This window comes from Acidaminobacter hydrogenoformans DSM 2784 (assembly GCF_900103005.1).
Lineage (GTDB): Bacteria > Bacillota > Clostridia > Peptostreptococcales > Acidaminobacteraceae > Acidaminobacter > Acidaminobacter hydrogenoformans.
The window spans coordinates 219,041-260,202 of record NZ_FMWL01000004.1 but is presented as its reverse complement, the minus strand read 5'-3'; the positions used below and the strand labels follow the sequence as shown (position 1 = coordinate 260,202).

Genomic DNA, 41,162 nt, shown 5'->3' with positions numbered 1-41,162 from the left:
AGGTATCTGGAGGGCAAACTGAAACTGAAAATGAATGCCCAAAAGAGCAAGGTCGTCAGTGTGTTGGCAATAAAACACTTCAAATTTCTTGGCTTTTGCCTTGGGAAGAACAAGAAAGGCGTCTATATACGCGCCCATCGGGAATCCCTGGCGAAGGCAAAACGGAAACTGAGGCAACTGACCCGCCGAAATCAGGGCAGAAATGTGCGCATGGTCATGGAAAACGTTAAAAGCTTCATCCGTGGATGGCTCGGTTATTACTATGTAGCCGACATAAAGCGGACGCTGATGAGTTGGAACGAGTGGTTGAGACGGAGGCTTCGGATGTACGTCTGGAAACAATGGAAGAAGCCAAGAACCAGGATCATGAATCTAAAGAAACTGGGTATTCCGGAGTGGCAGGCATACCAGTGGGGCAATACCCGTCTGGGATACTGGCGAATTGCCGGAAGTGCTGTACTCAATCGTTCCATTACAAATGAAAAGCTCGCACTGGCCGGGTATTATGACTTCCCGGCTCAGTACGAGCAATTACGCTTAATGCACTCAAGCGGTTGAACCGCCGTATACCGAACGGTACGTACGGTGGTGTGAGAGGACGGCTACTCAACTAATGGGTAGCCTCCTACTCGATTGGATTTCCCTTTTGATTGGAAGGAACAGAAGGAACCGTCCCTTATGATTCCTGCGCAAGCAAGGCCGCACCTATGGCACCGGCAAATTGCGCGTCGGGGTGATGGTGGACTTCAAAATTAAGTTTGCTGGTGAGCAGCTGTCTTAGGTAGCCTGAGTTTGATACGCCGCCTGTGAAGAGAAGCTGGTCCTGAACAGAAATGCGGCTGGACAGATGCTGGACGCGCTGGGAAATGGAACTGAGGATACCGGCGGCAATCGCGCCTTTTTCTGTGCCTTGGGCCAGTAAGCTAATGATTTCACTCTCAGCGAAGACGGTGCACATGGCGTTGATGGTGACAGGGTCTCCTTGTGTGGCAAGTTGGTCGAGGTCGTCGACTTCTATTTCAAGCACGTGGGCCATGACCTGGAGAAATCGACCGGTGCCGGCAGCGCATTTGTCGTTCATGACAAAGTCTTGGACGCGACCATCGGCATCTATGGAGATCAGTTTGCTGTCTTGTCCGCCTATGTCAATAATGGTGCGAGTCGCTGGATTCAGGTGGACGGCGCCCCTGGCATGGCAGGTGATCTCGGTGACTTTCTTGTCCGCGTAAGGGATGGATACGCGGCCATAGCCTGTGGCAACGACGCCGCGAACTGCGCTGTCTTCTGCATCCATTTTTTCAAGCAGAGCCATCTTGAGAAGGGACGCGGTCTCTTTGATGTTCCACCCTGTTGGCAGCATAACTTTTTCCATGCGTCCATCACGGATGGCGGCGCCCTTAGCGCACACCGACCCAATATCTATGCCCATGTGGATCATGAGGTCATTTCCTTTCCGGGATGTGTCGTGGTTTCATTTTTTGATTTTTGTTTGAGTGGTTTGCCGAATTAGAGCATCTCAATAAAAGCGCCAAGGCGAGTTTTTAACTGGCCTGTGTCTGAGGAGGCATAGTCGGTCTCAAGGGCGATGTATGGGAGGTTGTGCTTTTCCTTGACGTGACGCTTCACGGAGAAGCCTTCTATGTTATAGGTGTGGCAGGCCTGGAGAACCACATCGACAACGCCGTCTGCCTTGAAGCGTTCAATGAGCTCGCTGAGTTTGTCCAGTCGGTCCTGGTTGTTGGACATGACAGAACACGGAGTGTTCAGGTATTTGCGTGCAATGCCTTCAATGGGGTCAAGTGACTCATCGATCATTTCCTCGACGGCCTTGGTGCCAAAGCAGTTTTCATAGGTGACAACAACACCGCCGTTTTCTTCAATGGCAGTGATGATTTTTTCGGTGGCGCCGGCAATTGGGCAGCCGGTAATGAGGATCCTTGGGGCCTCCGGTTTTATTTTGCTGCCCTGCGTTCTGTAGGTCTCGTAAATTTGCTTTGTGAGTGCCTGCATCTCCTGAATCTGTGCTTCTTTGTCAAATTTGAATTCAGAACCATAGAGGGCTTTGTGGACGTCGAGTCCGCTGATTGGCGGCGGCGTGAGGCTCATGAGGTTGTAGAATTCCTTAATGGTTTCTCTTTGGCGGTTTTTAAGTTGAATGGCTTTCTTAAGATCTTCGTTTGTGATGGTAATGTTGAATTCTTTTTCAAGGCGTTCTTTGAATGTAAACACTTCTTCTTTGAAGTAGTCCAGAGATCTCTCGGATTTGTTTTCATTGGGGAGCTGAAGGACGTGGGTCGGTTTGACTTCGTTCAGCAGCTCATACATTTTCTTTTTGCCGTCGCAGGTGCTTTCGCCTACGATGAGGTCAGAGAAGTAGAAGTACGGGCATTTGTCGGTGACGGCGAAGCCGTAGCTGGATTTGACGAGTGGGCATAAGTTGCGCGGCAGGACTTTTTCGGACTCTGGAATGGTTTCGTCGCTGGTGGCGCAGAGGCCAACGGGGACGGCGCCGGCGGCCATGATGACCTCGACGGGGGTGTAGGTGCAGTAATAGCCAATCAGATTTTTGCCGGCGTCTTTGACGGCCTTGGCGGCGAGGAAGCCTTGCTTACGAGCATCGGCAAAGCTTTCGAAGATTTCTGGCAGTGAGTTTTGTTGGGACATTGTGAGACCTCCTGGGTTGGGATAGTTTTTTGTGTTGACGGATGAGACGTTCTAATTATTGTCTTTGATAAACCGCTGACTAAGAGATTTTTTAATTATTGAAATATGGCGCAGCCACCAACAGTTTACCGTGTTGTGTGAAAGGCGTGAAATTGAAAGATTCAATTGATAACGGGGATCAATAAAAAAATAGGATGATGGTGGGTGTTTCCAGTATAGCGGCGGGGTGGGTTGGGTGACTATCGGCAAGGCTTTTGGGTTGGTAAGGGGGTTCTGAAAGGTCTTGCGTTTGCAGCTGAAGGTAGTATAGTTAAATTGGATCTCTTAGATAAGAATTTAACAATTTGTTTGTTCAACTTACCCTGCTTGAGCAGAAACTATGGAGGCGTTTGAAATGTCAGGTCGTTCTACGAAAAGACGCAGAAATATTTTGCTTGTTGAAACAGGAATTTCTGAAGCCATCCCTTTTCGCCGAATCACGACAATTATTATCACTGTTTTGATAATCTTGACGGCCTTAGTGTTTGGCGGCTGCAGTCGGGAACAGGAGGGTGCGGTGGACGGGGGTCAGACCCAGGCGGAAAACGGGGGTGAAAACGGGGGTCAGACCTCCTCGGAATCTGGCGGCGATACCGAGGGGAATGATGGGGGTCAGACCTCCTCGGAACTTCGCCCCACCTTCACGCCCGAAACCTATCCCCGAATCGACGGCTCCACGGTGACGATTCCACTCTCCGAGGCTGTTGCTGCTGAGCTGATGGACATGTCTGTCGAAGAAGCGCGTCCTTATATACTTCACAACAAAACTCATCAGGCCTACGTCAATCTGATTGAAAAGAAGGCCGACCTTATTTTCGTCACCTACCCTTCCGCAGAGGAATTTGCCTTGGCTAAGTCTTCCGGAGTGGTTCTCGATATTATTCCGGTGGTCAGTGAAGCCTTTGTGTTTCTGGTCAATGCGGAGAACTCCGTAGCAGGTCTGACCCCCTCAGAACTTCAAAAGATCTACACCGGAGAGATCACAAAATGGAGCGAGGTGGGTGGAGCGAATCTCGACATCATCCCCTATCAGCGTCCGCTGAACTCTGGCAGTCAGACGGGATTTTTGGATATGGTCATGGCGGGTCTGACCCCCATGGAACCGCCTATGGAGCAAGTCATAGCTGAGATGGGCATGCTGATCGATGCTGTTGCCAGCTTTGAAAATGGTGAGGGGGCTCTGGGCTACTCCTACTATTATTTCGTCATGGATATGTGGGGTGCGGAGAACATCAAGCTGCTTGAGATCGATGGCGTGGCGCCGACGCCTGAGGCCATCACGGCAGGCACCTACCCTTTTACAACCGCCTACTATGCTGTGGTACGGCATGACGAGCCAGAGGACAGCCCGGCACGACAAGTGGTGGACTGGCTTTTGAGCAGTGGGGGTCAGACCCTCGCGGAGGAGACTGGCTATGTGCGGATTAAATGATGGCACAACTGACCGCTGTAGCCTCCGCCGGAGGGCAGGCCTGATCCTCCTGTTGTTGATCACCGGCATTTCCCTTTTCTTCAGCGGCTGCATCAGAAATCAAGAGGCACCCAACGGGCTGTCCGGCACTGAGACTTCAGCTGACTCTGAGACTGATGAACAGACAGTGGATGGGGATGAGCGACCATCGGCAAACGCCCCTCTTGTTAGCGCTGACCCCCTCCAGTCCAAACCTGTCCCGGACCTCGCCGCGCTCCCTGTCATTAAATCCCCGGAGAAGTTTCACGCCTTATATTTAAACCCCATTGAAGTCCTGACCACCCAAGAGGAAGTCCCTGGCACCCTTTGGAAAAGCACGGTTCAAATCAGCGGCCTCCGGGACGAAATCGTCCAAAAAGCCATCAACGAGGACCTCAGCAGATTATACAGCGCCCTGATGGAAGACTATGTCCCGCCCTACAGGGGCATCTATCAGCGGATTCCGCCGGGTACGCCCCCTGTCACTATGAACCTTAACGCCTTTGTCGCCTTTAATTTCGAAAACCTGCTTTCCGTTGTCATATACTGCGACAAGACTTATGACATTCAAAGCAGTGACGGTGAAGAAAGCACGAAACCCAAGATGCAAGAATACGCCTCACGGGTCGAAACACGCAACTATGACCTGCGCACTGGCCGGGATGTCGCACTGGCAGAGCTCTTTTCGGACCCGCCGCTTGCCATGGAAAAGGTAAACAGCGAGGTTGCAAAGCTCCTCAGCGCCCAGCAAGCGGATGAGGAGCCCGGCTTTGACATGGGCATGCGCTGGGCCCCTGCACTGACCACCGCTTTCAAGGGTCTGACCCCGGACCAGAAGTTCTACCTCCAGCCCACGGGCATCACTCTCGTCCTCGACCACCACACCCCTGCCTTTGACACCGGCTTCCACCCCGCCCATCTAAGCCTCTCCTTCGCTGCTTTTGAAGGTGGTCTGGCACTCCGCCAGCGCTTTGCCAGCAGTCCCGGCGCCAACATCTACCGCGACACCGGCCCCCGTGACCAGCAGTTCGTCCAGTCCGGCACCTTCTCAAGCGAACACCTCGCTGCTGGTGATGAAGGCGGGTTCAATCCAACTGTCAACACCCACCTGAGTTACCGCTATCCCACCGACCTTCCCGCCCCGCTTCTCACCTTGGCAACGACAGCTGTAGAGGAGTCCCGGCAGTTCTTGAAAACCCTCGAATTTACCGGCACCCTCAGGCCTGGCGAGGAGCCCTACTGCGAAATCTCCCTGGACGTCATCAAGGTCGGCCCCTTCACCACGCTGCGCCACGCCGTTTATACCAATGCGCCCGTGAAGGATGCTGCGAGTGATGAGGGGGTCAGACCTGCTATAAACGACGCCTTTTCACTCCGAAAATCATTGCCCCAAAGCCACGCCCAGAATCCCATCTTTTTCACCAGCTTTTATGCCGATGGTCGCCAGATCACCCTGGAAGATTGCTTCCAGCCCGGCCTCGACTACGACGCCCTTCTCACCGACGCCTACAATAAACAGGCGCTTCAGTATGGCTATCCCACCGTCGAAAAAAGCCAGCTGGCAAACCCCATGCTCTCCATAGGTCACACGGGCCTTGAGTGTTATTTCCCTGAGCTTGGCGATTACGGCTATATGAACCTCCCTTATGAGGATTTGGGCAGCGAACATTTGACGATTTTTGATTAACCGAGGGGGTCAGACCTGCATAAATGTCCTATGGCATACCGAGGGGGTCAGACCTGCGAAGTTGTGGAAAGCGGGACCATCGGCAAAATCCTTAAAATATTTTTTTGGCAATGGTCATTCGCCCCCCATCCCCCGCATCCACTAAACAAAAAAAGCAAGGCCGTCGAAGCAGAACACTCTGCCGACGGCCTTGAAACATTTTTGAACTTAATAATTATCTCAAATCAATACCGGCGCGAAGTCTTACGGCTCCGCCGCCCCTGCCCAAAGCCAAAGGCCGTGAGCAGTCCAAACACCACGAGTACAGCCGCCCCCCCTATAGCTGCATACTGAATCGCTGGATACTGCCCTGCCCAGTAATCCCTATGCTGGAGGTAGATTCCCACAAAAGCCCAAACGATCACCAGCGCATAGGCATATTCGCGGTTTTTGTAAATGGCGAGCACGCCCAGCAGCACGGCTACGGCCATCACGGTCACCGTCCAAAGCACGGGTGACAGTCCAAATGCGTTCCACTCAATACTGACGAAAAATGCCGCAAAGTTGGCAATGGTCGCGACGCTGATCCACCCCAGGTAAATAGAAAACGGCAGGTCCACCAGCACAGTCATCATGCCATAGCGCTCCCGCTTTGTATCCTGCAGCCTGAGGTATATGCCAATAAGGGAAACCAGCAACACCAGCATGAACAGCAGCGTCAGCGCCAGCTCCTGATAATGCCAGAAGTAGATCCAGGCCATGTTGGCCACGGAGCTGATGATGAACAGCGGCCCAATATCCGCCGTAACCCGGGAGACGCCCCGTTTCCCCGCAGACGTCCACCCCAGCTGATAGAGGACGAAAAGTCCTAACAGCAGATAAATGAGCCCCCAAATGGAAAACGTGATGGGCGCCGGCGTGAATAGGTTTCTGAAATCATCCGAAACCTCCCCCGTGGTCAACCCGTTAAAGGGCAAAATATTCGCGAGGGCGTTCACCGCCAGAGTCCCTGCGAAAAAAAGCAAATTAAGAACTTTCAGCGGTTGCCCGGATTTCTTGTATAGCTCCACGTCATCACCCCAATCTTATTCGTGTTGAGTTGTGTCGAGCGGTTCGTGAGACTTGAAAGCTTCATGTGGCTCGAAAGCTTCATGTGGCTCCAAAGTCTCTTGAGACGCAGGCTGCAAGTCGGATTCCAGCGGCTCGGGCTGGTCATGGGTCTCGACAAATTCCTTAAACCTGGCCATTTCGTACTCGGTGCGCTTTATAAAGGACTTTTTCATGCGCGGTCCAAGGTAGCGCATCATGCCGCTGAAGACGAATTCGTTTTCAGTCGTCCAAAGAGTTTTTCCGTCGACCTCAGAAAACATGTTGGTGACTCGGTTCCAGAGCTCCTCAGTTTCGTAAATAGCCGTGTAGGCATCTGGAAGGCGCATATCGACCAAGGTTTCCGTCATTTCCAGAGACTTCTTGCCCGTGTCGAAGACGAGCCGCGTCTTCGCGCTCAGCGTGAAGGGCTCCCCCTCTAAGGTCTCCACTTTGGCCAGACCCCGCTGCCACTTTGGCAGGTGCTCCGTTTCCGTCATGAGCTCCAGAACCTTGCCCCTGGGCCGGTCAATGACGATTGAATGATTGTATTTCACGGTGGCAGGCACCCCTTCCTTTTTTATTTTTTTGCCGATGGTCCCCCACCCACAAAAAGACAGCGGCAGAGCATGCCGCCAAAATTCACTTATACTGCAGATTATATTTTATCACAAAATCTGACGGTGGCGGCACTTGGAAGTTAATAGTCCCGTGATTGGTCCCGTTAATAGTCCCACTAATCCTCCAGCACGTCCTCATCCTCGAAATATTCCTCATCTTCGCTACAGCATTTTCCCCACATGCCACGACACTTATCCTTGAGGTCGCCCAGCTGGCCCTTGAAGTATCGCCTGTTTTCCTGACCGTCCCACGGTGTCAAAAATAAAGCGAGCAGCGCTCCAACAGCCAATCCAATTAAAATACCTTCCAGCAAGCGTATAATATTCGTCTTACGTCTCAACTGCTCAAGTTCCTCATATTTATTCTTTCTGACAACTAGCATTTGCGTCACTCCCTTTTATTTATTTTTAAACAGTGGTTCACCTTTGACAAATTTGCTTACCGCATAGGCGAATGCCGTCAACACTGCAAGCTTCAGAAGCTCAGCAAACGCCGGCCCCTGATTATGGCTAAGGATGTTCAGATTAAACAGATGAATGGTAACATCCCTGTTGTTCCTTTCACTCCTGCTGATTTCAATGGGTTTCTTAAACGCGCTCATATAATCACCTCTCAGACCATAGATACCCTTATCCCCCTTCCAAATAAACACTGAAAGCGTGAAATTGGCAGAAAATCGTAGAAAATCAGGGAAAATACTAAAAAATCTTCATTGGTAAAGTCAGTGCGTAAAAAAAAGGCTAAATGTCTTTGACGGCATCCTGTTTACAACTTACTATGAACATGAGGAGTCATGATGGGGTCAGACCTCTCATGTTTGGTGCGGGACAGTCCCGCACCAAACGTTCCCATTATTTGGTTGGGGACAGTCCCGCACCAAAATCTCCATAGCACACAAAATTCCAAGCCGGAGGTACACGCACTTGAAAACCAATAAGAAATGGATGATTGCCACGGCTTTCGCATCCATCTTTGGCCTGGCAATTTCGACAGGCATCCGGGGCATCCTGGTCCCCAACTTCATAGACAGCTTTGGCGTCACGGACGGACAGATTGGCATGCTCTTTACAGCGACGACCTTCTTCAGCGTCTTCGCCATCTACTACGGCAGCCAGTGGGGCGAAAGGGTCGGACTTAAAAAAGTCATCCTGTCAGCCCAGGTCGTCAGCGGCCTGCTCTTCCTCGCCGTTTCCCAGGTCAGCGGCTATACGCTCTTTGTCATTGGCTACAGCATGATCCAGTTTTGCATCTCGCTGCTCATCATTTCCCTGAATACTATGGCCACTGTGATCCAGGTGCGTTATCCTGCCATCCTGGTCAACCTGGTCCACTTCTTCTTTGGACTGGGCCTCACCTTCAGCCAGCGGGCCGGTGGCGAACTCGTCGCCAGGGGGTTCGACTGGGTGGACCTGTTCCGCATGGTGGGTATTCTGTATTTTCTCACTGCTGCCATGACCTTCTTCATGAAAGAACCCAACACTATCCTGCGGGCAGAAAGAGTCAAGCTCCGCACCCTTCCAAACAAAGGCTACCTGGCCCTGCTGGCCATGGGCGTTGGCTTCTATGTCGCCTCAGAGCTCCAGACCGCCAACTGGATTGTCTATTACCTCAAGACCATGTACGACTTTGCGGAAGACCGGGCCGGCGGGGTCAGCGCGATATTTTTTGGCCTGTTTACCATAGGGCGCCTCCTGGGAGGTGTGATTGCGGAGAAGCTGGGATACGTGCGCAGCGTCGTGGTGTTCACGGTGAGCGCGTCGGTACTCTACGTCAGCGGGATGCTGTTAGGCGAGCTCGGCCTGTACCTGATTGCCGGGGCCGGCTTCTTCTATTCCTTGGTTTTCCCGATGGTCACCATAATCCTCGCCCGCGATTTCGGACAATTTCGGGCAACAGCCATCGCGCTGGTATCCACGGCAGGCAACCTGATGACTCTCATCACCAGTCTTCTGATTGGCGGTATGACGGACTGGATCGGGATTGGAACCGGCTATTGGGTGATTCCGGTCTCAATCGTACTGTCAGCAGCTTCCTTTATGGTGGCTTTTGGGCGACAAAGAACCATGGGGGTCAGACCTGCGGAGAAGTTTTGAAGTATGGGGACAGCATGGGGGTCAGACCCGCGTGAAAGTTCCGAGGGGGTCAGACCTGCTTTTTTCGAAACGAGGGGGTCAGACCCACTCAGTTCTGTCTCTTCGCTGGACAAAATAAAAAAGCCTCTTTGAAAAGGCATTTGCTGCAGGTTCGAACCCTTGGCAAGCTTTTTCTTAGGGGCTTTTTACTTCGTGTTTATCTTTTTGTTTTGTGATGCTGAAAGATCATTTTCCGGCGCTGAACGCGTCACCGTTCATTCCTTAATTGGCAGGCGAATCTGTCCTTCAATGGCGACGTAGGCACAACCCGTTATGTCGACATTGCCTTGTGTGACATCCAGGATCAGCCGACCTGCGCGCTTTGAGGCTTGTACAGCCACGAGATGCTGCTTTTTAAGCTCTCTGGACCAATAAAGGGCCAGTACAGTGTGGATAGAGCCTGTGATCGTGTCCTCGTCTACGCCTATCCAAGGATTGAAATACCGTGAGGCAAAGTCGTAGTCCAAAGGGTTGCTGCTCCTGCAGGTAATGCTTAGGCCTCCTAACTCAAAGTCCAGGTCAATACCGCGGAGCTTGTTGAAGTCGGGCTTGATTCTGGAAAGGGTGAGCTCGTCATCTACCTCAATAATCAGCTTTTTAAGGTTACGGCTATAAACGGCCCGCTGATAATTGTTGATGCCCAGGTACCAGAGCACTTGCTCTGAAGGGTCCAAGGGTTCATAATCATCAAGCGGAAGAGTTATGGTGATGTCCTCATCCCTCATCCTGGTAAAAATCTCTCCATAAAGGGTCTTGAATACTATGCATGGACTATTTTCACCGAGCTCTTGCTGAAGTACCTTTGCAGCGGCCAGGGTGGCAGAGCCTGACAGCTGTACCTCTACCTCTGGCGTAAACCAGCGCAGGGCGTAAAAAGCGCACTGACTGCGGGCCGCTTCAGGCGGCAGTTTCGCCACAAATGCGGTTTCGGAATGGTTGAGCTCTGCGGCTATGGCCTGCATCACCTCATCAGGCAGTGCCTCATCCATGAGAATGACACCGGTTGGGCTGCCAGCGAACGGGACCTCCGTGAATGCATCGACATGAAAGTATTGGAGCTGCTTTGTTTCCATGGGAGATCACTCCGTTCTTTTAAAAAAGGAGAAGCCAATTATCAGGCTTAGGTTCAAAAAAAGGAGACGCCCAAACCACTGTGGAAATTTACCACACTGACTTCAGCCATAAGCCCTGTAAATTAATCCAGCTTAATGTGGCAATACCCACCGGGGTTCTTTTTCAAGTAGTCCTGGTGATATTCCTCAGCCTCGTAAAAATTCCTGAGGGGCTCAAGCTCTGTGCGAATTGGCAGGTCATAGTTTGAACGCGCCTTGTCAAAGTAAGCTTCAATCACTGGGCGGTCTGATTCCTCTACATAGTAGACCCCCGTCCGGTACTGATTCCCAATGTCCGGCCCCTGCCTGTCGATCAGGGTCGGGTCAATAACGCTGAACAGCTTGTCGAGCAAAATCTCAAGCCCGATCACTTCAGGGTCATATTTGATTTTGCAGGTTTCCGCATAGCCAGTGTTTCCGGTGCAGACCTGTTTATAGTCAGGATCCTCAGTGTGACCATTGGCATAGCCGACCTCGGTATCTTCGACGCCTTCAATTCGCGAGAAAAATTCCTCGACGCCCCAAAAACAGCCGCCGGCAAAGAAAATTTCTTTCATGAAAATTGCCTCCTCTAAATTGAGCTTGCGGTAAAAATCGCAAAACAATCGGGGTCTCAAACGGGTTCTCAAACGGGGTCTGACCCCCAAAGTACTAAAAAAATGAAGCGACTACCCGCAGCGTCCCGGATAACGCTTAAAATCCAAAAGTGATGGCACACCCCAAGTGACCATTAGACCGGTTTCAACAGTGGCAAAAGCCTTGACAAGCAACTCTGGAAGAACAGCCAGTGTCAACAGCCAGGTTGTTGCCAAATAGGCGCCCGCTATGGCAACCAAGCCAAAGGCAAAAGTAAGGGCGAGTGCGGCAACTGAAGGATCGCGGTCTGAATTTACACTACGCTGGGACCTTTCCCCTCTGCTGCTTTTCCAGTGGCCAAAAACCGCGCCCGCCAGCAGACAGATCAGCTGTACCGCACCGTCATCCTGATAGACGAAGATACCAGTGGCTGCGAGGGCGAGGATGGGGATCAGTGACCATCGGTTAAAATTTTTTGAAAGCACTGGACCTGAAAAACCGAGAATTGTCCCAAGAGCCGCGCCCGCCAGGACATCCTGAGGCCAGTGAACGCCAAGGTAAAGCCGGGAGATGCTGATCAGCGCCACCATCAGCAGTGAAGTGCCAAGACGCCCAGGCCGCCAAGATCCGCCCTGTCTTCCAGTTTCAAAAAACTTGCCACTGGAAAGCAGTGCCACCCAAAAGGTCGCCGCCGTCTGGGCATGGCCGCTCGGAAACGAGGCGCTGCCGGCGGTAAACACCCAAAGACCTTCAAGCGCCTGGACGACTTCAAAGGGCCGTGGTGCCGCGATAACCTGCTTTATGACAATATTGAGCAGCACAGAAAGCACCACCAGGTTCATGAGCGCCATGATGTCTTGTCGGCTAAAACCGCCGTCAGATTTCCCACGCCCATTTAAGTAGACACGGCCGTTTGTCCCACTGATCTCATCTATGCCCAGAAAAGCCTTCCAGTACATCAGCCCCAGAACAGCGACATAAAACAAGTCGTCCCCCAGCATGGTCACCCCGCCCATGAAAAGCGTCAGAGCAGGATGACGCATAGACTGAAGCCACAGCAGCAGATCGATTTGCCAGCCGCCGGGGCCGCCGGGACCTCCAGGACCTCCAGGATCAAAGAGGCCAACAAAACCACCGAGACCACCAGTCAGGCTTGTCAAATCCTCAAAAACGGCTGCCAAAACAGCAGCTATCTCTGCTGCCATTAAATCGTAATAGTGCCTTCCATATAAGAAACAACCTTACCCATCAGCTTGACGCGGTCTCCCAGGACCTCCACCATCAGGTTGCCGCCGCGCTTAGACAGCTGCTTCGAGCTCATGACGGTTTTTCCGAGCTCTTTTTGCCAGTATGGCGCCAACGTACAGTGCGCTGATCCCGCAACAGGATCTTCGTCCTTGCCGGTGACAGGCATGAAATAACGGGAAACAAAGTCCACCTCTTTACCTGGTGCGGTGCAGATGACACCATGGGTCTGGACATTCAAGAGCTCCTCAAAGTCCGGATCCAGGTCTTTGATTTGATCCTCATCATCATAGATGAGCATATAGTCCCGGGTCGCGTAGCGATACACATGCCTTGGCAGTTTGCCCAGGGCCAGAACCAGCTCATACGGCATCTCCGCTCTCACCGCAGGCCGCGCCGGCAGGTCGAGGGCCAGGTGGTCGCCTTCCCTGTAAACTTCCAAAATGCCGCTCTTAGTCTGAAACTTCACCCGGTCAAGCGCCGGCTCCAGCGCTGTGAACACCACAAAAGCGCTGCTCAGGGTGCCGTGGCCGGATAAGTCCAGCTCTTTGTTGTCGGTGAACCAGCGCGCGTCATAATAGCCGTCGCGCTTCACGATAAAGGTCGTCTCAGCCGGGTTGTTCTCGCGGGCAATTTTCTGCATAAGCGCCTCGTCGAGAAACTCCTCCAAAGGACAGATTGCCGATGGATTCCCGGCAAACTGCTTATCCGTAAACGCGGCAAGCTGATAATATGGTATTTTCATAGCATTTCCTCCATCACAAGTCATCCTATTCACTGCAGGTTTATAGTGTTCGTCAACTGTTCGCCTTAAGTGTACAACATTTATTGCCAGTCGTGAAGGCTTTGCAGGTGAAACTGTGAATTTGTGGTGCTTATGAAATTGGCCCGGGACAGTCCCCACCTGAAAACTCAAGGTCTGACCCCCAACACCTCTCTCCCATCAATTCCCCTGAGCCTGAATCTGATCGTAGACCTTCCCCGCGTTGTAAGAGCTGCGCACCAGCGGCCCGGAAGACACGTCCTGGAAGCCCATGGCCATCCCCTTCTCAGCAAGGGCCTCAAATACCTCCGGATGCACGTATTCCTTCACCTGGTAATGCGCCGCTGATGGCGGCAGGTATTGGCCGATGGTTACCAGATCCACCTCATGAGCCCTCAGGTCCTTCAGGAGCTTGAGGACTTCTTCTTCTGTCTCCCCCAGACCCAGCATCAGCCCGGATTTCGTCAAAATATCCGGTTGCATGGCCTTCGCCCGCTGCAAAAGCTCCAGGGATCTGGAATACTCAGCCTCCGGTCTGATCTCAGGATACAGACGTTCAATCGTTTCCACATTGTGATTTAATATGTCCGGCCGCTCATTCATAATGACCTCAAGGGCCGCCCAGTTACCTCTCAGATCAGGGATCAGCACTTCAACAGAAGTCCCCGGTGAGGCTTCACGAATCGCCCGAATGACCGCCACGAAGTGCGCCGCGCCCCCATCCTCAAGGTCGTCCCGCGTTACCGAAGTAACGACAGCATGCTTAAGCCCAAGCTCCACGACGGCTTTAGCCACATGTGCCGGCTCTTCCGGGTCCAGGCACAGCGGCGCTTCTTTTGTTACATTGCAAAAACGGCAGCCCCGCGTGCAGTTAGGCCCCATGATCAAAAACGTCGCCGTTTTATTGCCATAACACTCCATCCGGTTCGGACAATTGGCTTCACGGCAAACCGTATGGAGCTGATTGGCCGCCAGCATGCGCTCAACCTCGCGGATGTCACGCATCTCACCTTTTTTGATTTTGAGCCATTCCGGCTTCCTCATCTTTTCTGACTGGACTGCGCTGTCATCGTGACAGTGTTTTTTGATATTGGACAAATCAGGCATTTTTCATGTTCCTTTCTTATTGGAAGTTTTGTTGTATTTGTTTGGTTTTGAGATCACAGTATTAGTTGGACAGCATTGTCAGACGGTTTTAATCAGGCAGTTTCATCAGCCTCTGCAGGGTCAGCGCCTTTTCTTTCCTTCCTTTCAATGTAGTGGACCAGCACAATATTGAGGATCGCGGCCACAGGAATGGATAGAATCATGCCTATCATGCCGCCAAAGGATCCACCCAGGGAAATGGCGAGGACTATCCACATTGGCCGAAGGCCAATGTAATTTCCCATGATGCGGGGCCCCACCAGATTGGCGTCAATCTGCTGGACAACCACGATCAAAATGGCAATCTTCAGGGCGTTCAGCGGATTGTAAAGCAGCGTGATGCCCACAGCTGGGATAGCCCCAATAAACGGCCCAACATAAGGAATCACGTTGGTAAGGCCTAACAGCAGCCCAAAGATTGCGGCGTATTTGACGCCCATTATTGTCATGCCCACAAAGGAAAGGATCCCCACAATTGTAGCCTGAACAATAAGTCCTGTCATAAACTTCGAAAAAATTCCGTGAATCTTCCCGCCCCATTCAAAGATAGACTGGGCGCGTTCCTGATCAAACATGGCATGACACAACCGAGCCACCGATGCCTGCAGGCGCTTCTTATCAATCAGGGCGTAAACGGAGACAACGATTCCAATCATGGTACTGAAAACCGCCGACGTCACACTCAATAGGCCCTGCGTCAGATTTGACAGCAGGATGTTCGCCCACTCTGCCAATCGACCGCGGATCGACACCAGTGCCTCTTGCACTGTGTCATTTGTGAGGATCCCGCTGTCTGAAATCTGTGAGTTCGCGCGGCTGATGAGCCGCGGCACGTCGTCTATTATTTCTGAAGCGTTATCAATGACCATCGGCACAACCAGCCAGCCAAAACCCGCCAGTAGGACAACCAGAAGAAGGTAAAGCACCCCTATGGACAGCCCCCGCCCAAAATGTAACGTCCGCATGAAGAAGTTGACCACGGGGTCGAGGATATAAGCAATCACCAAGCCAATTATAAACGGGGTCGTCGCACCGGCAATTGTGCCCACCCACGCGACAATGGCATCAAAATGGTTGATAGTCACAAAAGAAACGATTAAACTTAAGCTCAGGGCGAGCATAGCGCCAAGCCACCGCTTCATGTTCAGCTGCATGTAGCACCTCCAGACGGTCCATGCGGTGTTTCAAGCCGTGGCCGTGAAATTTCACAAGATTAGGACTATTATACACATACTTCAATCGCAGATACAAGTGTGAAAATGCAGGATGCCAGGAGATACGTGGGTCTGCCCTGCAAAAGATCGCACCAGGTCTGACCCCGTTGGTTCGTTGAAGGTCTGACCCCGTTAGTCGATCTGCCGTTACCAACCAGGTCTGACCCCGTTGAACGCGCCGTATTTATGTTGCATCAGGTCTGACCCCCACAGTTACCCCCTCAGTTCACGCCAACAATCGAAAGGAGCAATTTATGAGCTTACACATTCTCTTTGAAGACAAGCACGTTATAGTTGTCGTCAAGCCCCCAGGCATGCCTTGCCAGCCCGACCCCTCCAAAGCGCCCTCACTCCTTGAAGCTGTGCAGGCCCACATGAAATCCACCGGCGAGGCGGGCAAGACCGCGAAGCTCGTGCACCGGCTGGACAGACCCGTTGGCGGCGTCATGGTCTACGCGAAAACCCGTGAAGCAGCCGGCCATCTCAGCGCTCAGTTTGCCGATGGTCGCGTCAAAAAACGCTATCTCGCCATTGTACAGGGTCACCCCGCCCAAGACGGCGATCACTTGGTCCACCATCTCAAAATCACCGCCGGCAATGTGGTCGAAATCGCAGACGGCAATAGCGGCCAAAAGGCAGAGCTGAAATACCGGGTACTTGGGACGACCGAAACCGCTCTCCCTGAAAACACAGTCCCACTCGCACTGCTGGATATTTTACTCCTGACAGGCCGGCGCCACCAGATCCGGGTGCAGCTCTCAGCCAGTGGTTTTCCAATCCTTGGTGATGCCAAATATAATCCCGACTTCGTCAAAGACGGTACACCCATAGGCCTTTGGTCCTACGAGCTCAGATTTTATCACCCAGCCAAGCGAACAGCGCTGACCTTTAAAGCACTCCCGGAAAAAGAAATTAAATCCGGCAGTGCCGGCGCTTTTTCAGTGCCATGGTCCTATTTCACAGCTCAGATTGAGTCACTTGAGGAAAAAAGAAATAATTAATTAAATCCAGGTAGAAAGTGGGTGCCGGCGGCCTTCAGCCTCTGGCACCCACTTTCCATTTTGAAGATTTTTTTTGCGGGTCTGACCCCAAGTGTTTAAGTTACATCCGGAGTCAGGTACGTCCGGGGTCAGACCCGCAAAGTTCAAAATTTGTTTTGACGGAGTTTCTGACGGGGTCAGACCTGCGCATTTAAGTCTCAATCCTATTGAGATGGGCCGGATGGGAACGGATTTCAGCCTCAACCTCCTGGACAAAACGGATTTCATAAGGGTTCCCCATGAGCTGAGCGAAGTCCCGTGCTCTGCAAAGGTGCTCATCTACACTTTCAGGGATATCTGCAATATCAATAAGGCGGGCAAGGTGTGCTTCCGCTTTCGCCCTTCCCCAGATACTTTTGGTCAGCTCGAAGATCTCAACAGCGCGCACAATGGTTTCAAGAGACTGATCCATTCGACCCTGCCTGAACTTGGCCAGGGATAGGTTGGTCAGGATCAATGCAAGCCCGTTGGACGGCAGACTTAGCTCCGCTTCTTCAAGAGCCCTGGTGTAAGTATGAAAAGCTTCGTCATAGCGACCTTCACTTTCGTAGGCCATAGCCAGATAATTCAGTGTCGCCGCTATAGCGGAATGCGCTCTTGGCTGGGCTTCAGTCAGGGGTTCCAGGTACTGCAGCGCCATCATCAGATAATTCTGAGCGCTTTCCGAATCGCCGCTGAGAGTGGCATGAAGACCCTTCAACCTCCAGAAGACATGGATGAGGTCACCGGTAGGCTCGCCAGGTCCCCCCATCAGATGCCCAAGCTCGCTGAGAAGCTCGTCAAAAAGGGTCAGTTTGCCGGTTTGTATAGCATAGTAAATTTTTTGAAGGAGACAGAGCTCCAGCAAATCTTCGCAGTGGTGAATCTCAAAATGACGTATGGCTTTGTCAATAGCCTCAAGCCCGTCCGCGTAGCGGCCTTCCCTAATAGCCCGGCGCCCTCGCATATAAAAAACCTCATGGTCATAGGACGCGATTAGGTCATCCTTGGCATCCAGACGACTGCGTGCCTCATCAATAGACTGCATGATCTTGTCCTCGAGGGTCAGCCCGCCTTCGAGATCAGTGTTCTGCCCACTGAAGACCTCATGCCAGCGGTCCAGGTACCGGCGCCCGTAAATGACACGGTAACGGTACTCCCGCCGCGCGTCAGAAGCCAGGCGGCTGTGGTGGATGACATATGGCAGCACAGAGACACTCGCACGCTGAGCATAGAGATGCTCATAATAATCTGCTATTTTCTTATGCAAAATTCTGCGGCGTGTTGCAGAAATCTGTTCAGCAAGATAATCCTTGAGCTTTTGATGGGTAAAATGGTAAATCAGCCGTTCGCCGTCCACCGACTCCTCCAGGATCCCCGCGCCTCTGAGGGCCTCAATGAGGTCCACAAGCTCCACGTCTTCATAGGCTGAGATGGCCTGGATCGCTTCATAATCCGGCGACTCCATAAAAAGTGCCGCCACGTCTGCCACCCTGAGCGCCGGTTCAGACAGTCCAATCAGCTTCGACTGCATCAGTTCTTCAAATTTCAAGGTGTCCAGCTTATCAATGGTCCCCTCGTTAATCAGGTCCAGATATTCGCGAAGCAGCAGCGTATTCCCTTCTGAAGCCTCAATATACCTCGACATTGCCGCCTCATCCAGGATCACGCTGGAATTTCTAAGACCATTTTTAAGAAACTGCCGGGCTTCCACCGCGGAAAACCGAGCCAGCGGCACCCTCAGCAGCCACTTTTCCTTGGCCCCGCAGGCCGTCATGAAATCCAGCGCCTTAGACTTGACATCCCTGGAAGTCATGACGACCATGACATTCTTGAGATGCTCCCGGATGAGCTCAAGGAGAAGATTTATCGAATGGGTCTGACCCCAATGGAGGTCCTCGAAAATAAGAATCACGTTGCGTCGCTGCGCATAACGGCTGAGAAGGTCGCTGACCTCCGCCACCATGTCTTCATAGCGAATGCGTTCGTCCCCTTCAAGGCCTTGGCTCGCCAGAGCAGTTGCCGCCTGATCCGCGAAGCCGAAAATGCGACTGGTGCCGACCTCCCCCAGCTCCTCCAGCATTTCCCTAAGTATACCCCGGAAGATGCGGTACGGCAGGTCATGCTCCATAGGGTAGGCCGCTGCCCGCATGATTTTGACCGGGAGCTTATGCGGATGTAACTGCCCAGAGCTATTGCCGATGGTCTTCCCAACCCCCTTCCCACTCTCATGCCCATACGCATGCTCATAAGGAATTCCACTTTCCTTCACCTGGGCCTCAACCGCACTGACAACGCGCTCAACCAGCGTCGTTTTCCCTATGCCGGCTTCACCGGTGATCAGCACATGTCGGTGGTGATGGTTCTCAAGTAGGTTGTAAACCTCCTCCTCAATCGCTGTAAGTTCATCATAGCGGCCAAAGAAATAGGTTTTTGGACTTGCTGTCGTCTGACTCGTCTCTTTGCCCTTGAGCTCTAAAATCTTATCATAGAGCCGGGTCGTATCACTGTCAGGCACAACACCAAGCTCATCCTTCATTGTTCTCATCAGCCTTTGGTAAACCTCAATGGCGTGATTATATTCCGCCGTTCGCAGATAAAGACTCATCAGAGCGCGGATATTTTCCTCGTCGTAGGCATCTATTAGCGTCATTTTTTCACGCGCCTTGGCCGCCTCAACATAATCGTCGTCCTCCTCAAGCTGGACGGCAATTTTCTTATGATGCTCAAAAATGCGCTGTTGAACACTGCGCTGCTGATCAACGAGCCATTCCTGAAAAAATTCGTCTTCCTTAAAAGAAAATCCGCTAAGAAGCGTTAAATCCTCACGGGTAACAGCCTGAACAGGTTCCATTTCCCAGAGATCGCAGCGCCAGATCGCCTCCTTATTCAGATGGACACTCGAATGATTTGGCATGGTAAGCAGGTCCTCCGCCACGTGCTTTCGTATGAGATAAAGCGCGTTGCGCAGGCTGCGTCTGGCATATTCCGTATCGCTGTCCGGCCAGAAAATCCGGCACAGCGTATCCCTTGTCGTGGAGATCTCTACTGCCATAAAATATAAAATGGCTTCTGCTTTTTTCAGAGTCATATTGACAGGCTTCCCGCCGGCTTGAACCGAAGGGATCCCGAGAAGCTTAATCTCGATGGCTGGAACCATTTAAACGCCTCCTGGAGTAATACTTGAGTTGATGGGGCTTTTGTGCAGGTCTGACCCCGCGTGCTGTCTATCAGTTCTTTTTTTGCAGGTCTGACCCCATCTGTTTCTATAAACATTATACAACAAAATGACGCCCGTCTAAAGGCGTTTGGGGTAATGGCGTTTTTTACAGGTCTGACCCCATAGTTCCAACCCCAAGGTTCCACAACAAGGTCTGACCCCCTCAGTCACCCCCTCCATCTTTCAATCAAAATAAAAGCCCCCTGCATCAACCAACACAGGGGGCCCAATTTCCAAATTACCACACTACCAAATTACGCCACATTCTTAAAATAAGTCGTAAGCGGATCACTCTTCGCTGTCTTCTTATCACGCAGATACACAAACCAATACGCGCCACCGACACACACCACGCCGCCAATAATATTGCCCAGCGTCACCGGCAAAAGATTTCCAATCAAGAAGTTCTTCCAAGTCAAAGTATTCAAAACCTCAGCAGACAAATGCGACGCCTCGGCCCAAACAGGATTCGCCTTAGCGAGAATACCAGCCGGAACATAATACATGTTCGCAATGCTGTGCTCAAAGCCAGACGTAATGAAGAGCCAAATTGGGAAGAAAATCGCGAGGATCTTACCCGTCATGTCCTTTGCCCCATAAGAAAGCCAAACCGCCAGCGTCACCAGCCAGTTGCACATAACACCAAGGAAAAGCGCCGAATGAAACGGCAGATTTACCTTATAAGCCGCAATCTTGATAGTCTGTCCTGCCAACAGCGCATTGCTGCTGTTGAGCTGACCAGAATAAACAATCATAAAAGTTACCAGCATTGCGCCAACAAAGTTTCCTGCGTAAACCCTCGCCCAGTTTCTGAGCATATCGCCAACCGTCACTTTTTTCTGCATAACAGCGGCCACCATTAAAGTATTCCCCGTAAAGAGCTCCCCGCCAGCTAAAATGACCAGCATCAGGCCAGTCCCAAAAATGGCACCTGCCAGCGCTTTGCCCATTCCATACGTCGCAGGATCAGAAAACAAATTGAAGGCCGCCATATTCGACCCTTGCGCCGCGAACGCAATAAAAGCGCCCGCCAGCACACCTAACAATAATTGAGAAGATGGACTAAGTGCAGCCTTCTTTTTAGCCGTTTCTACAGTTGCTTCTGCGATTTCTGCCGGTGTCAGCATTTTTTTCTCATTCATTTGGCTCTCTCCTATTAATAAATTCGTGTTTATTAACTAAAAAAACGATTAATAAAGAACGATATGATTTCGTCTTATATTTAACAATATGATAGTAGCACGAAACAATAAATTTCACAATAGATAAATTATATTTTTATATAAATAAAACAATTAACAGTTTACCATTAAAATAATTCTGTATTTATAAAATTTTCTGACAATAATCTGATTTATCACAAAATCATCAAATCTAATAATTAACAATTTGGTTTGTCGTAATCTCCCTCCCCCCAGCGCATGCCCACTGGGGTGCCACTGGGGTCAGACCCGCAAAAATCTCCAAAACCGCACAATAAAAGCCCAGCCCTCCAAAACACCGAGTCCCTACAAAGCTTAAAAGCATATCAGGCTCGCGCGCCCCCAAAAAAGAGACACACTTAGCACTATATAATTTTTAAGCTATGTAAAACTCAATATTTTGGACGACTGGGCCCAAAATTGCAATTATTAAACTACAACTATTATACCATAAATTATGCCGATGGTCATCCAGGCCAGCAACCCGCCAGCCCGGACACCCCACCCGGCAAACTTATTTTAATTATTTTTTCGCCAAAGCCTTCTCAACCGCAGACTTAACCATTTGATCATCCGCCACATACGGAAGCGCAAGGAAGTCCTGACCACCGCGAATCTGATTGTACTCCGCTACCGTGCTGATAGAATTCTCATTGCGGGCCCATGCACGTCTTGAAACCCCGTTCATAACATCCCATGGAATCGCACGCTGAATGATCGTGTCAACACGAAGGCTGCCATCCAGAACAAGACCGAAACCGCCATTGGTTACCTTGCTGATCCCAACGCCGCCGCCATTATGCAGCGCAATGAGGCTCATGCCCCTTGCTGCGTCGCCCGCGAAAGAGTGCGTCGCCATTTCAGCCATAATGTTGGAGCCGTCCTTGATATTCGAAGTCTCACGGAACGGAGAATCCGTACCGCCAGTGTCGTGATGGTCTCTGCCAAGCATGACCGGTCCAATCTCACCACGTCTGACCATTTCATTAAACTTAAGCGCAATGTTCATGCGGCCAAGGGCATCCGAGTAGAGAATACGCGCCTTGGTACCTACGACCAGCTTGTTCTTCATAGCATCGCGAATCCAGACATAGTTGTCGCGATCCTGGAAGCGTCTGTTCGGATCAATAACGGACATAGCCGCCATATCCGTCTTTTGGAGGTCCTCATCAGAGCCTGAGAGGCAGACCCATCGGAATGGACCATAGCCATAGTCAAAGAGAAGCGGGCCAAGGATATCTTCTACATATGACGGGAAGATAAAGCCATCCAGCTCATTCACGCCATTCTTACAAATCTCAGTGACACCAGCGTCATATACAGCTTTCATGAAGGAATTGCCATAGTCGAAGAAGTAGACACCTTTTGCCACGAGACGCTTGATGACCTCAAAGTGGCGAAGAAGGGTCTCGTCGACCTTCTGATTGAATTTTTCCGGGTCTGACCCCAACAGCGCAGTGCGCTCCTCAAAAGTCATGCCCGCAGGACAGTAGCCGCCCTCATAGACCGCATGGCAAGACGTCTGGTCAGAGAGAAGGTCGATATGAATGTTATTTTCATCTGCATACTCGAGAAGGTCAACTATGTTGCCATGGAAAGCAATCGCGTGACCAACGCCTTCATCCATATACTTGTACGCATTGTCGAACGCTTCCTTAGGCGTCTTCGCAACGGAAGATACCCAGCCCTGAGAAAAACGCGTCTCAATCCGTGACCAGTCCACCTCAGCGACAATAGCCGCGCCATTAGCGATCTCCGCAGCCTTACCCTGAGCACCACTCATGCCGCCAAGACCAGACGTAACAAAGAGCTGACCCGCAAGATCCGCGTCATCCGCGAGCCCCTTGTTTCTGCGACCCGCATTGAGAATGGTGCTGTAAGTTCCGTGAACGATACCCTGTGGTCCAATGTACATCCAACCACCCGCAGTCATCTGGCCGTAGTTCGCGACACCCAGTGAAGCCGCGCGCGCAAAGCCCTCAGCCGTATCAAACTGGCTGATCATCAGGCCGTTCGTGATAATAACCCGCGGCGCTTCCGCTGAGGACTTGAAGAGACCTCTTGGGTTACCAGACTCAATGTGAAGGGTCTGATCCTGAGTCATGATCTCCAGATAGCCCTTGACGAGCCAGTACTGCATCCAGTTCTGAAAGACCTGACCGCTCTCGCCGTAAGTCACCAGTTCATAAGGATACAGCGCGATCGCAAAGTCCAGGTTGTTGTCAATCATGACCTGGAACGCCTTCGCTTCAAGCGTGCGTCCCTTATACTCGTCAATTGGCTTACCAACAATGTTGCCCTGCGGTCTGAAGCGGTAAGCATAGATGCGGCCATGCGTCAACAGCTCGTCAAGGAACTCCGGCGCCAGCGTCTCGTGCCATTCCTCCGGCACATACCTCAACGCGTTCTTGAGCGCAAGGCCAATCTCGTCCTCATTGAGAGTCATGGCACGCTTAGGCGCACGGCGGATTCCCTCTTCAAACATTGGGTAAGCCGGCAGCTCAGGGAAGAAATCCTTCAGTTTGACTTTCATAGCGCTTTCGATTTGTTGATTGTTCAGCATCCAAGTCACTCCTTATCCTATATTGGTCACATTAGGTTTACGTTCACACCATTCACTTATTTTTTTGCCGATGGTCCCCCACCAACAAAGGATCCATATCTTTGACCCCAGTATACCGACCCACTGTCAAAAAAACGTCTAAGAGTTTGACGATATTGAAAAAAACTCAAATTTTTTTCACACTTTGGGGTCAGACCCGCAAAATTCTCCGCCTAAATGCCAATGGGGTGCCAATGGGGTCAGACCCGCATGGTTTCGAAGCGATAATCCTAAACAGCATTCAACATCACTGCCGGCCCTGTCTGCCTCATTAAAATCTCAATCTCTCCCGGAGTCGTCTCCTGACTGAGCCATACGTCCTCCTCTTCGACTTTAAGGATAATTGGCTCCCTGTCATGAATTTCAGAAACCGGCGGCGAGCTTTGCCTTGTCAAAATAACATAAGCAAAAAAACGGGTGCCATCCGTACCTGTAAAAGGCGCATATAAACCCGCAAACGAAACTAAAGATTTTTCCGGCCGCTCAATACGAAATTTAGTTCGCGCACCTTTTTCACCATGCCATTCAAAAAATCCAGAGGCAGGCACAATACACCGCCTCTTTAAAAGTGCCTCTTTAAAAGCGGGTTTGACCCCGGCAGTTTCACTTCTTGCATTAATAATAGGCCTACTCATATTCGGAAAGACAAAGCCCCATTTCATAAGGCCTGCCCGGTACTCTTCCTTGGCATTAATGACAACAGGCGCTTCATTAGTAGGGAAAACCTCCCTTGGAGACCAATTCACATCAGGTACATCATGAATTTTGTATCTTCTTAAAATTTCTTCAAAGGCTTCATCAACAAAATAGCGACCACACATTATTCAAACCCTCCAAAAGTTATGGCAGTTTTTTCAATAGCACTCCGAATTATGTATACCCACCCTCTAAAAAATATAACTGACGGGGTCAGACCTGCGCAGATCTACAAAAGGGGTCAGACCCGCAAAAAATATATCGAATCTGTGCCATTTTTTCACATCGCGCGCGTAGAGAGGTCGCAGCTTCCGCAACACTTCAAAAAGCAGCCGGCGCCAAAGCGCCAGCTGCTTACCTTTAATACGACAAAGAACCCCATCGCCCCACACAAAAGTGGGGCAATGGGGTATCCTGGTTTTTTATCGTCCATCCTCCAAATAAGGCCCTACTGTCACTTCAAACCCTGGCAGCAGCTCAAATCGGTGGACCGGGCGCCCAATAGCGCCATAGATGACATTCATTTGAATAGCCTTGATCTCATTTAAAAATTCAAGATATTTCCTAACGGAGACGCGTGTTATGCCGATGGTCTTCGCAACCTCCTCCGCACTAAAATCCTTCATTGGATAGGCTAAAAGCGCTTCATAGACCCGCTTGAGCGTCGATCTGTCCAGACCTTTCGGCAAACTTCTGGTCTTTACAGCATTAACATTTTTCTCGCGTAGAAATTGATCAAGCTCTTCTTGGCTGACACTCTGCCTCTGTTTTAACAGTGCAGATTTTTCCTTGTATCCAAGCAGTGCTCTCTTCAGCCTTTCGTACTCAAAGGGCTTGATCAGATAGTCCACTGCCCCAAGTCGCAGGGCTTCTCGGATTGATGGTGTATCGCTGGCGGCGGTGACGAGGATGACATCGGCAGAAAGTCCTTGTGTCCGGATCTCCGATAGCAGCGTTAGCCCTTGCATACCCGGCATATAAAGGTCGAGCAGAATCAAATCAACTGACGGGGTCTGACCCCCAACATCAGATGAGGTCTGACCCCCAATGAACGCCAAGGCTTCTTCGCCGGAACGGACGCTTCCTACGACGGTGAAGCCCTCGACGCTGGAGACGTAGGAGCGGTTGAGTTCTGCGACCATCGGGTCATCCTCTACTAAAAGCACTTTAATCATTGCGCCCATCTCCCGTTCTGATTGGAATCTCAACTGTAATCATTGCGCCGCCTATTTCCGCTTGGCCAATTTCCAGCACACCGCCATACTTTTCAAGGGTCCGGGCAATCAGGTGCATGCCCATACCCCTATTTTCCCCTCGCGTCGAGTATCCCTTTTCCATGATAGTCCCCTTCAGCGAATCCGGTATCCCGTCACCTGTATCACAGACGACCATAGTCAAAATTCCCTCATCAACGACCAATTGAATTTCTATCTTCTTCACAGATTTTTGCGCCACCGCCTCCATGGCATTTTCGATAAGATTGCCCAAGATCGTCGAAACGTCGCTTTCAGAAACCACGTCCCCAAGCTCCGGAACATAACTGTCCTCTGACAGTACAAAGACAATCCCCTTTTCACGGGCACTGCTTAGCTTCGCCATCACGAAGCCTGCCAGCACCGGATCCTTGATGCGGCTCATGACATATCCAATCTCATCCTGAATCTGCACACTCACTTCTTTGATGTAGGCAGAGACTCGGTCGTAATTTCCCATGTGAATCAGCCCCAGAATGACATGCAGCCGGTTCATGAATTCGTGGGTCTGGGACCGCAGCGCATCCGCGTATAGCTTGACGCCTGTCAGCTGCTCCGCCAGCCGTGTCACCTCGGATTTATCCCGAAAAGTTGCAACAGCCCCCACAATCTCGCCCTTCACCAGCACCGGCAAGCGATTCGTTAGGATCCGAACTCCAAGCAGCTCCTGCTCCTGGTCGTATTCCGGCTGCCCCGTCTCGATGACCCTGTGCAGACCAGTATTGGGCACGACCTCCTCGACACTTTTTCCAATGACAGCGTCCGTAATACCAGCGACCGCAAACAGCCGGGCGGCCTCCTGATTGACCACCGTGATGCGCATGGCCTTGTCCACCCCCAGGATCCCTTCCCGCACCGACTGAACCAGCGCGTTTCGTTCCTCGAACTGACGGGCGATTTCCTCTGGCTCAAGCCCCAGCAAAATTTTCTTGATGCGCCCAGCCAGCAAATAAGCCCCTGGTATGCCGATGGTAAAGCCAGCCAGCACCCCAATCAAAACCATCAGCCGCGTCGCATCCAAATTATCTTCAATAACATTCATCAGAATGCCCACCGAGATGGCGCCGATCTGCTGACCATCGGCATCAAAGACGGGGGTGAAGTAGCGCATAGACTTCCCCAGCGTCCCCTCCGCCACAGACGCAAACGCCTGCCCTCGGTATACCGGCGTATCATCCCCACCCACAAAGCGCTGGCCAATCAGCTCCGGATTGGGATGCGTGTACCGAATGCCCTGCATATTCATGACGACAATAAACTCCACATCGCTGACCCGGCGGATGGTTTCCGCAAAATGCTGAACATCAGACTTCAGCCGCCTTCCAGCAAGTGCCTCCTTCACAATAACCGATTCCGCCATAAAATGCGAAATATCCATTGCCTTGCCCTCGAAATATTCCTGTGTCAATCTAACGACACGCTGGCTCACCAACCAGTTGGTAACGGCCAGAGAACTCGCCAGCACCAGGCACACCAGCAAAATGATAAACGTCTTGAGCTTAAGCGGCTTTTTTCTTATGTGAATCAACGCAGGCCCCCCCCCTCATTCGTGAGCATCTGACAAATTAATTATGCGTATTTTTCATTACCTCATTATAGCAGAAAGGGGTAGTCGGGAAATGACCGATTTTGCCCTCACAAACAAAAATGAAGAAAACCCGAAAGACTTTGGGCTTTTGAAAAGTCCTTCGATCCGATCGGGTTCTCTTGTTTACAGTCTAATGAATTCCAAGGGGGGTAATTCGAAGGGGGTCAGACCCGCATAGATGTTTGTTGGGGGTTCTTTTGGGGGTCAGACCCGCGAATTAATAATCTTAAGCGAAAAACTTAAGCAGCGTAGAAGCGAGGATCAGCATGAAGGCCCCACCAATTCTTGAGGAGATCTGGCTGAACGGCATGAGTTCCATGCGTTTTGATGCGGAAAGCACCGCGACATCCCCTGTTCCTCCCATATTAGCCATACACAGTCCTGCAGTTATAGAAGATTCAATAGCATAAAACCCAACAAGCCTGCCTACAAAGCCTGACCCTAACGCCGCACCAAGCACTGTGACACTGACGAGCAGTAAATACTGTGGTGTAAGAGCCTGTAAAACCTCACCCAAATTCGTATACGCAACCCCTATGCCAATCAGAAGGACTGTCGTCATGGAGGTCATAACAAAGCCAAACCACTGAAACGCCCCTTCTTCAAATTTTTCAGGAATGATGCCGATGGCTTTCACCACCGCAACCGAGATAATCATCCATGCATAGGCGTGAATCTGAGGAAAGATTTTACCCATGATACTGCCAAGAACATAAAATCCAAGGGCCATCAACAATCCAGAACCCATAATTTTATAGTCTACCGGAGAACGTTTTTCTTCATGAAATTCCTCTTGAGTTTTTACAACCATTAATTGACCATTGCCTGTCAGTGAAGGCTTCATTTTACCAAGCTTGTCCAGCAGTCCCGCAATCACAATTGACAGCGCATTGCCCAATGCTACGGCCGGAATCATGATGGATAGCATTTCTGCAGGATCTTTCGCAAGCTGCGAGCCGAAAATTTTCGCCAGCGGCACTGCACCAGCACCCATGCCACCACCCATGATTGGTACGCCAATATATAGTATTGCCTCTTTAAATCCATAACCAATAAGAGAACCCACCAGTCCAACGCTGACAAGTGAGACAAGCACGCCTCCAATGATTGCCGGAAGATATCTGGCTGCAGCGCGAATCAAAAGCTTTCTGTTCATACCTAAGATACTTCCAGTTATGAGGGCTGCAATGTAAAAATTGAGGAATTCAAATTCGACCATGAAGCTTTTTATAAGAGCAGTCTGAGCTTCTGTAAGGACACCGTACATGACCATAGCCGCAGACCCAAATATGATAACAATGGGTCCACCACCAAGATAGTCCTTGACGATAGGAAGATGGTTTCCAATTTCATTAAGTATAGCACCTACGACCAGCATGATCGCGAACGCCCCCACCATGCCGCCAGGAAGAGCGCCCATCCTGCCCGCTACAAGGACCACTGCCGCAATTACCGCGAAGAGCGGCAGCGAAAGTCCATTAATTAAATAGGTTTGTTTGACTTTGGGTTGCAACGCTTCAATACTTACTGATTTTTCCATAGGTCTGACCCCCTCTTTTATATTCGGGAAATTCCGGACTCGACAGCAGCCTGCGCTACAGCCTTGGCGACTTGTTGACCAACTCTTAAATCAAAAGCATCTGGAATGACATAGGTTTCTTTCAAATCTTTTGAACCAACGATCTCCGCGATAGCATAAACCGCGGCGACTTTCATGGCTTCATTGATGTCTGAGGCTCTGACATCCAGCGCTCCCCTGAAGATCCCCGGGAAGGCTAAAACGTTGTTGATCTGATTTGGAAAATCACTTCTGCCTGTTCCAATTACACGTGCGCCCGCTTTTTCAGCAAGATCTGGCATAATTTCCGGTACTGGATTGGCCATAGCAAAGACAATTGCATCACTTGCCATTGAAGCCACCATTTCCTCAGAGACAACATTAGCCGCGGAAACTCCAATAAAAACATCTGAGTCTTTCATAGCATCCGTAAGCTTACCAGATAACAACTGTTGATTCGTGATTGCTGCAAGCTCTGCTTTTGCGGAATTAGTATAGTTTTCTTTACGAACCAAAATCCCTTCCCTGTCGCATACCATAATGTTTTCTATGCCCAGATTCAATAACATTTGAACGATAGAAGTGCCAGCGGCACCTGCCCCATTGACCACAACTTTGATTTCTTTAAGCTGTTTTCCTACGATCTTGAGTGCATTAATAAGTGCCGCACAAACGACAACTGCTGTGCCATGCTGATCATCGTGAAACACTGGGATGTCGAGTTCTTTTTTCAACCTGCTTTCAATTTCAAAACACCTTGGTGCTGATATATCTTCAAGGTTGATACCACCGAACCCAGGCGCGATCATTTTCACAGTTTCGACAATGGTATCTGTATCAGTGGAATCGATGCAGATCGGAAAGGCATCTACATTAGCGAATGATTTGAACAGCACTGCTTTTCCTTCCATGACTGGGAGCGCCGCCTTTGGTCCAATGTCCCCAAGCCCCAAAACTGCCGTCCCATCAGTTACAACAGCAACTAAGTTTCCTTTTGAGGTGTACTTATAGACATCCAGTGGCTCGGCATGGATCCTCTTGCAGGGCTCGGCTACGCCTGGTGTATAAGCCAGACTCAAATCATCTCGTGTCTCGACCGACACCTTCGACTTGATCTCAAGCTTTCCGACAAAATCCTCGTGCAATTTCAAACTTGCTGCTGAATAATCCAAATTTGACAGCCTCCTTTGGTAACGTGAAAGTACACTTTGTTTGGTTGAGTTTTTAAAGGTTCTGAGTAAGTTTCTTAATGACATCATGCAACAGATTACAAATTGATTAAAGTATTCGGAAGTTTTGAAATCTTTTTGAAAGTTTTGAAAGCGGACGGGGTCGGACGGGGTCAGACCCGCTCAGATATAGAGCGAGCCGCAAATGGGGTCAGACCCGCAAAAAGGAAGCCGCATCCGTGTCTGTTTTTTCAGTTGTGCGCCAGGAAATGCTGCAAATTCCGCAACAATTTAAAAAGCAGCCGGCGCCAAAGCGCCAGCTGCTTACCTTTAATACGACAAAGAACCCCATCGCCCCACACAAAAGTGGGGCAATGGGGTATCCTGGTTTTTGATTCCAGTTTTTAATCAATTCCCTGAGATGTCAATCCAACCTTCCCCGCCACCATGTGATGAGGTGGGGATGGGTGACCATCGGCGGAATTAAAGTTTTTAGAGTATTATAAATTACTCTGCAGGTTTATACTTTCGCTTCGGACGGTCCGAGCTCGCGCTGCTGTGGCTCTTCTCACCGGAGTGAGCGTGGCGGGCTTCACGGCCTTTGTAGGTTTTGCCGCCCTGTGGCTTGCGGTCATAACGGTTTTCACTGCTGCGGCCGCGGGCCTTGTCAATGCGAACGCGTTTACCTTTGAGCTTAGCATTTTTGAGAATCTCGAAGACCTCGTTTGCTCTTGGTTCAGGAACCTCGACAAATGAGAAGTTTTCGTAAATGTCAATGTTTCCAACCTGTTCGCCGGTGACCGTAGTTTCTGTGGTGATCCACTTGATGACGTCCCGAGGCTCAAGGCTGATGTTCTTGCCCACATTGATGAACAATCGCACCATGCCGTTGCCGGCACCCGTGTCGCCAAAGCTACCCCCGCCAATTTCACAGAGATTGCTGGATTCGACCTTGTAGCGTTCGAGCTCCATTTTCATGAGGATCGCTGCGGCTTCCAGGGAAGTCATCCCCTCCTCGGCCATAGTTTCCAGGATGGTGTAATATTTCTCGAGGCCGCCGGACTCACCTTCGAGCTTGATTTTTTCGACGAGCTCCTTCGCCTTGATCTCCTCGATGTCCGCAATGGACGGGATCTCATGGCGCTGGATTTTCTTCGCGGTGTAGCGCATGACGTCCTTCATCAGAAGGAATTCCTTGCCGCTGACAAACGTGAAGGACATACCATCTTTGCCCGCACGGCCAGTTCTGCCAATGCGGTGGACATAGTACTCCTCATCCTGTGGCACGTCGACGTTAAAAACGCACTCTACGCCAGTGATATCAAGGCCCCGCGCCGCGACGTCCGTCGCTATCAGAAGCTCAATAGCCCCTGTACGGAAGCGGTCCATAACCGCGTCACGCTGCTGCTGCTTCATGTCGCCATGAATTTTGTCGCAGGAGAAGCCCCGCGTCTGAAGCTGCGCTGTAACTTCATCAACTTTTTTCTTTGTGTTGCAGAACGCCAGGGAAAGCTTAGGCTGATACATGTCAAGGAGACGCGACAGCACTTCCACGCGGTCGCGAAAATGCACCTCAAGGTAGAACTGCTCGACGTTCGTAGACGTAAGCTCCTTGTGGACGACCTTCACGAGCTCCGGATCCCTTTGGTAACGTTTTGTGATGTTGAGAATTGCTTTTGGCATAGTCGCGGAGAAAAGCACGGTTTGACGCTCTTCCGGGACAGTCTTGAGGATCTCTTCAATGTCCTCCACGAAGCCCATGTTGAGCATCTCGTCCGCCTCGTCCAGGACGAGGTATTTGATCTCGTGGAGCTTGAGCGTGCCACGCTTCAAGTGGTCAATGACCCTGCCTGGTGTGCCAATGACAATCTGCGCGCCCGACCGCAGCACACGAATCTGCCGGTCAATAGGCTGTCCGCCATAAATTGGAACGGACTTGATGCCACGAATGTACTTGCCAAGACGTCCGATCTCCTCCGCCACCTGAATGGCGAGCTCACGGGTTGGGCAGAGCACGAGTGCCTGGGGCTGCTTGTTTCTTGCGTCGATCTTTTCGAGAAGCGGGATCCCGAAAGCCGCGGTCTTGCCTGTGCCAGTCTGTGCCTGGCCAATGATGTCTTTACCCTCTAAGATGAATGGGATCGATTGCGCCTGAATGGGCGTCGCTTCCTCAAACCCCATGTCGCTGACAGCTTTGAGAATTTCCTCCGAACAGTTAAAACTACTAAATTTGATAGGTTCCATTAAATACCTTCCTTTTTTTGAATTGCAGAAAATACAGTCGCTTGAAATGAGCAGCCATGTGGCCTCATAAAAATTGGATCCGGATCGAAATAGACCTTTAAGACCTTTATGACATAAACATTAAGTAAATAATTGAATTCAAGCGGCGCTTCGGCCAAATTACATTATATACTAATATCATGAACAAAGCAAGCGTAGATGACAAAAGAGTTTCGTAATGGTCCTGAATGGCTTTTAATATTCCTGCTAAGTCATGAAAGGTCATATTTTCCATTTTTTGCCGATGGTCACCCCTCCCAAACCACACCTAAACAGCGCAATCCTGTTAGCCAGACTATCTTTTTGGGGTATATACCACAAGAGGTGATGACTATGGTTTATGTATTATTGGCAGAAGGCTTTGAAGAAATCGAAGCGATCAGTGTGATAGACATTTTGCGGCGCGGGGGCGTGGAGGTGGTTACTGTTTCCATCGGCACCAGCCTTTTCGTGCATGGCGCCCATCACATCAAGGTCGAAGCGGACACAGTGATCAAGGAAATTGAACTCGACGCCGGCGTAAAGGCCGTCGTGCTGCCGGGCGGAATGCCGGGCACAACGCATCTCGATGAATCCAAAGACGTAGACCGGCTGCTTCACGAGGCGGTCAAGAAAGAGCTCCTCGTGGCGGCAGTGTGCGCGGCGCCTTTGGTCCTTGGAAAACGCGGATTCTTGAAAGGCAAACGTGCTACCTGCTATCCTGGCTTTGAGGACTATCTGAAGGGCGCTGTTCTATCAGAGAACCGAGTGGAACACGATGGCCGCTTCATCACATCCAGGGGTGCGGGCACCGCTGCCTACTTCGCCTTTGAAATTCTGAAGGTCTTGAAGAATGAAGCGATTGCCGAAAAGGTGCGGACATCGATGATTTATGGGGATTGAAAAAAATAAGAAGGCTGTAAATGGTAGGAAGTGGGGTTTGGGCCCCACTTCCTTTTTGGGTTAAAGAGCAGGTCTGACCCCAATGGAACCCCAATGGATCAATAAAATACACGAGCGGGTCTGACCCCCTTGTCCCTTGTCCCTTCTCCCTTTCTCCCTTCTCCCTTTAAAACAAGCCTCCCAAATAAACCGCCAGGATACTCCCTAAGACGACGAGAACCACATTGAGCCTCAACAGAGCAAGCGCAAGGGCAGCGGCGAGCCCTAATGCCGCCGTGGGGATGGACGACGTCGAATATAGGATTTCCGGAAAAATTAAAGCGCCCAGCACGGCAAAAGGCACGCATTTCAAGAAGTTTTGAAGGCTGGGGCTCAGCTTCCTGCCTCTGAGCAGTGTCATGGGAATCAATCTTGGCACATAGGTGACTGCCGCCATGAGAAGGACTGTAATAAATTGGTGACCTGGATTTGTCATGGTTACGCCTCCCTATTTTGACGGTTGCCAATGTCGGAGATTGCGGACTTAGCCAGGAGCTTTGATCCCACGGCCGCGGCGATCAGGGTGGCGATCAAGATCCGCCAGCCGCTTGCGAGACCGGAAAAAAGAGGCAGGTAGAAGATGAGGGTGCTGGTGGCGATGGCGGTGAGGGTGACGGTGACCATCGGCAAATCATTTTTAAGCCCTGGAACCAAAAGTCCTACAAACATTGCGTACAGCGCAATTCCCATGCTGGCGGAGAGTGACGGCGGTATGGCGTCGCCCAGCAGGAGGCCCATCAGCGTGCCGCTGTTCCATGCGAGGTAGGCGATCGTGTTCAGACCGAGCAGCGACCAAGGGTCGAGGACGCGCTGTGGCTGGACCGAAGCAACGGCAAAGGATTCGTCGGTGACGCCAAAAGCCAGCACAGACAAAAAGCGTTTGCCGATGGTCTCGGGCAGTCGCTGCGACAGCGAGGACGACATGATGAAATGTCGAAAATTGAGGATAAATGTGGTCATCACAATTTCGAGGGTCGATGCCCCCGCGGCCATCATGCCCACGCCAACGAATTGGCTCGCGCCGGCGTAGAGGATGGAGGAAAGCGCAACGCCTATACCAATCTTCAGACCCAAAGAGGAGGCCAGCACCCCAAAAGCAATCCCGATCGGGATATAGCCTATCGCGATCGGGATGCCGAGCTTTGCGCCCACCAGTATGCGGGCGCGCCTGCTTGAAGTTTTCATTGACCGGCCTCCCCTTCTGCTGAGGCCTTTTGTTCTTTGAACCAAGCCTTGGAGACAGCAGGTTTACATAGGATTTCGTCCACTCGAATGTCGAAGAATCTGTGGGTGTTGGCGGGCTGCAGGATCAGAGCTGTGTCCGCGCCGCTGCTGGTGCCGCCAATAGCAATAACCCTTTCCATTGTCGACACGGCGCCAGCATCCACTGCCATCATGGAGATCTCGATGGCTACTTTTGTGCCCTCCCCAAACAGCCGCAGCGCGTTAGCCATTAGCTCATCCGTGCCGTAGGTGCCAAACTTTATGCGCGCCGCCCTGCCGATGCCGCCCAGGCTGTGAGCAGCAGTGATTACGACTGCGCCAGCTGTTTCGAGCTGTTTTTTTACACCTGGCTCCATGTCCAGGACGTCCGGGCCTTCAAACCCTGCGACATGAGAGACTATTATTATGTTTTTTATTATTTTGCGGGTCCGACCCCAGCTGTCTTCTTGGGAATTGTTTGAGGTCTGTCCCCCGCGTTTTTCACCGCTGCACTCTTCGTCATTCTGAAAACCGAAAAACTCCAAAGCTGCTAATCCAGTTTCACCCGACGAGGACGCAATGATTACCGTATCTATATTTTGCTTTTCTGCAGCTTCATCAACAATTTTAAAAACATCAAGTGTATTTTTATAACCTGGTTTATTGAAAATCATGATAGTCCTCCAATATATCTCGAATTGCGCATTGTTAGATTTGTATTTTCTTGTTTTTTCTACGTTGAATCCAGTAATAAATTTCAATAATAAAAATTATTAACAAGGGTATGACGATTACAATCAAGAATCCAACGGACGTCTTAGCGTAATCAGCCATATAACCCAACCAAGGGAATACCGAGATTATTTTTTCGCCAAAAGGATTGTCGGGTCCGACCCCATAAGCAACAATCAAAGCACCCGGAAAACTACCTTTCAACAAATTACCTTTTTCATAGAGAAATTCCTCAGTGTTAGAGTATATGCCTAAATCGCCAAATGTGGCCACACCACCATCATAATAACTTTTAACAACAACAATTGAAAATAGAATCAAAAATACAATTAATAAAAAATAAATCATTCGACCAAAGAGTTCAAGAAATTTATTGAATATATTTTCTTTTTTAGATTCATTATTATGTATACCAGTTTGACTCTCATTGCTATCGCTGTTGTTTGAGACACTTTCAATGCTGTTGGTCGACTTCTTCGTTACACTATCCTGATTATCATTAATGGGTTCACCATTATCAGCTTCAGTGTTAGACGATTCACTGGATATTGGTGCTCTGTCAAAATCAATGCCTTCCATGAGCTCAGTAAATCTGGTTGGATCATCTATCCACGGCACTGTGATGTTTGTTTTTTGTAAAGTGTCTTTTTTGGGATTTGTAATGGTCTCGGTTTCAGAAGCATTTGACGGGGTCAGACCCGCTAAATTCAGTTCAGCACTTTCAATTTTTGAAGGTACATCATTTGTTGACTGCCCAGTATCCTGACTAACATCCCCGTTCAATCCAGTTTCATTAGATTCCTGTTCATCTTTGATGCTATTTTCAGATGTCGTTCCCTTCTTTAAAAGTTCTAAGTCTGGAACAAAATACTCTTGATCTTCCTCCATGTCAATGTCTAACTCACTATTTGTTTCATTAAAAATGCCTTTTTCATTAGTCCCTGGCGAATCTGACATCAGAGTAAGCATGCTCTTTAACCAATCCTCTGCGTTCGCTTTGCTATGAGGGCTTTTCGATTTCAGAATTAACTTTAACAACCTAGTATGAAATTCCGAAGGAGTAAAAGGTAAAACTAAAAGATCGTCAATATCTTTCAGCGCAGGCTCATTAATCTGCGACAACTCAGTCGATTCTGAAATAAGCAAAGTCACAATCGCGATATCATGCTCTTTAACTCGACTCATAAAAGTCGTTAAATGTTCCATAGAATAATCTGACGTCTGGCATATTACCATGTGTATGCCACTATATCTTACAATATCAAGGCTTAGTATATTGGGCGCTCCAACGCATGCATATCCATGAACATGCTGCTCAAAAAAATAGGAATTTAGGTCCTCAAGAGTAACAATCTTTTGCCCTATAAGCAAAACCCTCATCCAGACCACCATCCCCTCGTATCAAATATGCTGCAAATATTTATTCCGATAGTTCCAATCATTCATTTTATAGATCTCTCATCTTTGAAATATTTTAACATATTTCTCGGTACTTTCAAACAAAGATAGAACACTTGGGGTCAGACCTCGAACAAAACTTAAAAACATCGCCCTCAACACCAAAATTTCCAACACCTCCCCCAATTATCCACCCCCAAAAAACCTCAACAAAAAAGGACAGGCTTACACCCATCCCTCCAAATCTATTCACTTTGTAAAATTAAAATCCTTCAAAACAAAAGTCCCTCAATCCAACATTCGCAAATCTCAACTCCTTACTCTTACCTGACCTTAACCCCCAAAACATCCAGCCTCTTAATAAACAAAATCTTGTCCATGATTATCAAAATTTTTCCTTCCTTTGTTGGCAGGCGTTTCGGCACATAAACCGTCAACCCGCTAACTTCCTCAACCTGATAATGCTCCGGCATCTGAGGCGCTTTCAGTTCCAGCACGGGAACCGCTATGCTGCCGCCACTTCAGCAGCCCCCAGATTTGGCGAGCATCACCGTCACCTCTGTCGCACCCTTTTCCCTAATATAGTCGACCGCTTCAGGCGTCACCTCAACCATAATCCTATCATCAGAAGCCAATTGCGCCACATCCTTCCATAAACTACTCGTCCTCACGATTTTTAATCTCATCAAGCCAGGCCTCAAACTCCGCCTCACGCCCCTGACCGTCCAGTACATAATATCTTGTACCCCGCAGCGCCGCAGGCAAATACACCTGTTTAAAATAATGCTGCCGATGGTCATGAGGGTACACATACACGCCCCCGCCCAGCACATCACTCTTCCTCGACTCCAGCTTCAGCGCCGTCCCATCCTTCAAATAGCTCGGCACCGCCCCACTCCGTCCCTGCCTGATATCCTCAATTGCCCGGTCGATCCCCAAATAAGCAGCATTTGACTTTGGCGCGCAGGCAACATACGTCGCCGCCTGAGCCAGTGGAATCCGTCCTTCAGGCATCCCAATCGTCTCAACCGCCTTCAGCGCACTCGCAGCCACAACCAGTGCCTGCGGATCCGCATTCCCCACATCCTCAGAAGCACAGATAATAATCCGCCGCGCAATAAATATTGGATCCTCGCCCCCCACAATCATCCGGGCAAGATAATGAAGCGCTGCATCCGGATCGCTGCCCCGCATGGATTTTATAAACGCAGAAATAATGTCATAATGCGAATCCCCAGTCTTGTCATACAACTGGCCAGAGTGCTGCATAGATTCGTAGAGTGCCTCTACGCTGATTACTATTTCCCCGTCGGCATCAGGCTCACTTGTCATGGCCGCAAGCTCGACCGCATTCAAAGCCCGTCTGGCATCCCCGGACGCCAGCCTGCCAATCGCTTCACGCGCGTCCTGATCCAGAGATACGTTCAAGACCCCCAAACCACGTTCAACATCATCCAGAGCCAAGTCGACGATCCCCAAAACATCATCAGCATCCAATGCATTCAGCCTGAAAACATTAGATCTCGATATCAGCGCGCTGTTGACCTCATAATACGGATTTTCCGTCGTCGCCCCAATCATGATGACGATCCCCTTCTCAACCGAAGGCAATAAAGCGTCTTGCTGCGTCTTATTGAATCTATGAATCTCATCAATGAATAAAATGGTCCGCTTCCCATTCATGGCCAGCCTATCTTCAGCTCTGCCAATAACCTCCCTGAGATCCTTAACCCCGGAAGTCACCGCATTCAAAGACTCAAACTCCGCGCCAGTCTGATTGGCAATCACTCTCGCCAAACTCGTCTTACCACTTCCGGGTGGCCCATGCAAAATCAGGCTGGTCAGTTTGTCAGATTCAATCAGACGCCTGAGCAGCCTTCCAGAGCCCATGATATGACTCTGCCCAATAAACTCCTCCACAGACCTTGGCTTCATCCGCTCGGCCAGCGGCGCGCTTTCCTTCCGGTTCTCCTGCAGCATCAAATCAAACAAATCCATAATAAGCTCCTTATAAACACATAGTTCAGCGGCGCACAAACGTTCTATACGCTATTATACCTGATGTTTCCCCTTTTGAATATAGTGAATCCTATCCTCGCTGATATTGAGATCTCACCGCGTTCTGCCAATCCAAGATCAAATATTAAAGACCCATGATACCACTCTGCCGATTGTCATCCGCCCCAAACATCACCTAAAACCCCTCCAAAAACCCCTCTGCCTCCAACATAACCTGATCCAAATTTTCTTTATGTTCAACCGCGTTCAGGTTTTGACTGTCATTCATATTCAGATAGCGCTTAACCTCATTATCCAGCATAATCCTATCATCTTCCTCCAATGCTGATCCCTTTTTCCTCAATTCTCTAACCGCCCTCAACACCAATGTCCGTTTGACATCCAGTCTTCTTGCAAGCTCCGCACATGAAACCAATCGAAACCGATCATTGATCCATATAAGTTTGTGCCATACCAAGCGCTCAATGCGACCGCAGCCATCCGTTGATTCAGCAGCACGTTCTTTTTCAAAAAGGTATTCTAACGACCTGAACCGCCTGTTCACCCTTAATTTTGCCAGCAACCGGTCTAACGTCATAGGCTCAGCCATGACATCCTTTTCACTATATTCAAAAAATACTGGATCACTCTTAAATTGCTCAAGATGCTCCAAATAAATTTCCTTGGCAGACTGCAATTTGTCCTTGAAGCGCTTAAGCAGCCCCACGTTGTCAAACCAAACCTTAACAAGCCCTTTGGAATAAGCAAAATGGCTGCTCCAGGCATAATCAAGCCCTTTTGTTTTTCCAGCCTTGAAAGGGTTCAAATGGATATAAGCCATAGCCGCCATCGTTGACTGCGTCGTCTCACATTCACTTGAAAAATAGCGCCCCCCAAACACATGACCGCTTCGCTCATATTTTCGATTGAATTTCTGAGTAAAACTTTGTGAAATCCCCTGCATGACCCTCGACAGCATTGTCTCACCCATTTTGATCAGTAAATGCACGTGGTTGTCCATAATACAATAGGCATAAAGCTCGAAATCATACTTCAATCTATATTTTTTTAGGATCTTAACAAACATCCATTTATCCTCATCTTTGCCAAACACATACTCCCCGTTATTTCCTTTACAGACCACATGATAAACCATGTCTGTTTGTAAATTTCTTAATTTCCTAGCCATAGTTCACCTCCATATATTTCCATATTTAATTTTATATGTAAATATATGGAATGTCAATCAATAGATTTCTCGTTAACAAATTTATTAAATCTTTTCCGCCGATGAACCCCCAACCAACAAAAGAGGCCCATCACACCGATGAGCCCCTTCCCAATCATTCAGAAATTTTTTCCACATACTTACTCGTCATCAAAGACAACAACGCCCCATAATCCACCCTGAAGCCAATCACAGTCCCAACTTCAAGCGCCCTTGACGCCCCTGTCACATCCAAAATCAAATGATCGCTGCTCGCCCCAATAATCTCAACCCCAGCATCCACGGGGGTCAGACCTTCAACGCGGACGTCTTGTCTTCCAATTGCAACGATAGCTCTTTTCATTTTTCCTTTATCAATGAAGCTTGGGTTATTCCCAAATGCATCCATCCCAATCTTGCCAGTTGGAACAGAATCTTTTTCTTTCAATTCTATGATCTGAGCCTCAAGAAGAAATGCGTCTTCATAGGTGTTTTCAATCTTTTCACCGTAAGCAGTTTCTCTGCCAAGCACTACCGCTTCGCCTAATCTCAAATTTGTGATCCCTTTTGGCAGAGTATTATCAATGAGCTTATACAAACTGCTTGAATTGCCGCCTGAAATATATTTCAGGCTAATATTGAACTTTGTTTCTATAAGTTTTGCCAGCTCGACCAAACGGCCTAAATTATTATCATCAGGAATAACGCCGCCATAACAAGTTAAATTGACTCCAATGCCTGCTATGGCTAAATTCTGCATTGACAATACTTCTTTAACAACCGACTCCAGATCCTCCGGCAATACCCCTTCTCGAAGATCTCCCAAGTCGACCATAATTATTACTTCATGGACTTTGTTTGCTTTAACAGCTTCTGAAGACAACGCCCTTAATGTTTTAAGCTCAGAATTTAATGATATGTCTGCGAATTCGATGACACTGTTGATTTCGGAAACCATCGGCAACCTTAAAAGTACCGTCTTTACTCCAGGCGCTAAAGATTTTAAAACCTTCAAATTCTCAACGCGAGAATCAGCGAGCATTGTATAGCCAACCTCAACCATTGCTTTGGTGATACCAGGATGAGCACAATGAACTTTCGTTACCACCATGGGCTCAATGCCATTATTTTGGCATAATTCTCTTAAAACTTTCGCATTATGCTTAATTTTAGGAATATCTATTTTCAATCTTGGATACATGATATGCCTCCTTGAAAGTTCAAATCAATCAAATTAATTCTACTAAAACCTATTTCTATCGAGATTTTGTTTCCAACGAGGTCTGACCCTTTAATTCACGACATAGTGTGATGAAGGCTGGGTTTGCCGCGAATCGTTTTACACGGGGTCAGACCTCGAAAGAAATCAAATTATTTCAATCAAAGTCTGACCCTTTAT

At 49.8% G+C, this 41,162-nt stretch carries 35 protein-coding genes; 6 read left to right on the top strand and 29 right to left on the bottom strand.

Annotated features, from left to right (window positions below; genetic code table 11):
- Positions 1–558 (top strand): group II intron maturase-specific domain-containing protein (locus BLP63_RS06335; protein WP_278278124.1); only part of this gene is annotated, 558 nt, incomplete at its 5' end.
- Between the two features lie 118 nt (positions 559–676).
- On the opposite strand, the gene BLP63_RS06330 is transcribed toward BLP63_RS06335, so the two are convergent.
- Together BLP63_RS06330 and BLP63_RS06325 are read right to left on the bottom strand one after the other, a co-directional pair.
- Positions 677–1,438, bottom strand: coding sequence for an acyl-CoA dehydratase activase (locus BLP63_RS06330; RefSeq protein WP_092590064.1), 762 nt, complete (start codon positions 1,436–1,438; stop codon positions 677–679).
- A 68-nt stretch (positions 1,439–1,506) separates the two neighbouring features.
- Positions 1,507–2,664, bottom strand: a complete 1,158-nt coding sequence (locus BLP63_RS06325) for a double-cubane-cluster-containing anaerobic reductase (protein ID WP_092590063.1) — start codon at positions 2,662–2,664, stop codon at positions 1,507–1,509.
- Between the two features lie 394 nt (positions 2,665–3,058).
- Here BLP63_RS06325 and BLP63_RS06320 point away from each other — a divergent pair, with 394 nt between their 5' ends.
- Together BLP63_RS06320 and BLP63_RS16825 are read left to right on the top strand one after the other, a co-directional pair.
- Entirely contained in the window at positions 3,059–4,135 is a 1,077-nt protein-coding gene (locus BLP63_RS06320; protein ID WP_170829329.1) for a PstS family phosphate ABC transporter substrate-binding protein, read from the top strand.
- Positions 4,119–5,840: a hypothetical protein gene (locus BLP63_RS16825; RefSeq protein ID WP_092590061.1), complete on the top strand. Its 1,722-nt coding sequence runs from the start codon at positions 4,119–4,121 to the stop codon at positions 5,838–5,840. The genes BLP63_RS06320 and BLP63_RS16825 overlap by 17 nt, the downstream gene beginning before the upstream one ends.
- Before the next feature lie 224 nt (positions 5,841–6,064).
- On the opposite strand, the gene BLP63_RS06310 is transcribed toward BLP63_RS16825, so the two are convergent.
- From BLP63_RS06310 to BLP63_RS06295, 4 genes are all read right to left on the bottom strand, one after another.
- The gene (locus BLP63_RS06310; protein ID WP_092590060.1) at positions 6,065–6,889 is read right to left on the bottom strand and encodes a hypothetical protein; all 825 of its coding nucleotides are present in this window, start codon (positions 6,887–6,889) and stop codon (positions 6,065–6,067) included.
- 15 nt (positions 6,890–6,904) lie between these two features.
- On the bottom strand, positions 6,905–7,462 hold the full coding sequence (locus tag BLP63_RS06305; RefSeq protein WP_092590059.1) for an SRPBCC family protein: 558 nt from the start codon (positions 7,460–7,462) through the stop codon (positions 6,905–6,907).
- A gap of 179 nt (positions 7,463–7,641) precedes the next feature.
- Entirely contained in the window at positions 7,642–7,908 is a 267-nt protein-coding gene (locus tag BLP63_RS06300) for a YtxH domain-containing protein (RefSeq protein ID WP_092590058.1), read from the bottom strand.
- 15 nt (positions 7,909–7,923) lie between these two features.
- The gene (locus BLP63_RS06295) at positions 7,924–8,127 is read right to left on the bottom strand and encodes a hypothetical protein (RefSeq protein ID WP_092590057.1); all 204 of its coding nucleotides are present in this window, start codon (positions 8,125–8,127) and stop codon (positions 7,924–7,926) included.
- 322 nt (positions 8,128–8,449) lie between these two features.
- Between BLP63_RS06295 and BLP63_RS06290 the strand changes: the two genes are divergently transcribed.
- Positions 8,450–9,619 carry an MFS transporter gene (locus BLP63_RS06290; protein ID WP_092590056.1) on the top strand — a complete coding sequence of 390 codons (1,170 nt, stop codon included), beginning with the start codon at positions 8,450–8,452 and terminating at the stop codon, positions 9,617–9,619.
- Between the two features lie 254 nt (positions 9,620–9,873).
- Here BLP63_RS06290 and BLP63_RS06285 read toward each other — a convergent pair whose 3' ends face one another.
- The 6 genes from BLP63_RS06285 to BLP63_RS06260 all read right to left on the bottom strand — a co-directional run bounded on the left by BLP63_RS06285 (position 9,874) and on the right by BLP63_RS06260 (position 15,654).
- The gene (locus BLP63_RS06285; protein WP_092590055.1) at positions 9,874–10,731 is read right to left on the bottom strand and encodes a PhzF family phenazine biosynthesis protein; all 858 of its coding nucleotides are present in this window, start codon (positions 10,729–10,731) and stop codon (positions 9,874–9,876) included.
- A gap of 122 nt (positions 10,732–10,853) precedes the next feature.
- Complete coding sequence (gene msrA, locus BLP63_RS06280; protein ID WP_092590054.1) at positions 10,854–11,327, bottom strand: peptide-methionine (S)-S-oxide reductase MsrA; 474 nt, start codon at positions 11,325–11,327, stop codon at positions 10,854–10,856.
- A 111-nt stretch (positions 11,328–11,438) separates the two neighbouring features.
- Positions 11,439–12,551, bottom strand: coding sequence for a phosphatase PAP2 family protein (locus BLP63_RS06275; protein ID WP_139159786.1), 1,113 nt, complete (start codon positions 12,549–12,551; stop codon positions 11,439–11,441).
- Entirely contained in the window at positions 12,551–13,336 is a 786-nt protein-coding gene (locus BLP63_RS06270) for a PhzF family phenazine biosynthesis protein (protein ID WP_092590053.1), read from the bottom strand. The genes BLP63_RS06275 and BLP63_RS06270 overlap by 1 nt, the downstream gene beginning before the upstream one ends.
- Positions 13,337–13,534: 198 nt before the next feature.
- Positions 13,535–14,461, bottom strand: coding sequence for a lipoyl synthase (lipA, locus tag BLP63_RS06265; protein WP_092590052.1), 927 nt, complete (start codon positions 14,459–14,461; stop codon positions 13,535–13,537).
- 92 nt (positions 14,462–14,553) lie between these two features.
- On the bottom strand, positions 14,554–15,654 hold the full coding sequence (locus BLP63_RS06260; RefSeq protein ID WP_092590051.1) for an AI-2E family transporter: 1,101 nt from the start codon (positions 15,652–15,654) through the stop codon (positions 14,554–14,556).
- 314 nt (positions 15,655–15,968) lie between these two features.
- Between BLP63_RS06260 and BLP63_RS06255 the strand changes: the two genes are divergently transcribed.
- Positions 15,969–16,715, top strand: a complete 747-nt coding sequence (locus BLP63_RS06255; protein ID WP_092590050.1) for an RluA family pseudouridine synthase — start codon at positions 15,969–15,971, stop codon at positions 16,713–16,715.
- Positions 16,716–16,905: 190 nt separating this feature from the next.
- Here the strand turns inward: BLP63_RS06255 and BLP63_RS06250 are convergent, their stop codons facing one another.
- From BLP63_RS06250 to BLP63_RS06210, 9 genes are all read right to left on the bottom strand, one after another.
- Positions 16,906–19,893, bottom strand: coding sequence for an AAA family ATPase (locus tag BLP63_RS06250; protein WP_092590049.1), 2,988 nt, complete (start codon positions 19,891–19,893; stop codon positions 16,906–16,908).
- Positions 19,894–20,207: 314 nt separating this feature from the next.
- A complete protein-coding gene (locus BLP63_RS06245) occupies positions 20,208–21,095 on the bottom strand; it encodes a formate/nitrite transporter family protein (RefSeq protein ID WP_092590048.1) in 888 nt (295 codons plus the stop codon).
- 583 nt (positions 21,096–21,678) lie between these two features.
- Positions 21,679–23,718 (bottom strand): urocanate hydratase, encoded by a 2,040-nt coding sequence (locus BLP63_RS06240; RefSeq protein WP_092590047.1) that lies wholly within the window; start codon positions 23,716–23,718, stop codon positions 21,679–21,681.
- Positions 23,719–23,987: 269 nt separating this feature from the next.
- Positions 23,988–24,578, bottom strand: coding sequence for an SOS response-associated peptidase (locus tag BLP63_RS06235; protein WP_092590046.1), 591 nt, complete (start codon positions 24,576–24,578; stop codon positions 23,988–23,990).
- Positions 24,579–24,875: 297 nt separating this feature from the next.
- Positions 24,876–25,628 (bottom strand): response regulator, encoded by a 753-nt coding sequence (locus BLP63_RS06230; RefSeq protein ID WP_092590045.1) that lies wholly within the window; start codon positions 25,626–25,628, stop codon positions 24,876–24,878.
- Positions 25,621–27,234: a DcuS/MalK family sensor histidine kinase gene (gene dcuS, locus BLP63_RS06225; RefSeq protein WP_092590044.1), complete on the bottom strand. Its 1,614-nt coding sequence runs from the start codon at positions 27,232–27,234 to the stop codon at positions 25,621–25,623. The genes BLP63_RS06230 and dcuS overlap by 8 nt, the downstream gene beginning before the upstream one ends.
- Positions 27,235–27,520: 286 nt before the next feature.
- Entirely contained in the window at positions 27,521–28,834 is a 1,314-nt protein-coding gene (locus tag BLP63_RS06220; RefSeq protein WP_092590043.1) for a 2-hydroxycarboxylate transporter family protein, read from the bottom strand.
- A gap of 17 nt (positions 28,835–28,851) precedes the next feature.
- Complete coding sequence (locus tag BLP63_RS06215) at positions 28,852–30,024, bottom strand: NAD(P)-dependent malic enzyme (RefSeq protein WP_092590042.1); 1,173 nt, start codon at positions 30,022–30,024, stop codon at positions 28,852–28,854.
- Positions 30,025–30,528: 504 nt separating this feature from the next.
- The gene (locus BLP63_RS06210; RefSeq protein ID WP_092590041.1) at positions 30,529–32,265 is read right to left on the bottom strand and encodes a DEAD/DEAH box helicase; all 1,737 of its coding nucleotides are present in this window, start codon (positions 32,263–32,265) and stop codon (positions 30,529–30,531) included.
- A gap of 372 nt (positions 32,266–32,637) precedes the next feature.
- Here BLP63_RS06210 and BLP63_RS06205 point away from each other — a divergent pair, with 372 nt between their 5' ends.
- Positions 32,638–33,186: a DJ-1 family glyoxalase III gene (locus BLP63_RS06205; RefSeq protein WP_242870816.1), complete on the top strand. Its 549-nt coding sequence runs from the start codon at positions 32,638–32,640 to the stop codon at positions 33,184–33,186.
- A 166-nt stretch (positions 33,187–33,352) separates the two neighbouring features.
- On the opposite strand, the gene BLP63_RS06200 is transcribed toward BLP63_RS06205, so the two are convergent.
- From BLP63_RS06200 to orr, 8 genes are all read right to left on the bottom strand, one after another.
- On the bottom strand, positions 33,353–33,661 hold the full coding sequence (locus tag BLP63_RS06200; protein ID WP_092590039.1) for an AzlD domain-containing protein: 309 nt from the start codon (positions 33,659–33,661) through the stop codon (positions 33,353–33,355).
- A gap of 2 nt (positions 33,662–33,663) precedes the next feature.
- On the bottom strand, positions 33,664–34,410 hold the full coding sequence (locus BLP63_RS06195) for an AzlC family ABC transporter permease (RefSeq protein ID WP_092590038.1): 747 nt from the start codon (positions 34,408–34,410) through the stop codon (positions 33,664–33,666).
- Positions 34,407–35,102 carry a hypothetical protein gene (locus BLP63_RS06190; protein WP_092590037.1) on the bottom strand — a complete coding sequence of 232 codons (696 nt, stop codon included), beginning with the start codon at positions 35,100–35,102 and terminating at the stop codon, positions 34,407–34,409. The genes BLP63_RS06195 and BLP63_RS06190 overlap by 4 nt, the downstream gene beginning before the upstream one ends.
- Positions 35,103–35,136: 34 nt before the next feature.
- A complete protein-coding gene (locus tag BLP63_RS06185) occupies positions 35,137–36,540 on the bottom strand; it encodes a hypothetical protein (RefSeq protein WP_092590036.1) in 1,404 nt (467 codons plus the stop codon).
- Positions 36,541–36,881: 341 nt separating this feature from the next.
- Positions 36,882–37,172 (bottom strand): CC/Se motif family (seleno)protein, encoded by a 291-nt coding sequence (locus tag BLP63_RS17175; RefSeq protein WP_264175397.1) that lies wholly within the window; start codon positions 37,170–37,172, stop codon positions 36,882–36,884.
- 43 nt (positions 37,173–37,215) lie between these two features.
- Positions 37,216–38,556: a replication-associated recombination protein A gene (locus tag BLP63_RS06180; protein ID WP_092590035.1), complete on the bottom strand. Its 1,341-nt coding sequence runs from the start codon at positions 38,554–38,556 to the stop codon at positions 37,216–37,218.
- A gap of 196 nt (positions 38,557–38,752) precedes the next feature.
- Complete coding sequence (locus BLP63_RS06175) at positions 38,753–39,745, bottom strand: transposase (RefSeq protein WP_092590034.1); 993 nt, start codon at positions 39,743–39,745, stop codon at positions 38,753–38,755.
- Between the two features lie 154 nt (positions 39,746–39,899).
- Entirely contained in the window at positions 39,900–40,964 is a 1,065-nt protein-coding gene (gene orr, locus BLP63_RS06170; protein WP_092590033.1) for an ornithine racemase Orr, read from the bottom strand.
- Between the last annotated feature and the right edge of the window lie 198 nt (positions 40,965–41,162).

Excerpts from the sequence above, each read along its gene's own strand:
- BLP63_RS06330 (WP_092590064.1), bottom strand. The coding sequence starts at position 1,438 with ATGATCCACATGGGCATAGATATTGGGTCGGTGTGCGCTAAGGGCGCC.
- BLP63_RS06325 (WP_092590063.1), bottom strand. The coding sequence starts at position 2,664 with ATGTCCCAACAAAACTCACTGCCAGAAATCTTCGAAAGCTTTGCCGAT.
- BLP63_RS06320 (WP_170829329.1), top strand. The coding sequence starts at position 3,059 with ATGTCAGGTCGTTCTACGAAAAGACGCAGAAATATTTTGCTTGTTGAA.
- BLP63_RS16825 (WP_092590061.1), top strand. The coding sequence starts at position 4,119 with ATGTGCGGATTAAATGATGGCACAACTGACCGCTGTAGCCTCCGCCGG.
- BLP63_RS06300 (WP_092590058.1), bottom strand. The coding sequence starts at position 7,908 with ATGCTAGTTGTCAGAAAGAATAAATATGAGGAACTTGAGCAGTTGAGA.
- BLP63_RS06295 (WP_092590057.1), bottom strand. The coding sequence starts at position 8,127 with ATGAGCGCGTTTAAGAAACCCATTGAAATCAGCAGGAGTGAAAGGAAC.
- BLP63_RS06285 (WP_092590055.1), bottom strand. The coding sequence starts at position 10,731 with ATGGAAACAAAGCAGCTCCAATACTTTCATGTCGATGCATTCACGGAG.
- msrA (WP_092590054.1), bottom strand. The coding sequence starts at position 11,327 with ATGAAAGAAATTTTCTTTGCCGGCGGCTGTTTTTGGGGCGTCGAGGAA.
- BLP63_RS06275 (WP_139159786.1), bottom strand. The coding sequence starts at position 12,551 with ATGGCAGCAGAGATAGCTGCTGTTTTGGCAGCCGTTTTTGAGGATTTG.
- BLP63_RS06270 (WP_092590053.1), bottom strand. The coding sequence starts at position 13,336 with ATGAAAATACCATATTATCAGCTTGCCGCGTTTACGGATAAGCAGTTT.
- lipA (WP_092590052.1), bottom strand. The coding sequence starts at position 14,461 with ATGCCTGATTTGTCCAATATCAAAAAACACTGTCACGATGACAGCGCA.
- BLP63_RS06260 (WP_092590051.1), bottom strand. The coding sequence starts at position 15,654 with ATGCAGCTGAACATGAAGCGGTGGCTTGGCGCTATGCTCGCCCTGAGC.
- BLP63_RS06255 (WP_092590050.1), top strand. The coding sequence starts at position 15,969 with ATGAGCTTACACATTCTCTTTGAAGACAAGCACGTTATAGTTGTCGTC.
- BLP63_RS06250 (WP_092590049.1), bottom strand. The coding sequence starts at position 19,893 with ATGGTTCCAGCCATCGAGATTAAGCTTCTCGGGATCCCTTCGGTTCAA.
- BLP63_RS06245 (WP_092590048.1), bottom strand. The coding sequence starts at position 21,095 with ATGAATGAGAAAAAAATGCTGACACCGGCAGAAATCGCAGAAGCAACT.
- BLP63_RS06240 (WP_092590047.1), bottom strand. The coding sequence starts at position 23,718 with ATGCTGAACAATCAACAAATCGAAAGCGCTATGAAAGTCAAACTGAAG.
- BLP63_RS06235 (WP_092590046.1), bottom strand. The coding sequence starts at position 24,578 with ATGTGTGGTCGCTATTTTGTTGATGAAGCCTTTGAAGAAATTTTAAGA.
- BLP63_RS06230 (WP_092590045.1), bottom strand. The coding sequence starts at position 25,628 with ATGATTAAAGTGCTTTTAGTAGAGGATGACCCGATGGTCGCAGAACTC.
- BLP63_RS06220 (WP_092590043.1), bottom strand. The coding sequence starts at position 28,834 with ATGGAAAAATCAGTAAGTATTGAAGCGTTGCAACCCAAAGTCAAACAA.
- BLP63_RS06210 (WP_092590041.1), bottom strand. The coding sequence starts at position 32,265 with ATGGAACCTATCAAATTTAGTAGTTTTAACTGTTCGGAGGAAATTCTC.
- BLP63_RS06205 (WP_242870816.1), top strand. The coding sequence starts at position 32,638 with ATGGTTTATGTATTATTGGCAGAAGGCTTTGAAGAAATCGAAGCGATC.
- BLP63_RS06200 (WP_092590039.1), bottom strand. The coding sequence starts at position 33,661 with ATGACAAATCCAGGTCACCAATTTATTACAGTCCTTCTCATGGCGGCA.
- BLP63_RS06195 (WP_092590038.1), bottom strand. The coding sequence starts at position 34,410 with ATGAAAACTTCAAGCAGGCGCGCCCGCATACTGGTGGGCGCAAAGCTC.
- BLP63_RS06190 (WP_092590037.1), bottom strand. The coding sequence starts at position 35,102 with ATGATTTTCAATAAACCAGGTTATAAAAATACACTTGATGTTTTTAAA.
- BLP63_RS06185 (WP_092590036.1), bottom strand. The coding sequence starts at position 36,540 with ATGAGGGTTTTGCTTATAGGGCAAAAGATTGTTACTCTTGAGGACCTA.
- BLP63_RS06180 (WP_092590035.1), bottom strand. The coding sequence starts at position 38,556 with ATGGATTTGTTTGATTTGATGCTGCAGGAGAACCGGAAGGAAAGCGCG.
- BLP63_RS06175 (WP_092590034.1), bottom strand. The coding sequence starts at position 39,745 with ATGGCTAGGAAATTAAGAAATTTACAAACAGACATGGTTTATCATGTG.
- orr (WP_092590033.1), bottom strand. The coding sequence starts at position 40,964 with ATGTATCCAAGATTGAAAATAGATATTCCTAAAATTAAGCATAATGCG.